This is a genomic window from Blautia caccae, assembly GCF_040095955.1.
Classification (GTDB): Bacteria; Bacillota; Clostridia; order Lachnospirales; family Lachnospiraceae; genus Blautia; species Blautia celeris.
This window is the reverse complement of the sequence record NZ_JBBMFP010000013.1, coordinates 115,344-164,275: the sequence shown is the minus strand read 5'-3', so window position 1 is coordinate 164,275 and position 48,932 is coordinate 115,344. Positions and strand designations below refer to the sequence as shown.

The 48,932-nt window shown below is 41.0% G+C and carries 36 protein-coding genes and 6 pseudogenes (1 of these 42 only partly in view); 12 read left to right on the top strand and 30 right to left on the bottom strand.

Annotated features, from left to right (window positions below):
- Window positions 1–116 (bottom strand): annotated as a pseudogene (locus tag WMO65_RS15505) (transposase); the annotation flags it as partial.
- 250 nt (window positions 117–366) lie between these two features.
- On the opposite strand from WMO65_RS15505, the gene tnpA reads away from it, so the two are divergent.
- The 4 genes and pseudogenes from tnpA to tnpC form a co-directional block, all read left to right on the top strand.
- Window positions 367–777, top strand: a complete 411-nt coding sequence (gene tnpA, locus WMO65_RS15500; protein WP_243107825.1) for an IS66 family insertion sequence element accessory protein TnpA — start codon at window positions 367–369, stop codon at window positions 775–777.
- Window positions 771–1,112: an IS66 family insertion sequence element accessory protein TnpB gene (tnpB, locus tag WMO65_RS15495; RefSeq protein WP_118743670.1), complete on the top strand. Its 342-nt coding sequence runs from the start codon at window positions 771–773 to the stop codon at window positions 1,110–1,112. Before tnpA ends, tnpB begins: the two co-directional genes overlap by 7 nt.
- 142 nt (window positions 1,113–1,254) lie before the next feature.
- Window positions 1,255–1,599 (top strand): annotated as a pseudogene (locus WMO65_RS26660) (transposase domain-containing protein); the annotation flags it as partial.
- A 12-nt stretch (window positions 1,600–1,611) separates the two neighbouring features.
- Window positions 1,612–2,556 (top strand): annotated as a pseudogene (gene tnpC, locus WMO65_RS15490) (IS66 family transposase); the annotation flags it as partial.
- 56 nt (window positions 2,557–2,612) lie between these two features.
- Here the strand turns inward: tnpC and WMO65_RS15485 are convergent.
- From WMO65_RS15485 to WMO65_RS15460, 6 genes and pseudogenes are all read right to left on the bottom strand, one after another.
- Window positions 2,613–2,819 (bottom strand): annotated as a pseudogene (locus tag WMO65_RS15485) (IS21 family transposase); the annotation flags it as partial.
- Window positions 2,817–2,957, bottom strand: a pseudogene (locus tag WMO65_RS15480) (sugar transferase); the annotation flags it as partial. The pseudogenes WMO65_RS15485 and WMO65_RS15480, both read right to left, overlap by 3 nt.
- Before the next feature lie 131 nt (window positions 2,958–3,088).
- Window positions 3,089–3,460 carry a hypothetical protein gene (locus WMO65_RS15475; RefSeq protein ID WP_117650070.1) on the bottom strand — a complete coding sequence of 124 codons (372 nt, stop codon included), beginning with the start codon at window positions 3,458–3,460 and terminating at the stop codon, window positions 3,089–3,091.
- Window positions 3,461–3,500: 40 nt separating this feature from the next.
- Entirely contained in the window at window positions 3,501–4,217 is a 717-nt protein-coding gene (locus tag WMO65_RS15470; RefSeq protein ID WP_227081578.1) for an integrase, read from the bottom strand.
- The gene (locus WMO65_RS15465; RefSeq protein WP_021860394.1) at window positions 4,210–6,063 is read right to left on the bottom strand and encodes a recombinase family protein; all 1,854 of its coding nucleotides are present in this window, start codon (window positions 6,061–6,063) and stop codon (window positions 4,210–4,212) included. Before WMO65_RS15465 ends, WMO65_RS15470 begins: the two co-directional genes overlap by 8 nt.
- Window positions 6,060–7,031 carry an AAA family ATPase gene (locus WMO65_RS15460; protein WP_349064431.1) on the bottom strand — a complete coding sequence of 324 codons (972 nt, stop codon included), beginning with the start codon at window positions 7,029–7,031 and terminating at the stop codon, window positions 6,060–6,062. Before WMO65_RS15460 ends, WMO65_RS15465 begins: the two co-directional genes overlap by 4 nt.
- Before the next feature lie 178 nt (window positions 7,032–7,209).
- On the opposite strand from WMO65_RS15460, the gene WMO65_RS15455 reads away from it, so the two are divergent.
- The gene (locus WMO65_RS15455; protein WP_021860392.1) at window positions 7,210–7,563 is read left to right on the top strand and encodes a helix-turn-helix domain-containing protein; all 354 of its coding nucleotides are present in this window, start codon (window positions 7,210–7,212) and stop codon (window positions 7,561–7,563) included.
- 112 nt (window positions 7,564–7,675) lie between these two features.
- On the opposite strand, the gene WMO65_RS15450 is transcribed toward WMO65_RS15455, so the two are convergent.
- The 3 genes from WMO65_RS15450 to WMO65_RS15440 form a co-directional block, all read right to left on the bottom strand.
- Window positions 7,676–8,485: an HNH endonuclease gene (locus tag WMO65_RS15450; RefSeq protein WP_117650074.1), complete on the bottom strand. Its 810-nt coding sequence runs from the start codon at window positions 8,483–8,485 to the stop codon at window positions 7,676–7,678.
- Window positions 8,486–8,628: 143 nt separating this feature from the next.
- The gene (locus WMO65_RS15445; RefSeq protein ID WP_021860390.1) at window positions 8,629–8,982 is read right to left on the bottom strand and encodes a hypothetical protein; all 354 of its coding nucleotides are present in this window, start codon (window positions 8,980–8,982) and stop codon (window positions 8,629–8,631) included.
- Between the two features lie 12 nt (window positions 8,983–8,994).
- A complete protein-coding gene (locus tag WMO65_RS15440; RefSeq protein WP_029730863.1) occupies window positions 8,995–9,930 on the bottom strand; it encodes a ParM/StbA family protein in 936 nt (311 codons plus the stop codon).
- A gap of 253 nt (window positions 9,931–10,183) precedes the next feature.
- Here WMO65_RS15440 and WMO65_RS15435 point away from each other — a divergent pair, with 253 nt between their 5' ends.
- Window positions 10,184–10,807, top strand: coding sequence for a helix-turn-helix domain-containing protein (locus WMO65_RS15435; protein ID WP_173745063.1), 624 nt, complete (start codon window positions 10,184–10,186; stop codon window positions 10,805–10,807).
- Between the two features lie 97 nt (window positions 10,808–10,904).
- Here WMO65_RS15435 and WMO65_RS15430 read toward each other — a convergent pair whose 3' ends face one another.
- The 7 genes from WMO65_RS15430 to WMO65_RS15400 form a co-directional block, all read right to left on the bottom strand.
- Window positions 10,905–12,224 carry a hypothetical protein gene (locus tag WMO65_RS15430; RefSeq protein ID WP_349064427.1) on the bottom strand — a complete coding sequence of 440 codons (1,320 nt, stop codon included), beginning with the start codon at window positions 12,222–12,224 and terminating at the stop codon, window positions 10,905–10,907.
- Between the two features lie 123 nt (window positions 12,225–12,347).
- Window positions 12,348–12,683 (bottom strand): DUF6050 family protein, encoded by a 336-nt coding sequence (locus tag WMO65_RS15425; protein ID WP_029730860.1) that lies wholly within the window; start codon window positions 12,681–12,683, stop codon window positions 12,348–12,350.
- Complete coding sequence (locus WMO65_RS15420) at window positions 12,680–14,290, bottom strand: recombinase family protein (RefSeq protein WP_029730859.1); 1,611 nt, start codon at window positions 14,288–14,290, stop codon at window positions 12,680–12,682. Before WMO65_RS15420 ends, WMO65_RS15425 begins: the two co-directional genes overlap by 4 nt.
- A complete protein-coding gene (locus WMO65_RS15415; RefSeq protein ID WP_029730858.1) occupies window positions 14,283–15,977 on the bottom strand; it encodes a recombinase family protein in 1,695 nt (564 codons plus the stop codon). The genes WMO65_RS15420 and WMO65_RS15415 overlap by 8 nt, the downstream gene beginning before the upstream one ends.
- Before the next feature lie 2 nt (window positions 15,978–15,979).
- A complete protein-coding gene (locus tag WMO65_RS15410; protein ID WP_029730857.1) occupies window positions 15,980–17,479 on the bottom strand; it encodes a recombinase family protein in 1,500 nt (499 codons plus the stop codon).
- A complete protein-coding gene (locus WMO65_RS15405) occupies window positions 17,467–19,122 on the bottom strand; it encodes a recombinase family protein (RefSeq protein ID WP_029730856.1) in 1,656 nt (551 codons plus the stop codon). The genes WMO65_RS15410 and WMO65_RS15405 overlap by 13 nt, the downstream gene beginning before the upstream one ends.
- Window positions 19,123–19,296: 174 nt before the next feature.
- Window positions 19,297–19,557 carry a DUF6870 family protein gene (locus tag WMO65_RS15400; protein WP_349064424.1) on the bottom strand — a complete coding sequence of 87 codons (261 nt, stop codon included), beginning with the start codon at window positions 19,555–19,557 and terminating at the stop codon, window positions 19,297–19,299.
- Between the two features lie 362 nt (window positions 19,558–19,919).
- Here WMO65_RS15400 and WMO65_RS15395 point away from each other — a divergent pair, with 362 nt between their 5' ends.
- Together WMO65_RS15395 and WMO65_RS15390 are read left to right on the top strand one after the other, a co-directional pair.
- Window positions 19,920–20,309, top strand: a complete 390-nt coding sequence (locus WMO65_RS15395) for a plasmid mobilization protein (protein WP_029730854.1) — start codon at window positions 19,920–19,922, stop codon at window positions 20,307–20,309.
- Window positions 20,281–21,933 carry a relaxase/mobilization nuclease domain-containing protein gene (locus WMO65_RS15390; RefSeq protein ID WP_029730853.1) on the top strand — a complete coding sequence of 551 codons (1,653 nt, stop codon included), beginning with the start codon at window positions 20,281–20,283 and terminating at the stop codon, window positions 21,931–21,933. Before WMO65_RS15395 ends, WMO65_RS15390 begins: the two co-directional genes overlap by 29 nt.
- 63 nt (window positions 21,934–21,996) lie before the next feature.
- Here WMO65_RS15390 and WMO65_RS15385 read toward each other — a convergent pair whose 3' ends face one another.
- Window positions 21,997–22,434, bottom strand: coding sequence for a hypothetical protein (locus WMO65_RS15385; RefSeq protein ID WP_118521435.1), 438 nt, complete (start codon window positions 22,432–22,434; stop codon window positions 21,997–21,999).
- A 103-nt stretch (window positions 22,435–22,537) separates the two neighbouring features.
- On the opposite strand from WMO65_RS15385, the gene WMO65_RS15380 reads away from it, so the two are divergent.
- Window positions 22,538–22,738, top strand: a complete 201-nt coding sequence (locus tag WMO65_RS15380) for a helix-turn-helix domain-containing protein (protein WP_029730851.1) — start codon at window positions 22,538–22,540, stop codon at window positions 22,736–22,738.
- Between the two features lie 85 nt (window positions 22,739–22,823).
- Here WMO65_RS15380 and WMO65_RS15375 read toward each other — a convergent pair whose 3' ends face one another.
- From WMO65_RS15375 to WMO65_RS15365, 3 genes are read right to left on the bottom strand one after another with little or no spacing between them, the layout of a single operon-like run.
- Window positions 22,824–23,675, bottom strand: a complete 852-nt coding sequence (locus WMO65_RS15375; protein WP_349064421.1) for a YodL domain-containing protein — start codon at window positions 23,673–23,675, stop codon at window positions 22,824–22,826.
- Window positions 23,672–23,905: a transposon-transfer assisting family protein gene (locus tag WMO65_RS15370; protein ID WP_029730849.1), complete on the bottom strand. Its 234-nt coding sequence runs from the start codon at window positions 23,903–23,905 to the stop codon at window positions 23,672–23,674. The genes WMO65_RS15375 and WMO65_RS15370 overlap by 4 nt, the downstream gene beginning before the upstream one ends.
- Entirely contained in the window at window positions 23,902–27,954 is a 4,053-nt protein-coding gene (locus WMO65_RS15365) for a DUF3849 domain-containing protein (RefSeq protein ID WP_349064419.1), read from the bottom strand. Before WMO65_RS15365 ends, WMO65_RS15370 begins: the two co-directional genes overlap by 4 nt.
- A gap of 150 nt (window positions 27,955–28,104) precedes the next feature.
- Between WMO65_RS15365 and WMO65_RS15360 the strand changes: the two genes are divergently transcribed.
- The 3 genes from WMO65_RS15360 to WMO65_RS15350 are packed head-to-tail and all read left to right on the top strand — an operon-like array spanning window position 28,105 to window position 31,998.
- On the top strand, window positions 28,105–30,006 hold the full coding sequence (locus tag WMO65_RS15360) for a tyrosine-type recombinase/integrase (RefSeq protein ID WP_042958255.1): 1,902 nt from the start codon (window positions 28,105–28,107) through the stop codon (window positions 30,004–30,006).
- A complete protein-coding gene (locus WMO65_RS15355) occupies window positions 30,003–30,971 on the top strand; it encodes a tyrosine-type recombinase/integrase (RefSeq protein ID WP_042958257.1) in 969 nt (322 codons plus the stop codon). Before WMO65_RS15360 ends, WMO65_RS15355 begins: the two co-directional genes overlap by 4 nt.
- Entirely contained in the window at window positions 30,961–31,998 is a 1,038-nt protein-coding gene (locus tag WMO65_RS15350) for a tyrosine-type recombinase/integrase (protein ID WP_042958259.1), read from the top strand. Before WMO65_RS15355 ends, WMO65_RS15350 begins: the two co-directional genes overlap by 11 nt.
- A 52-nt stretch (window positions 31,999–32,050) precedes the next feature.
- Here WMO65_RS15350 and WMO65_RS15345 read toward each other — a convergent pair.
- The 9 genes and pseudogenes from WMO65_RS15345 to WMO65_RS15300 all read right to left on the bottom strand — a co-directional run.
- A pseudogene (locus WMO65_RS15345) lies at window positions 32,051–32,791 on the bottom strand (ArdC family protein); the annotation flags it as partial.
- A gap of 59 nt (window positions 32,792–32,850) precedes the next feature.
- A complete protein-coding gene (locus WMO65_RS26655; protein ID WP_435380250.1) occupies window positions 32,851–41,304 on the bottom strand; it encodes a helicase-like domain-containing protein in 8,454 nt (2,817 codons plus the stop codon).
- A gap of 27 nt (window positions 41,305–41,331) precedes the next feature.
- Complete coding sequence (locus WMO65_RS15330; RefSeq protein ID WP_349064418.1) at window positions 41,332–43,446, bottom strand: type IA DNA topoisomerase; 2,115 nt, start codon at window positions 43,444–43,446, stop codon at window positions 41,332–41,334.
- A gap of 72 nt (window positions 43,447–43,518) precedes the next feature.
- On the bottom strand, window positions 43,519–44,184 hold the full coding sequence (locus WMO65_RS15325; protein WP_349064416.1) for a CD1107 family mobile element protein: 666 nt from the start codon (window positions 44,182–44,184) through the stop codon (window positions 43,519–43,521).
- Entirely contained in the window at window positions 44,174–44,509 is a 336-nt protein-coding gene (locus WMO65_RS15320) for a DUF4315 family protein (RefSeq protein ID WP_029730842.1), read from the bottom strand. Before WMO65_RS15320 ends, WMO65_RS15325 begins: the two co-directional genes overlap by 11 nt.
- A 16-nt stretch (window positions 44,510–44,525) precedes the next feature.
- The gene (locus WMO65_RS15315; protein WP_177284615.1) at window positions 44,526–46,955 is read right to left on the bottom strand and encodes a C40 family peptidase; all 2,430 of its coding nucleotides are present in this window, start codon (window positions 46,953–46,955) and stop codon (window positions 44,526–44,528) included.
- Window positions 46,956–46,960: 5 nt separating this feature from the next.
- Window positions 46,961–47,407, bottom strand: a complete 447-nt coding sequence (locus WMO65_RS15310) for a hypothetical protein (protein WP_349064414.1) — start codon at window positions 47,405–47,407, stop codon at window positions 46,961–46,963.
- Window positions 47,376–48,218, bottom strand: a complete 843-nt coding sequence (gene srtB / locus WMO65_RS15305; protein WP_349064413.1) for a class B sortase — start codon at window positions 48,216–48,218, stop codon at window positions 47,376–47,378. Before srtB ends, WMO65_RS15310 begins: the two co-directional genes overlap by 32 nt.
- Window positions 48,184–48,932 carry the final stretch of a VirB4-like conjugal transfer ATPase, CD1110 family gene (locus WMO65_RS15300; protein ID WP_055282534.1) on the bottom strand. Its footprint extends 2,077 nt past the window's final position, so 749 of the gene's 2,826 nt are visible here — the last part of the coding sequence; its start codon lies beyond the right edge, outside the window; its stop codon occupies window positions 48,184–48,186. Before WMO65_RS15300 ends, srtB begins: the two co-directional genes overlap by 35 nt.

Sequence of the window (48,932 nt, the reverse complement as noted above, 5' to 3'; positions counted from 1 at the left end):
AAGGTTGCTAAATATAACGCTTTGAGCAACGCTGTGTCGCTTGGAAATACGCTTCTCTGGCGGTTCAGCTTTCGATAGGTGGAATCCAGTGATTCAATGGCATTTGTCGTATTAAGCCGATATCGACTTAATACGACTTATCCCGAAAAAATAACTATGCCGATATTTCAAGAAATCCCTGTGAACAGGGGAATCTCAGGAAAAATATCGGCATAGTTTTTCTATAGTAAGCGCTTAATTTTCAGCCGTTGATAGAAAAATAGTAAGCGCCAAATATTCCTGCGGATTTCCTAATCCTTAAATTTTACCTATAATTGAAGTCGATAGATATTTAAACTATTTCACTACAATGATGGAGGATAGGTTATGTCAGGTACACGCAAAGCCCGGGTTCCGATGGCGGAACAGATCAGGCTTATCAATGAATGCCGCCAAAGCGGCATGACAGATGCTGACTGGTGTCGAGAGAACGACATTGCAGTAAGTACCTTTTATAACTGGGTCAGCCGGTGCCGGAAAGCGGCAGCGGATCAGATCCCGGCAGCGAATCACGGTCATCTTGAGGTCCCCCACCCCAAACAGGACGTGGTCCCCATTGACATTGTCCCGGATCGCATTCCGGTACAGCATACAACATCACAGATGCAAAATCCGTACTTTGATAATCCGCATACGATCGAAGTTGCTATGAAGAATATCCGGATCCGCATCAGCAATGATGCAGATCCGGTTCTGCTCACCAGAACATTCCGCCTGCTTCAGGAGCTCTCATGTTAGGTGACATTTCCGGACTTGAAAAGGTCTACATTGTCTGCGGCTATACCGATATGCGCAAGTCCATTGACGGACTTTGCGCCGTGATCGAGGACCAGCTTAAGATGGATCCTTCGTCCAGTGCTCTCTTCCTTTTCTGTGGAAGAAGACGGGACAGGATCAAAGCCTTGTTCCGTGAATCGGACGGCTTCGTTCTGATCTATAAGCGGTTGTCTGTCCGCGGTGGCTATCAATGGCCCAGGAAGCAGTCAGAAGTCCGCAATCTTTCCTGGCGTGAGTTTGACTGGCTGATGTCTGGGATTGATATCGACCAGCCAAAAGCCCTTAAAGCAAAGTAAAAGCCATCTGGATCTCAGCAAAAATCCTGCACAGAAAAATCCGAAAATCCTCTGTAGATTCGGCATTTTTCAGGAGCCATTTTCCTTTAGTAAAAGCCCTGTTTCTGGTATACTGAAGGTATCAAATCCGAGGAGAAAAACGATGGCTTCCAGTGCAAAAGATATCCAGCTGCGAGAGCTGAAAGATATGGTATCACAACTGAAAACAATGGTATCTGAACAGACTGAGATGATCAGATCTCTCCGCCTTATTATTGACGAGAAATCCAGTCATGAAAAAGCACTTCAGGAACAGGTAGACTATCTTACCCAAAAGCTTTTCGGCTCTTCCAGCGAAAGAAGATCTGATGACATTCCAGGACAACAGAATCTCTTCGATGAAGCGGAAATGGAACAGGATCCATCCCCGCTGGAAGAAGAAACTGTGATCAAGGAACATACCCGTAAAAAGACGGCAGCCCATGAGGAGCTCTTCAAAGGCTTGAAGGTTGAAAAAGTAGTGATCCCTCTTCCGGAAGAAGAGCAGGTCTGTCCGGTATGCGGTACACAGATGGCCCTGATCGGCGAGGAGTATGTCCGCCGGGAGCTGGAGTTCATTCCCGCTGCATGCAAAGTGATCGAATACTACAGCCAGAGTTATGGATGTCCCTCCTGTAAGGAAGGACTCGGCGATACAGAAAAACCTGTGATCATAAAGTCTCAGGTGCCGGAGGCTCTGGTAGGGAAAGGTCCTGCCTCGGCTTCCACTGTTGCATGGACCATGTATCAGAAGTACGCCAACGGGCTTCCCCTATACCGGCAGGAGAAAGACTGGAAGCAGTATGGCGCCCAGATCAGCCGCACCACTCTCGCCAACTGGATCATCTACTGTTCCCGGAACTATTTCCAGCCAATGTATGATTACTTTCACCGGGAACTGTTGAAACGCCATTTCGCAATGGCAGATGAGACAAGGGTCCAGGTGCTGAATGAGGAAGGACGCAGAGCCCAGACCCAGTCATTCATGTGGCTGTTCCGCAGCGGTGAGGACGGGCTTCCTGCAATCATCCTGTATGGCTATTCCCCGACCAGAAGCGGCAGCCATGCAAAGGAGTTCCTGGAAGGCTACAGCGGATATCTGGAAACGGATGGCTATCAGGGCTATAACAATCTCCCAGGGATCAGACGCTGTTCCTGTTGGGCACATATCCGCCGATACTTTATCGACGCTGTTCCCAAAGGTAAGCAGTATGACTACAGCCAGCCGGCAGTGCAGGGAGTCCAGTACTGTAATCGGTTATTCGCCATTGAGGATTCCATAAACAAAAAGTATCCTGGTGATCATAAAAAACGGAAGCAGCTGCGTCTCGAGAAGGAAAAACCTGTTCTGGAGGCTTTCTGGTCGTGGCTTGACCAACAGAAGCCTGTACGGAACACCCGGATGGATAAAGCAGTAAACTATGTCATTAACCGGCGCGATACAGCCCAGACCTATTTGGAGGACGGACGCTGCAGTTTTACTACGGTGGCTTGTTTCCACTCGGCAAGTTCAAAAGGTGTAGCAGGCAGCGGAGCCAGTAATGGCATTTCTTCCCCAAGAAATAAGCTCAACCTGCTGCATTCCTTTTTTTGGAACTTACGAGCGTTATAGGCTTCCAGTTTTTCTCTGATTGCGGCATTTAATTCTGCCAAAGAGAAAAACTGTTCATTTCGAAGGGCTGCCGTAAGCCTTGCCTCATCCTTATATCGAATACTCGCTTCACTGGTCACACCTGCCGGCAGAAGCAAAGTCGCAAACATCTCCGGGGTATATTTTTTAACAAAACGAGTTGTTTCGGGCCGGGTTCCTACCAGGCTCATGTTACCTCCTGATGTAAAGATAGAAACAACTTTTTTTCAGAGAAATTTTTTCAGCACCATACCATGCAATTACCCTCAAAAACAGCACAAAAAAAGAACCTCTGATCTCTCAGAAGTCCCTATTTTACGCTGTTTTCTTAAAATTCTTCCACTGTCAGCATCGTTGCCTGCTTCATATCAAATTCCACCAGATTGTACTCCGAATGGCATATTCCCGTCAAACGATACGTCTTTTCCGCATCCCATTCGCACGTTTTCCATATCATTCGCAGCATTGGCACACTACTGATCTTAAATTCCCAATTCTCCGGGTTATATTTAGGCACACGAAAACACTCTGCATCTTTTCTGGCACATGCCTGCACCACCAATCCCCGCTTTTCAGGATTAAACAAAAATCTTATATACTTTGGCTCACCCAATGCCACTATCGTTGAATGAAAAATCCGTATCTTCCCCCATTTTTGGCATAGAGAAATCCCCGGTATCACAATATTATGTTCCTGCACACTGATACCTCCCGTCTTTAGGGCAGACTTTCCCCTTTAACTATTTTCCTGTTGTAAATTCTGCATAACCATCCAGCATATTTATTTCCAGTGCTTTCCTATGTTCTTCCACTGGCAAACCAAAAGAATCTTTCCATTCCTTTGGATAAAATGGTATTCGATTTTTCCTTTTTATTTCTTCCACTGAACGCTCATTATCTGTAGAATTTGATGCTGTTTCTTCTATATTATTAGCCTTGTCAGTAGTAAACTGACTTTCTGTGTCTTTTTTCGCTCTTTTTCCTTTAATGTCAAGAAATATCTCCGTTTCCATCAAGTCAAACACATAAATTGTTTCATCTTCAAAAGTAATCTTGTGTCCCAAAATCTTATATCGGCAATCCAGATTCCATCCCATCATTTCATACATCATTGCAGAAAAGATTTTATTTGTCATTTTTCTGCTTTTACGCTTATCTGGTTTTGCCACACACCAACGAAGTGCATCTTTATCATTTTCCTCACATTTTCGGACAACCATTCTCTTACTATCCTGGTTCACAAGTATCTGTATGTAAACTGCATCCTCTAAACCAGCAATGCAGGCTGTATTAAATGTCACACTATCTCTACGAATCACGACAGCCGGTTCCCTTAGATGAGCAAACAGTTCTCGTCTGACAACCTGATACCCATCATAACTAAAATCCTCCGCCAACTCGATTGCTTTCTGATCAATAATTTCTTTTTCATCCGTATACTCCGCTGTATCATGCATAATTAGCACACCTCATTTTATCTATCAATTTCTCTGCTGACTCCAGCAGAGCATTGAGAACTTCTCTGGTTATAATCTCCATCCCTTCAACAGTTCTTGCAGGACGCAGTATGTCCCAGTTTCCTTTATATGACACTCTCTGTAAAAACACCATTCTATTTGTAGACTCTCCAAAATTATATGCCCAAGCTTCCGGATAAAGTATTTTCTTTACTGGCTTCTGAGCTTCTTCTGGCTTTTTCTCCGTTTCTTCCGCAAATTGTTCTTCTGCCTTTTCCTGTACAAGCACTTCTGGTTCTTCTAATTCAAAAATCATTACCTGTTCATCTGCAGTACCGCAAAACTGTCCTCGCAATTTATACTTGCAGTCTTTATTCCATCCCATAAGCTCATATAATGGCCCTGAAAATCCTTTACAGCTTTTTGGGAGCACCGCCCAACGTCCATCTCGTATAGTTCCCCATTTAATAGCATTTATGCTGCTTTTTTCGCATGGACGAACTGCAATGCACTTTTCTACAGAATTGAAAAGTAATTCTACATACTCTACATCTTCAAATTTTTTCAAACAAGCTGTATTAAATACAATTTTTCCTGAAGAAATCGTTACTGCCGGATCGAATCTTGTTGAAAAAAACTGCGCCCTCACAATTTCATAACCGCTTAAATCAAATCCTCGGTTTTCCGTTTTCTCTACACAAATTTCATTATTGTTTTCAGAATAAGCACTTAATGATGCCTTTTTATAATCTGCTGACGAAAATCCATTCCATGCACGATTTACAGGTACAAAGCCTTTTAAGGCTCCCTGATCTACTACCTGTAAAGTTGGCAATGGATACCCTTTTTTCATATATTTGCTTGCATCCAGCATTTTTTGCGCTGCATCATAAATCTCCCGGCTCACAATAGCTTCATGGTGATCGGTCTGTCTATATTGGTTCCGATCATGGTTATTTTTCTTTGATTTATGATCCAGGTAATTAGGTGTAAAAGTTTTTCTTGATAAAACATCCCCACAATGCCTTTCATTGCGTAGAACATTTACAACTGTACTTCCTGTCCACTTTGTATTTCCTAATTTAGTTTTACGTCCTAAATCCATCAAAATTTCAGCAATTTCAGAAGTAGGAAAGCCACTCAGGAACAGATAATAACACAAGCGAACCGTATCTGCTTCCGACTCATTAATAACTAAATTCCCGTCCTCGTCCTTATCATAACCTAAGAGTTTGGGTGTCAGAAATATTCCTCTTGAAAACCGTTGTTCAATAGAAATATTCATAATTTCACTTTTCGTATGTGATTCTTCCTGTGCTGCTGCCGATAACACTGCAAGCATCATTTCGCTCGTATTATCAAGTGTGTAAATATGCTCTGTTTCAAAAAATACGCCTACCTGCGGTTTCATATTTGCTAATTCACGAACTTTAGCAATACAATCCACGATATTTCTGGCAAATCGTGATACACTTTTGGTAACTATTAAATCTATTTTTCCTACTTTGCAATCCTCGATCATACGATTAAATTCATCCCTATGCTGTAAAGATGTGCCGGAAATTCCCTCATCCGCATATATCCCAACCAGTGTCCACCCTGCATGTTCCTTTATCATATCTTCATAATGATTTTTCTGCAGTTCATATGAAGATGTCTGATTGGCATCATCTGTAGACACACGGCAATAAGCACACACCCTTTTGGTGCCTGCATCTTCAAATAATTTTTCTTTCTGTTTCGCAGGAATGAACTCTAATTCGCTGCGATCCACGCCCTTATACCTTGCACGAATCTTTTCTTTCCGTTCTTCCTGGCTTGCAGCATGTTTTTCCTGTTCGTTCATATGCTGTCCCCCACTTCCATATGCCAGTACCAGATTTTACCTTTTTTATATGCTTTTATTTCAGAAATTTTCTTTGCTTCCTGTACCGTTCTTTTTGCAATACCATACTCTTTCATTTTTTCATAAATATAGGTACTTGCTAAATCTTCTACTGATAACAGTTTTTGCAGATATTCTACAGCAATATCTTTCTTTCCTGTGCTTTTCTCAACATTAAGCAACTCTTCCACATTTATCTGGCATTTTCCAATCCATCGAAACCCTTTTTTCTTATCCAGTTCAAACCCTATCGGTTCTCCTTCTGGTGCAAGGCTTGATTTTACCGGAAACATATACCGTTTCCAAGGTTCTTCTTTATCTCTGGATACCATAAGAATGCTTCTCGCTGCTGCCGCAATGTCAATACTGCCTAATCCTCTGTATAATTGGTTTCCACCACCACTTTTGTTCATGTGTCCAACTAATACTATTGCACAATTAGTTTCTGCTGCCACCTTGGATAACTTTGATAAGATTTCTCGCATTTTTACTGCATTTGTCATATTTCCATTGTGACCGATAAATGCCTGTATCGGATCAAGCACAACCATTTTCGCACTGATCTGTATAATAGCATTTCTTATACGTTCATCTTCCAGTGTCAATTCATCATTATCTTCCTTTATGAATGCAACCTTACTACAATCAGCCCCAGCCTGTTCCAGCCTTGGTTTTATCGTATCTCCTTTTCCATCTTCTGAACACTGATATATTACCATCTCTGGCTTTTTTATCTTCTGTCCATCTGGCAAATATCCGCCTTTTGTTAGTATCGCTGCAACATGAATAATCAGTGTTGACTTACCCTCTCCCGGATCTCCCTGCAACATTGTAATCTTCCCACAGGGAATATATGGGTACCATACCCATTCCACCTCCGAGGCTTTCACATTTGAATAAAATTCAACACCCGTATTTATACTTTCCAAATTTGATGCCCCCGGTGTCTTTTGCTCTTTTTTCTACTACATGTGAATAATTGCATTAAACTTCTACTTATGTTTCATTATAATATATCTTTTTTGGGAATACAATAAGGAATATCAAATGTGTGTAGAGTTTCGCAATAAATCTTAACTAATAGTCAAAGTCTAGGAGGTGACAGGTTTGGAAGTAGAAATTGATTATCTTGCTATCGGTAAAAGGATCCGCACTGCACGTCTGTCAAAAAAAATGACTCAGGAAACACTTTCAAATATGATCGACGTTGCCCCTACCTATGTCAGCAGTATCGAAAACGGACATACCAAATTAAGCCTTGCAACATTGCTCGGCATTGCTCAAAGCCTTGATACTACTGTAGATCAGCTTTTATATGACAATACGCCTGTACTGGTTTCAAAATTTGATGCCGATATAAAAGAGCTTACTTCTGATTGTAGCAATCAGGAAAAAGAATTTTTACTGGAAATTATAAAATCAACCAAAACTGCATTACGCAACTACAAACCAGGCAAATAATTTAAGGGCGCAGAAACTTTATTATTTCTGCACCCTTCTTTTATACTTTTGCGGTCTTGCTTCCTTGCGATGTTGTCCATTACGATTTTATATTGTAGTTTATTCCGTCAGTTTAAGCTGAATACATAGAATATAGTATATCATCTGTTTCCTTTTTAATCTTTCTTAAATTATCTATATTCTTAGAAATCATATTAAAAAATGAAGACCAATAATTATTAGCCATTCCTATACCATCATCATAATATTGGAATGTTGTCAAATTTATATATTCATTCAACAATTCTACTACTTGTTTTCCCAAGTCAAGAGAATGTTGATTTAGCGCCTCATAAAGATCATCCCTTTTTTCAAGATATTTATTTATGTGAAGCAATTCTTCTTCATACATAAAATGATGATCATCTATTTCATTTTGTAAATCAATCGGATTAGAAAAAGATTGTGCAAAATTCATTTTCCAATATTTATATGAATATTCCAACAAATCATGGAAGCAATCAGTTGCATACTTGACCTGCTTTAATGCTTCCTTTTTCCTTTCCATCTGCTGGCTTTGAAAAGAAACTATATCTTCTCCCTTCAGACGTCGTTCTTGTTCATATTCCGCTATCATCTTCCACTTTAGCAATTCTTCTACTGGATATTCGTCTGGATTTTTATCAATTAATGTGTGACAAGCACTACATAACCATATTCCATTATTTATAGATTCTCTTTCTTCTTTTGTCATTCTCGCATCATATCTTGCGCCCTTTGGTGATGCTCCTAAAATGTGGGCGGCTTCACCTATTGATAATCGTTTATCTCCCTCTCTATGAGGACCTAATGTTTCCCTTCTACAATTTGGATTTGAACATCTGCCCCCAACACGTTCACAAAGAATTGTCTTAATACGTTCTGAAAAATCAGCTTCTCTCATATGCAACTTCCTCTTTCTATAATTCCAAGGTCCCCTTAGTTACAAAGGATTTAAACTTATTCTATCATATCCCACTATAACAAAAAAGCATAAAAATACCGCCAAACAGACTTATTCTATGTTCAGCGGTACTTCGATACATTTTAAATTTCGTTTTCAAATATTGACATTCCTGCAAGCATCATATCCTCGTCCATATCCAGATTATCACTATCTTCTGGCTCTGTTTCCTCGACTTCTCGACAACTCGTTCCGCCCATTGATTTTTCTATTTCTAACAAAAACTCCTTGTCTTGAAGTAACTGTTTTTTGATAGCGTCTATGCTCACTGCTCCTGTGTATGTTCCTGTTCCTGCTTCTCCATTCTTCATCCACGCCTGAACCAATTCTGTCACAAGTGCTGTCTTGCATCTTTTCTTGGTTTTTAAGTATTCTCCTGCTTCTCTCTGACGTTCATCATCTTCATTAAATATCAATACAACCTTAATCTGTCCCATGACCAGCACCTCCTACCCTCTCCGCAGACGTGCTGTTGTCAGTTTTTCATATCCAATCGCATTCGCCCGGACGTCATCAATAAATTCCACATATTTAAATTCCGGGGAATTTTCAATCTGTTTTCTGAGTAAAAGACTTCCTCCACCAAGAAAGACCGCCGGATTTGTTCTAAAGTCGGTTACATGGGTATGTAGTTTATTGATAATTCTCTGTAACCAGTTTTCTGCCATTCGCTGAATTTCCAGTATGATTTTTTCATCTAATATGGTTTCTTCCTGCATTAAAACCTGTTCTACATCTGACGAATCCAAATGAATGCCATAGTTCTGTTGAATCGCATTGGATATTTCAGACCGTAGAACAGCCATACCGGAACGATCACTGACACGAACTGATAAATCCGGTTTTCCATTTCTGATTACCAAAAGGTCAACTGTTCCATCCCCAATATCAATACAGTTTACCGTTCTATATTTCTTCAAAAGACTTGCCTTAAAACACATGACTGCTGCAAAATTCTGTGGGCTGACAAATACATCTTTTAAATAGAAATTAACGGATTTTCCATTCATCTTAAAACTGATTCCATGTTTTGCATGATCTAAGAAATATTTCTTAAATGAAGTTGCCTGCTGACCGTAATCTGCGGGTGGCAATCCCACGCCAAGCACTACATCTTTTCCCGTTAATGTAATTCCTTTATTACGAGCTTCCATTGCAAGAGCATATAATGTGAGAATAAAGTAATCATCATCTACTGTCTTATCAGCTTTAAACGGCATTTTTGTATCTGACAGGGTATAATATGTTCCCTGATACTCCAAAATATCTTCATTCATAAAGCGTCCCGGTTCAGACACATATCTGACAAGTCCACATGGGAAGCATACATTCTCTCCCTTCATATTTCCATTTCCATGATCAATTCCAAAAATGATTTCTGTCATCGCTTTTTCCTCCTGTTTTTTAACTGTACTTTAAGTTGCACTAACATATATTTTTGTTCCAAAATTGCTTCTATTTAAGTATCACTTAACTCATTCTTGCTATCACTTTTGTATGTCTTGTTCTACTTAAATATTACTTTTGTATGTGTTTTTAATATATACCATACATTTGTATGTGTCAATACATTTTTATATATTTTTGTGTATTTAACAGTAAAAAATATGTTATAATCCCTTTATGGAGGTAGCGATAATGACCGTTGGCGAAAAAATCAAATACTTTAGAACTATGCATGGGTTCACTCAGGAACAACTTGTACAGGCTACTGGTTTAAGCATAAGCACTTTGCAAAAATACGAGTCTGATGAACGCAAGCCCAAGCCGGAGCAACTCTTGAAAATATCACAGGCCCTGGGCATTAGTATCAATATTTTTATGGATTTTGATATTCATACAGTTTCCGATCTGCTCTCACTTATATTTAAAATGAACGAGCAACTGGATTTAAACTTTGATTCTCAGAAAGATACAAACGGAAATATCATTCCTGACACCCTTACTCTTTCATTCAAAAATCAAATAATCAATCAGAAGCTCAGCACTTACGTTTCTTTCTTAAACAAAATGACCGGCTCTGAAAGGGAACAATATACTCAAACGCTTCAGGAATTAGAGAATCAGCTTCTTAATGACAATACAGAAATTCACAAGACTGCTCCTGCGAGTAATTCCACTAATAACATACCGGATTCCACTTTTTCAGATCCGTCTTATCAGAAAATACAAAACCTGTTATCTGATTGCACACCGCAAGAAATGGAATGGATCTTAAAATCTGTTCAACTCATAAAAGACTGTCTGCGTGACACTAAATAATTTTCGGAGGATTTCTTATCACTATTACAGAAAATGATTATAGAAAAAAATTTGAGGGAAGCGTCACAAAACGTTTCCCTCACTCATCATGTATAGTCTATTTTTTTAGATCTTCCAAAATTTTTTCTACATTAATTCCAATTCCGTTTAATTGTGGTTGCAGGATCAGATACTTTCTCAATGGACTTAGCTTATTAAGCAGTCGCATGATTTTACCACTTTTCTTTTCTAATTCTAACTCTAATTCTTTCAAGTAAAACTTATAATATGGAACTTCTATATTTGTTTCCTTGATATAACGCTTGATCAGTTCTATACTGTCGTTATCATTAAGCTGTATAGCTGCATTGCCTACAATTATAAGAAAGTCTATGCTATCGGCTCCCATATCTTCAAATTCCACACTCTCCAGATACTCTTTCAGATTTTTGATTTTCTTTTGTTCTACCAAACAATCCAACAAATATATCTGTGCAAATGCTGTTTTTGCATACTCAAGACTTGTGCAAAAATCCTGTTCTGCAACTTCATAATTTCCCATTTTCCAGTATGTATAGGCAATGTCAGAATAATATTTTACCTTTCCGGCTTCAGTAAACTTTTTAATGTTCATTTTTTCACGCACATGCAATGCTTTTTCCAGCCACTTTACGTCTGGATCAAAGTTATGATACATTTCATACATCATTGCAATAACATCCTGCGAATACACTTCATCTTCTGTATATAAATCTTCTTTTTCCAGTTCTGCCATCACTTCATCTGCAATCTTTTTCGCACTTGTATTATCAGAAACCAATGCAAGCTGTATTGCCTTATCAAATTTATATTTCAATTTCATTAAGGAACTATCCGTCTTTTCAATCAAAATATCATCCAATTTAAGCAGCTCCGTTAATTGTCCTGACGGTAAAATGACAGACCGCAACAGTTCCAACATTCTCTGGTCTGTATGTACATCCACTTTTGTATTTTTTACAATATCCTCAATCTGCTCTGAGAATTTTCCCTTATCATTATTCAGTTCATAATACAATAGCTGATAATATTCACATTCATTCTTCCAGTCCTCTGCATCCACCAATCCTTTTATAAATTCAAATCGTTCTCCCCAGTTATCTGTATTTCCTTTTGGTATGCAGTGAAAAATACGATCTGCCAACTCCGATAGTGCATTTACATCTTTATGTAACACAAATCTTCCAATTACAGGGTTATCCTTCAATATTCTGTTCGTATGCTTTCTTACATCTTCCAGATAATCAGAAAGCATCGCCACAGCTACATAATACGCTTTAATATAATTTTTGCTGTCGATTTCTTTTTTATAATTCTCTATTCCCTGTCCACTAAACGGTTTACAACACATGGAATACAAGCGTCCTGAACCACACAGGCATTTTTCATCATCTAACATATCTCATTTCTCCCATTGATTTATTGATTGATATTTTATCACATCTTCCGCATCATATAAATGGCAAAATAAAACCACAGGCATATCACTTTACACCTGTGGTCATATTTCATACTATTATTTTTAGCAAGTCCTTTTATGTATCGCCACAATCTTGCTAATTGGAAATCCCACCATATACCATACCGCCCGGATTCCAAGCCATGCTGCAATCACACAACCAAATATCCCGCCTACAATTACGCACAGAGCAACCATTCCAAGGATACCGGATAAATCCCAATGCCAGGGAATTATAATAAACATATGTGGGATTCCCACTGGCACTCCGTAAACCAGCATAAATCTGAACCAGTCAATTTCCCCATCCACCATATAAATATATTTTCCAATCCATCCAAGCAGAAGCAGCCCTGCAAATACTAAGATTCCTTTACATACAAAATTTTTAAATGTCATGCTTCCTTTACCCCTTTCTGGTATTTTTCTATTGCTTTCATCAGAACATCATCAAAACTGAATACTATCTCTATCCTCTTTTTATCATATACATAAACTGTATCAATCGTGGCATTTACAAGTTCTTTTGTAATCTTCTCATGCTGCATTTCCCCTTCCAGTAATTCAACAGCAGATGCCACTTTACTTTTATATGCTTCTTCCTCCGCCGATAAACGTGTGAGTGTTTCTATCTCTGCCTGTATGCCATTCATTCGATCCGTAATCTGCATTTTTTTCATCATATACTTTTCTTTCGTTATAATACCTTCCGCATACGATTCATACTGACGTATTCTCTCACTTTTTAACACATTACTCTCAGCCTCTAGCTGTTTTATCTTTTTTCTTCTGACACTATCCAAATTAGTTGTCTTTTCCTCAAAATCCAACTGTATAGCATCCAATACATAAAGGACACGTTTTAAAGCATACCATACATGCCCTTCTATAATTGAAACAGAAACCATTTCGTCTGAACACTTGGCAAATTTTCCTGTCATCTTTTTATGTGGACAATATACCCTGTCATTAGCACCGGATTCCATCAATACCATTGATCGTCTGCAATTCCCACATCTGACTTTTCCTTTCAATGCAAACTTTCTTGTACCCCGGTAATCTGGTTTTTTCATAAATGCGATAGTTGCCTTTGCTATTTCATATTCTTTCTCTGACACGATTGCCGGATGAACATTTTTTGTAATAACCACATCTTTATCCCTCGATTTTCTGGTTACTTTACTGCCAACCGCAATACTTTGTCGTTTTCCCTGCACTAAAGCTCCTGTATATTCATATCTTCCAAGAATGGCTCGAACCATGCCACAATCCCACAGAATTTCCGACTCTGGCATTTTTTGATTATATCCATAATGCGTAAGACCATTCTCTTTATTATATCTTCCCGGCGTAGGAATCTTTTGCTCATTCATGTAATATGAAATCTGAGAAGTATTACATCCCTCAATTGCTTTATCAAAAACCATTCTTACATACTTTCCAGCTACCGAATCTATCAGCCATTCTCCAGTTTCTTTATTTCGCAAATATCCGAATGGAGGCTTCCCACCAGTCCATTGACCATTTCTCCATTTCACTCTCAATGCACTTTTCAGCTTTTTAGAAATGTCTTTGCTATAAAGGTTGTTGACCAAGTTGTGAATTGCCATATCCATTCCCATAGTTTTTCCTAAATAATCATTGCTGTCATAATTATTGTTTAATGAGATAAAACGGATTCCCAGTATTGGAAGTACTTGCTCCAGATAATCTCCTACACCAATATAATCTCTGCCAAATCGTGAAAAATCTTTTACAATAATCGTATCTATTTTCCCAGTTTTCGCATCCTCTATCATGCGTTTAAACGCCGGACGTTCAAAATTAGTTCCCGAATAACCGTCATCCACATACTCTATATATTCATCTGACAGATCATCCCTGTCCTGAACAAAATTTACAAGAAGCGTTCTCTGGTTATCAATACTGTTACTTTCATCCTTATTGTCTTTTCCCAAATCTCCATCTGCAATAGATAACCTCAGATACAATCCATTCTTACGCACTTTTAACACCCTCTATCAATTCTGTTATCTGTTTATATTTATCATCACACTTGAAGCACACATGAATGCTTCCGTTTTTATATATCTCCACATATTCTACAAGTTCCTGTACCAGTGCTTCATTGAAGCTCCTGTCAGAAAGATACTGCTCCAAGTTGCTGACCATATTCATATATCTGTCAGTTTTTTTCTCCAACATTCTTTGATTCTGTTTTGCAATTTGCAAATCATCCCTCAGATTTTGTAACTCCCGGATATAACGCTCTTTCATCATATCGAAGTCCTCTTTTTCTACAATCCCACCTACATAGTCCTCATACAATACAGTGTTCTTTTCTTCTGCCTGCGCTATTTTTCTTTCCAACATTCGCACTTTTGCACCTGCTTCATAAAAAGCATTTTTCTCACTGGAATCACTTTTCAATTTTTGTAACAGCTTTTTTCTGTCACACATACTTCTTATAAGAATCTGAATTTGATCCATCACAAGTATCTTCAGCAGATTTTCTTCTATCTTCTGACTGCAATAATTATTCGTATAATTTTGAGCAGAACAGGTATAATAAATTCCTACTTTCTCCATTGTCTTATAATTATGGGTATAGCGGACACAATACATTGGACGTCCACAATCTCCACATCGAACCATACCGGGAAAACAGTCTTTGTATTTTTCTCTGTCCTCCATATATTTTAAATGCCAGTTTCTTGTGACCTTTTTTATTTTATTTGACCTTTCCTGCAGTTCTTCATAATCATCCCTTGCGATCATCGGCGTATGCATATCTCTCTGAACATTCCAGTCCTCCGGCGAAGTTCTATACTGCTTTATCCCTTTATACAATGACTGCTTCAACTTTCCGGTTACAATATCTCCAACATATGTAGGGTTATTCACAATCTTATCTACTGTATCCGTTCTCCACTTTGTCTGTTCTAACGGAACAGTCAATACACCAGTTTTTTCTCTTTGTCCAGGTGTTGCAATTCCCATGAGATTTAATCTATCTGCAATTTTCTTTTTGCTGACTCCCATCATATACCACTGAAATATCATCCTTACAAATGGTGCAACCTCTTCATCAACAATCTGTCTGTGCCTGTCCTCTGAACGGACATATCCAAATGCTACTTTTGATAAAGTAATATTTCCCTTTTTTCGCTGTGCATCTTTTGCAGCCAGAATCTTTTTTGACATATCTTTTGCATACATGGCATTAACCATATTTTTTAATGGAACACTGATGTTTTCCCTGTCCTCTTTTCTGGAACTGTCATAATCATCTGTAATTGCGATAAACCTTACATTTAACCTTGGTAAAATCGTTTCCAGATAATATCCTGTTTCCAGATAGTCCCTGCCAAAACGTGATAAGTCTTTTACAACAATACACTGAATCTTTCCTGACCGGACATCTTCCATAAGTTTCAAGAAGCCTGGTCGTTCAAAATTAGTTCCGCTAAATCCATTGTCTATATATGTACCTGCCAATTTTAAATCCGGATGCTCCTCTATGAACTTTTCAACCAGCATTTGTTGTACAACTAAAGTTTCGTCCGTTTCATTTCCACCATTTTCAACAGATAATCGAATATACGCTCCGGTATCTATCAGATTCTCACAGTTTTCTATAATCTGATTACTAACAGCCTCAACATTTTTATTTCTTCTGCTTTTCCTTGCCATTGCTATTCCTCCATCCATTCTTCTGGAAAATAATTCTTCCAGTTCTGCATTGTCAGGTATACATGCACATCTCTTAAATCTGAAACAATTATTTTATCTACCCATTTTTTAACATGTTGACTTTCCAGCTTCTCCGGTAACTCTTCCCTTTGAAATGTTTTTATCCATTCATTTTCCTCGCTATAAGCCTTTTTCATATTTGCAAGCCTGTCCATCAGTCCTTCAAAATCGTTTTCATACATTTGCAACTGCGCCTGTATTTCTTCTTTTTTCTCCTGATATTCTGTCTGACCAATCTCATAGTCCCGGAATTTTTCATATAAAGGAATACGGTCTTTCTCTACCTGCTCCATTTCCTGGAATATCATCCATGCCTTTTCTGAATATTGCTGAGTCTCTTTCTGTAATAGCTGTTGCATTTTTTCTGTCTGCAAATATGCTTTCATTTTTTCAGCCATATCCATTTCCAGAGAAATTGCATTTTTTACTGCCTCTGTAACCTTAGCTTCTTCTATATAAATTTTTCTTTTCTTTGGTAATTCACTCATCTGCGGATTGAACACAAAAGCAACGTCACCACTTCGGAAATTTCTCAGGTACAACGGCTTTCCAGTTGCTTCATCATAGATTTTTCTTACATATGGCCCCGGCTTCCCACCTATGATATTATCTGTAGTTGTTCGACTTTTAATAAGTCTTCTAGCCTGTTCAAAAACTCCTTCATCTAGTATTGGTGTTATTGAAAGCGTACAAACTTCTCCGTTGATTGTTTTCTGCCAATAGCCATCATATGCTGTACACTCTAAAATCCTCCGCAAAGCACCTTCGCTCCACTTATTTTCATAATGCGGCCAGTGCTTATGCCCCACTCTCGCATTATGTACCATTGGAGATTCTTCTCCTCGCTCATTCAGAATGGCTACTATCTTTTTTATAGAGATTTCTGCCAATGTCATTTGAAATATCTCCCGTACAATCTTCGCAGCCTCTTCCTCGACAATTAATTCTTTTCTATCTTCTGAAAGTATGTATCCATATTTTTCATCGTGAACTGTATAATATCCCTCTACCTGTTCACGAATCGCATATTCACGCATACTCTTTACCTGTACCGCAATTTTCTCTTTTCTGAAATACTCGTCTATTTCTTCCCTGCTTTTTCCAATACTGCAAAAATCGCTCTGTACTATCGCAAAGTGAAGTCCCGCCGGAAAGAATGTTTTAACCAGTACATCTTCCGCACAGGAAATATATTTTCCGCAACGGTCAACACTATCTACTACCACCATATCAAATTTACGGTTAATCCCATCTGCCGTCATTTCTTCAAAAGCTGTATTTTCATTTTCATCCTTTTTCCGGTCACTGTATTTTGCTACCAGCTTCCAACCATGTGATTGTATATAGTTCTGAATATGTTCATTCTGCTGTTGGATAATATCTGATGGAATTTTCTTTGTATTTTTGCACGATGTAGTCCTTGTATAACTTACGCACCGCATTTAAATCTACCTTCCCTTTCTTCCATTTCCCGAATATTCTGAGCTGCTTCTGTCATTTCCTGTATTTCGTCTGCATACTTAAAGCAAATTTCCAGACGGTCTTTTCCATACACAATGATTTTATCAATCAGAGTAACTACCGCTTTACGATCAAGCTGTGTAATATTCTGATAATACTTGAAATCCTCAATCCAAGGGTGTTCCCGTTTTCCCTCCGCAGATACCTTTTCTTTCCTCTGCTCTAATTCACGTTCTGCTTTTTCCGCATTATGCAGCTTGTCTGTAAATCTCCGATTATACTCATGGTATTCTTCTCTCGTCACAATGTTATCTAACATATCCTGATACAACCGGGTTTTTAAATCTTTATACTTCTCTACTTCCTCATGCAGAACCACCAACTGCTTTTCCAGTGAATCCAGTTCTGTCTTTTTATAATTTTTCATTCCACTGTTCTGAATGATATTCTCCGCATTTACCAATAAGGCAATCTGCCTTTGTATAGCATCCAAAACAACTTTATGAACCGTCTTTTCACTAATCAGATGTGAACTGCATCCATCTCCGTTTTTATATGTAGAACAATGGTAGTAATAATACCGCTTTCCATTTTTTGTTGTGCTTCTCTTCACCATGTTCTGCCCGCAATCTCCACAGCGCAAAAATCCCGAAAAAATATATACGGATTCTTCCTCTGGTGCTGTGCGAGTATCCAGTTCCATCAATGACTGTACATACTGAAATATTTCCTCTGCAATAATCGCTTCATGCGTTTTCTCTACACGAATCCAGTTTTCTTCTGCTACTGGTCTGCACTCTTTTACTTTATAGTTGATTTTACGATTCTTTCCCTGAACCATTGTTCCTGTATATAACTCATTTGTCAAAATGCGATTTACAGTTGTGACCGCCCATTTAGGCTTGGCTCCTGAACGAAATCCACTATTATAATTCATACCACAGCTTCGTTTATATTCCATTGGTGGAAGCACTCCCATTTCATTCAGCTTCTCTGCAATCCTTTGAGGACTGTAACCGTCCATTTTCAGATTGAAAATATATCGGACTATATCTGCTGCATATTCATCTATAATGAGATGATTTTTATTCTCTGGATCTTTCTGATAGCCATACCCGGCAAAGCTGCCAATAAACTGTCCATTTTTTCTTTTTACATCTAACTGACTTCGGATTTTAATTGAGATGTCCCTGCAATAAGCATCATTTATCAGATTCTTAAAAGGAACAATGATCTGGTCTGCATCATCCGATTCTGCTGCACTGTCATAATGATCTGTAACTGCAATAAACCTTACTCCAAGAAACGGAAATATCTTTTCTAGGTATCTTCCTGTTTCAATATAGTTTCTTCCCAGTCTGGATAAATCCTTGACGATAATACAGTTGATTTTCTTTTTCTTCACATCCTCAAGCAATCGCTTAAATGCAGGACGTTCAAAATTTGTTCCACTGTAACCATCATCAACATATTCATCGACCAACGTGATCTCTGGGTGCTGTTTTACAAAATCGTTAATCAGACTTCTTTGATTGCGGATACTATCACTTTCCAATTTATCTCCGTCTTCTCTGGAGAGTCTGAGATAGTCCGCTGCTAATATAGACTTTTGATTGAAATACATAAAGCCATCAACCTCCTAATTTACTATGCCATCCGGCAGTGTAAACCAAGAAATTCATGGCTTCTTGAATGCTTTTAAATTTTGACCCAACACCATATTAACATAACTTCTGGCTCACTGCTATACCTTTTTTCATTCTTTTTAAATTTCTTTCCATCCTGTTTTTCTTCATTTTCATAACGAGATACACCTGCTCAGGCTTTCTTCCAGTGTACATTTTCCAGTAAAACTTATTTTTACCGCTATTCCATGGGAGATATAGCAATACGGATTTTTAATCTGCCTAATATAATCTGCAATCCGTTCCTCCTGTGGCAGTTCTGTTTGTATCTGCACCTGCTCTATATCTACCAGACTGCTTGTGTCTACCGTTCTAATATCTATCTCTGCCATCTCCTGCATTTCTTCTGGTGTTGGTAATTCTTTCTCTGCCATTTTTACACCTCCCGGAAAAAATTACTTCTACCTATAAAGCTCGGCAGAGGGTATTTACCAACCTGCATTTCGTGTTTTTTTATTTTTTTCATTTTGAGGGTTGGTAAACAGGCTTTCCAAAGCCTTATTAGTAGAGGGATTTCTTTCTTAGAGCAAGTTTCGCCCTGGCTGCCAGAAACCCGGTTCCCGGATTCTGACAGCAGGCAACTTGATGGGGATTTTGCTCCCCATACCCTCAAGCACAATCAATGATTGTTTCATTGGTTCCCATTTGCATGGTCACAGCGTAATAATTTTTTATTACTTAACTTTCACAGCAGACTGTGAATTTTACTTACAAAAACAACTGGAGGATTAAAAATATGGCAAGACCAAAAAAGGAAGAAATGTATCGTAACCATCGTATTACCGTTCGTTTCACTGAAACAGAATTTTCAATTATCGAAACTGCCGCCAAACAAGCTAATATGTCATTGGCTTCTTATGTGCGAACACAAGTTTTAAAAGGAAAAGTACAGACCAAAATTGAAATAGTTGCTGATGTTCCAGAAATAAAGAAACTGCTCGCAGAGTTTGGAAAGATAGGCAGCAACCTCAATCAGATTGCAAAATATTTTAACCAGGGCGGCATTCTTTCTCAAGAAATGCGTGGAGAAATAAATAAGCGACTTCGAGATTTATACGAAATGAAATATAAGGTAATGGAAATGGCAGGTGACTTTCATGGCAATACTGAAACATATCGCAAGTAAAAATGCAGATTATGGAGAAGCTGAACGTTATCTGATTTTTCAGCATGACGAATATACGCAGAAACCCATTCTTGATGAAAACGGTCATATGCTCATTCGTGAGGAATATTACCTTGACGGTATAAACTGCGATCCATTTACCTTTGCAGCAGAATGTCAGGAAACAAATGCTTATTTTCATAAGAACCAATCTTACAATGAAATTAAGTCCCACCACTATATCATCAGCTTCGATCCTAAAGACCGGGACGAACATGGATTGACCGGAGAACTGGCACAGCAGCTTGGCGTAGAATATGCCAAAAAGAACTTTCCCGGACACCAGGCACTTGTCTGTACCCACACTGACGGTCATAATGGCAGTGGCAATATTCATGTGCATATCGTAATCAACAGCATACGCAAATATGACACTGAGCCTCAGCCCTATATGGAATTTGACCGGGATTCCAAAGCTGGATATAAACATCATCTTTCCGATAGATACCGAATCTATTTGAAGCAAAAAGTCATGGATATGTGTACCGCCAATGGGTTGAACCAGGTAGACCTTCTAACACCTGCGGAAAGGAAAATATCTGAAAAAGAGTACTGGGCAAAACGCAGAGGACAGAAAAATCTCGATAAACACAATACAGAACTTGAAAAAAAAGGACTGACTCCAAGGCAGACTACTTTTCAAACCGAGAAGCAATATCTTCGTGATGCGATTGATACGGTTGCTTCACAGGCAACATCGCAAGAAGAATTTTCCAGATTGCTGTCCAAAAAATATAATATTACATTCAAAGTCAGTCGTGGCAGATACAGCTACCTGCATCCCAACCGCAGTAAATACATTACTGGAAGAAGCCTTGGTACACTTTATGAGGAAAAACATCTTCTGCAAATATTTCAGGAAAATTCTACCGCACAGATTACTAAAAATCCAGTTCCTGATATTTCCCAAGTTGTTAATTCCTTAACTCAACCAGTTTCTCCCCACACTGCTACAACTGCCGAAGCTCCACATACTTTCCTCTTTATAAAATCTGATTTGCGGTTGGTAACAGATTTGCAACATTGTATTAAAGCACAGCAAAGTCAGGCGTATGCTCAAAAAGTAAAACTGTCTAACCTGAAAATGATGGCTCAGACAGTTGCCTATATACAGGAGCATGGCTTTCAATCCAAAGAAGATTTAGATGCAGCTCTTTCCGATGCCTCTGCTCAAAGCACTGATGCCAGAAATACTCTCAAAACCACAGAGGATACTTTGAAGAATGTCAATGAACAGATTCATTATACCGGACAGTATCTTGCCAATAAATCCATATATTCTGATTACCGCAAAAGTCGGAACAAAGAAAAATTTTACGATGATCACCGGGCAGAACTTACACTCTATGAATCTGCCCTCCGAATACTCAAAGAAAAATCACAGGGCAATAAACTTCCTACATTAAAAATGCTGCGTGAAGAAAAGAATCGCTTAACAGAATTACAGGCAGTGCAACGTGAGGATTTTAATGCCCGGCGTGAATATGAACGAGAACTCCGCACAGTATGTTCCAATGTAGATATTATTCTTGGAACCTCACAAGTTCAAAATCGCCAGCGTGAACATACACAAGAAAAATCATAACCAACTTCTTTCATAAAAAATAGAGGTTCTTCCATAAAGCCAGGGAAGCAAACCTCTATTTCTTTATTCTACCTTTTCTCCATCTACATATAATATAAATTTTTCAGGGTTGTGGATAATATCATATTCCCCATTTTCTTCATCTAATAAATACGCTATCTCACAGAATTGCTTATTATCGTTAAGGTCTTTTTCTGTCTTATATACACTAATCTGTAATTCTGTCGGGCATACCATATCATACGAAAACTTTATAGACTGAAAAGAATTTTCCCGGCACATTTTTATAATCTGTTTTGCCAGTTCCTCTTTATCAGCAATTTCCTCTTGATTTGCTACAACCGTTAAATGTTCCGTAGTGTTAAATCTCGTACTATTAACTGCATCTGGAATCTCCGAAAGTTCCTCCGACTGTGCTTTATGAAATCCACTACATATGCACATCACGCATATAAAGCAAACGACTACCAGTACAATTCCTTTTGTTCTCTGCTTTTTCAATCCATCTCCTCCTCATAGATATGGGTTCCGAAAACAGAACCTTTGTTACTTTCTATCTTAACCCTATAATGAGGGAAAGACAAGAAAAAGGTGGAGATAGCCGTTGATTAAATATGATAAATTGTGGCTTACCATGCAGGAAAGAGGTATTACAAAGTACACACTTCATAAAGAATACCATTTCAGTAAGTCCCTGATACACCGCTTGCAGAATAATGAGGGTGTCAGTATGAACACCATCAATACACTCTGTAATATTCTGGATTGTAAAATTGAAGATATTGCAACGCACTACAAAGACTAGCCTTAACCGAAGCATTCGTCACTGGCCAGTCTTTTTATATGTGAAAAAAGAAGCCAGCCACAACAAAGTGACCAGCTTCTCATTTTTATTTTTTTGTACGTTCCATATCTTGTCCCATTACCTGCTGCATAGCTTTCTGTCCACTGCGCCTTGCGACTTCTTCCTTTTTCTCGTTCAATTTTGCAAGGATAGATTCTTTGGGACGATTCTTTTTCTCTTTCGGTGCTGCATTATTTTTAAGTCCGTCAATCATATTGTAATTTGCTTCCTCTGTAATTTCCGCACTTCTCAGGTATTCCCCATTTTCCAGATACTTCTGCCAGTTATCCAGTTTCGGTTTACTATTTCCTGTCTGTTCCTGCACCGGCGGATGCAGAGAATCAAGAATCTTCTGTTTTACCGCATCATCAAATCCATTATATGTGCTATCTACAATCACTTTGCCATCCTGGTTCAAGACTACATACGCAACATCTTTCCCATACTGCTCATGTTCCATAAGGAAATAATTCTTGCCTTCTACCAGCAGATAATCTATTACTTCCCATGATCCGTCTTTTCCCTCTATTTCATAGCCAACCGTATCCTTCGTAAGTCCACCGTTTTCCGAAGATGCAACTTTCATAAAATCAGAAATCTCTATAAAAGCATCTTTATTTACATAGTAAACAGTCACGATACCATTATCATTCAAGATCATCACGTCACTGGTATTGATTGCATGACCTTTATAATTATGTGGTTGTTTCTTCTCCAGCTCCTTTTTTATCTGCTCTGGCGTTTCTCCCGATTTCATTGTTCCAAGATACACCTGTTCATAATTTTTCACCTGCACAGGAATCTGATCCTGTGCAAGTTCTTCATAGGTACGGAAAAGAAGGTTTCTCAATTCCGGCTTCTTTTTTAACTGATAAACTGCAAACTGACTTCTACTCATTCTCCATCCACCTCCAAGTCTGCTTTATAAATCTCTACGGTTCTTTCCAGCTCTTTGTATCCTTCATCGCTAAGATAATACAGCTTCTGGATTGTTGTAAATATCAGATACTTCATATCTTCATCCAGATAGGAAAAAATTTCATCCATAGCATTCATTGTTTGAATCCTGTCACCCGCATCAAAAATCGCAACAGCAATATATTCATCTTCCTCAAATCTTACCATCATAATGACACCTCTCCCTTCTTATGTGTTCTGGATTTTTCTTTCGTTACAGTCTGTTCCTGCTCTTTTATTTTTGCCTGACGTTCCCGGAGTGCCTGAAGAACAGATTCTTTTCTGCTCTTTGGATGTGAAACATTATCTTTCTGTATAGGCTTATCTCCAACTGCCTGTTCTGTTCTTTTTGTAAGTTCCTGCTTCCTGGCAAAATATTTTTCCACATCATCCATTGCTTTCTGAACTAATGGACTTTCCTTATAGTGTTTAATCATCTCCACTCCTTCCCTGTCAACTTTTCCAAGTCGCATAAGATCATACGGTCCGTCATAATCACTTCCATCGTGCAGTTCAAATCCAACACCTTTTATCCCATTCATACGTTCAGCGGGAATGGTTTCATAAATGTGTAAGGCTTCTTCCAAAGTAAGATTTTCGTGGTACTCACCCATAACTGGAAATTCCATGCACTCTGCAACATAAAAAGTGATCGTGGCTTCTGTCTGCTCCTGCTCTAACGGTCTAGTAAAAATAGAGAGTGTTTCTGCATTTTCCAGACGTGAAAGTAATGACCGGGCAGTAATTACATCACTGTCTATATTCGATTCTTTTGACACCTCAGTCAGCCAGTCTTTTAAACCAGCTGTCTCCCTGTGCAAAATATCTTCTGTGATTTTCTCGACCTGTTCGTCCCTATTTTCAACAGTATCCTTATATTCATAAGTATCATACTCGTAACTAAAATTATCCAAGTCCACTGCGAGTTTCCTGATTTCCTGCTGATCAAGATAGGCTTCCGATTCCTTTATATACTCTGCCAAAGTAATTCTTTCTTCTAAGATTGGGTTAATGTCTACTTTAATGCCTGCTATTGCCATACCATACGAATTCAATTCATTAAAAAAACTATCCTCTCGAATATTTCCTCGATAAGAAAGCACCACATCAAGATCAGAATCCGCACGATACAGGTCATCTCTGCTTCTGGAACCATGTACTCTCGCCCCAATCAATGTAACTTCATTTTCCAGTCCCATTTCTTCCAGAACAGCTCTTGCATGAAATAAAACTTCATATTCAATTTCTGCCCTGTCCATCCCATTCAATGCTGTTTCACATCTGCCAAGTTCCGAAGTGAATCGAACATCTCCACTGGCCAGCACTTCTTTAGAATGACTGATTACCTTATCCCGAAACTCCCTGTCATCAACTTTTACACATTCAACATCTTCCAATCCTTCATTTTTCAAGCTGGCATACATTGCTTTCTGAATAGAATCTTCTGGATTCCCACAGGCATCTCCTGAAATTTCATGAAGTTCCTGATCATAAACCAGGTATTTATAGCCATCCTCCGTCGGTTGCACTGTTAAATACATACCAGACATTTTAAATTGTACGGTTATTCCCTCATAACTTTTTAATGCCGCTTCCCTGTCATAACCATCAAAAAAAGCCTTTGGGCAAGTACGTTCAAATTGTATCTTCTCCAGTCTCTCTTCTTCTGCATATTCAATTTCTGCATACATTTCTTCATAATCCATCACGCTTGCATCTTCTATCGAAAGTCCATCCTCTTCCAAAATATTCTCCATTGCTTCAGTAATAGAAATAGTCGGATCATCATAAACGCCGCCATCCAGTTCCAGATAATCTTTATCATAGAATGTATAATCATAACCATCTTCTACCGTCTGAATTGTAAAATACTGATCTCCAATCTGGTATGCTATCTCTGTATCATGCACTGCCAGACTGTTTCCTATCTCTTTAAAAGTATTGTATATCTGCGGATTCAGCCATCCTTCCACTTCCTGGCAATCATAAATCAATGTATCTATTCCATTCTTACACTGAATAAAATCAAGACTACCTCGCAACGGTGCTGTATTTTCAATTCCAAGAGCTTTCATTTTATGATTAGGCAGAGAGTAATATGCTCCAAGGGCAGCTCCCAAATCCTTATATCGCTCGATCTTCATCCCACCTTTTGCTGCCAGATCTTCGATCACATAATATTGGTCAATATAATGATTTTCTGGCATTTTCAGGTCAATGCCATTATTTTCTCTGACTTTATGTATCTCGAAAAAGCTGAATTTCTGTTCTTCACCCCGCAGATTCTGTCCGATCAGTGTCGGCTCCCATGTATCTGTACTGATTGGCTGCTGTTCCATGATTTTCATAACTGTTCCGTCTGCTAAGATGACTGTTGCCTGGTCTGGAAGATCTATCAGGTCATACACCGTTGCACCATTTTCTTCCAGATATTCTGAAATAGCTTCCCTGGCTCCTTCATCAAATCCATGCCAGATGTCCTCTGCCACCAGTGTCCCATTTTCCGATACGATAATATCTGCCACGTCCTGACCGTATTCCTCATTTCGCATCTGGAAGAATCGCTCCCCATGATATGTTTTCATATCCATCGCATACCAGGTGCCTGTATGTCCTTCTGCTTCATACCCTCTTGTAGTTTCAGTGATATGCTGATTTTTTACACCAAGCACTTTTTCCAATTTCCGGGTGCGGATTTCGTTTCTTGCCATGTCAATAAAACCATTTAGGACTACCGGATGGCTGCTCACAATATAGTCCCTGTTCAGATCCATTCCCCGACTGATATTTTCCGGAATATCAATGCCATCTGCCCACCGTTTATTGCCATCAGAAAATCTTCCATCATAGGAAAGCTGTTTCAATGTATTTGCCAGAACAAATGCAACCCGTTCTTCCCCGTATTTTTCAAACACGCCTACTGCAGCATCTGGATTTAAACGCATACCATCGAATCCCTCTGTGATTGCCTGTTCAATTGCATTTTTACAGTCAATGTTCAGTTTTCTGGAATCCAGGTAAGCATCTACATTTCTCTCCTGCATAGCCTTTTCCAAAGTTCCCATATAAACTTCCGGATATGCTTTTACTGGATTGGCATTTAACATTTCAGCTCTCTGTGCTACAAAGTCCGGCAGTTCTGTAAATCCAAAAGAATCTACATAGTATGCGGTTAATCTGCCGCCCCGGTTCATAATGATCACATCACTGACTGACATGGAATGCCCGGTAAAATCGTTTGGTCGTTCTATATTAAAACGCTCAAAGAGATTATCCAGTGTCGTAGCCTCTCTCAGTCTTTCACTGTAAACCATCTGATAGTCTTTGCCATCTACGGTAAATCCCATTTCTTTTGCCGCTTCCAGACTTAAAAACTGATACCCTCTTTCTTCCTGTCTACTGTTGATCTGGTAAATTCCATAGCGGTTTCCATCACTTTCTAAAAGAAGTGTTTCTTTGATTTTTGCTTTTTCTTCCGGTGTCATAACCGTTTCCTGACTTCTCCGGTAATTTTCCCATTCAAATTTCGTCACTCCGAATAATCCGTCATGCTGTAAAATATCCAGTTCCAGATTCATAATTCTTTGCAACTGTTCCTGACCGCCAACTGCTCCGGTCAGTCCATAAACCGTTACTCCCTCATGGTGCAATTCCACTGCCCGTTCCCTGGTAAGCGGAAGCATACTTTCTGAATAAAATCCGGCTTCATGCAATTCTGATAAACCGATCATCGAATCCGGCAGACTGTCAATCTGTTTCTCCGCTTCTCCAATCAGTTTTAGTACCGCTTCTCTGTTTCCATCCAGAATAGATTCAGCAAGGTTCTCTGCCAGTTTTTCCGTTGCTTCCCTATTATCCAGTCTATAAGCAAAATTCACGATAAGGTTCCTCTGGTCATTACTGAAAATCGTCCGTTCCTGTTCAAGCCGGTTGATGGTCTGCTCCGCATACTGCATGGCACTCAATTCTTCTATCTGCTCCACAACAGTTACTTCCTGCTCTGGTCTTTCGACCTGAAGTTCCTTGAGTTTTTCCTCAATCTGTCCGATCATATCAGCAGAAGTCTTACGAATGGTGTCCATAGAAGCACGAAGCTCTTTCATATTTTTACCGGAAGACCAGCTCGCAATATAGGAAAAGGAATACTCTGATGTATCCAGTCCAAAATGGTTGCATACCACATAAGCAACACTTTCGGCTTCAAATGTTAATGTATCCATTTGAAGCCTTATACCCATGTTTTTATAATGTTGATCTTTTAAACTATTTCCCATAAATCCTCACTTTCTTGTACAAAAGATGAGCATTATCAGATACGCTATTCTTAGGTTTTCCCCTCAGATGGGAATCCGGAAAGGAGCGCATTTGATATGCAAATAAACTATTTAGATGCTGTTTCATCAGTTCTCAATATGATGAAGCAGCCAGAGAGTGCATGTAAAAATATAGACATGCACAGAACCTGTTACATGACATTCTTCAAACACCTGATGGATAAGGGCATTCCATTTTCAATGGATGCCGCGCTGGATTGGCTTGAGATTAAGAAACAGGAAATTTCTTATGAGACGTGTTCTCAATATAGAAATGCCCTGTTCCGCCTTGAGCATTATCTGCTCTTTGGAGATATCAAAAGTCCTTTCTGCCGCTCAGAAGACAGCTTTTTCTGCCGGAGCAAAATATCGGAATCCTTTTTTCGCCTGACATATGAATTGGAAGAATACTATGCGGTCAGGCAGAATCCCTGCTATTACCATACGTATTCTGTTGCCATCAAAGAGTTTTTTAAGCTTGCGGCTTCCCTTGGCATTACAGAGCCGGAAGCAATAACCATAGATACTCTTATCGAATACTGGAATACTTACTGCAAATCCCGCAACTCTACCGCCAGACGTCAGAACGCCGTATGTGCCATGACAGCGCTTATGAAATATCTCCACCGCCGTGGAGATGTACCGGAATGTTATCAGCTGGTTCTTTTTGGCGGGAACGTTGAAATACTGCTTGGTATGAAACTTCCCAAAACAGGCGCCGCATTTCATCCCAGTGTACATCTTGAACATAAAGCTGAAGAATATCTTGACGCTTTGAACGATTGGAAATACATGGAATCATCAAAAGCTGTTTACCGCAATGATTTCACATGGTATTTTATGTTTTTGGAACTTAACCGTCTGGAACATTCACCAGAAACTGTAACCCTATGGACAGATATGCTTCCGGATTGTCCGGATCAGGCCAAAGCCGGCAATTCCATATCGGCCCGCCGTTCACACACGATCAGAATGTTTGGGAAGTATCTCCAGGGCACAATGGAATCTAACATAACTGCAGGCCAAAAGCGTGCGTCCGACCAACTCCCGTCATGGAGCAAAACCATTCTTGATGGTTTTATAGAGAGCCGCAGGCGGGATGGGATGGCCAATAATACACTTACCATGTGCAGGGCTGCCGGATGCAGTTTTTTCAAATATCTTGAAGACAACGGGATAGATCATCCAATGTCCATAACGCCGGATGTGGTGAAAGCGTTCCATAACCAGGATGTCCACTCGACCCCGGAGAGTAAAAATGCATATGGGTCTAAACTCCGCCAGCTTCTGCGGTACATGGCCGGCCAGGATCTGGTTTTGCCGACACTTGTTTTTGCGGTATCCGCAGGCTGCGCTCCCCGTCGCAGCATCGTTGATGTCCTGAGCGATGATATGGTTAAGAAAATATATGAATACCGTGAGAAAGCCTCCACCCCCATAGAACTCAGGGACACAGCCATGGTCATGCTCGGACTCCGGATGGGTATCAGGGGTGCAGACATCCTAAAGCTTCAGGTAAATGATTTCGACTGGAAAAATAAAACGGTCTCCTTCATCCAGCAGAAAACAAGAAAAGCAATCACGCTTCCAGTACCGACAGACGTAGGTAATTCAGTATATAAATACATCATGGATGGGCGTCCGGAATCGGCTGCCGCAGGTAACGGATATATATTTATCCGCCATCAGGCGCCATATATCCCGCTTAAAGTTACAACGGCATGCCGCGGGGCTTTAAAAAGAATACTTGCCGAATATGGTTTTGAACTGTCTGCCGGCCAGGGCTTCCATATGACACGGAAGACATTTGCCACAAGAATGCTCCGGGCAGGCAACAGGCTTGATGATATTTCTAATGCCCTTGGGCATGCATGTCAGGAAACTGCTGAGGTATACCTCGAACGTGACGAAGATAAAATGAGGCTCTGCCCTCTGGAATTTGGAGGTGTCTTATCATGACATATACTTTTGAAAGCGGCCTGGCACATCATATCGAAGGGCTTATACAACAAAAACGGGCTGATGGATATGCCTATCATGCCGAAGAAAAGCTGTTAAAACGCTTTGATACTTTTTGCGTACAGAATTACCCGGAACTGGCAACAGTTACCTATGCGATGGCCGCCAAATGGTCTGGAGCCAGACCCTGCGAAGGAGACGCCTATCATAACCGCCGTATGTCGATCGTGAAAGTGCTGAGCGAATATATCCTTTCCCTCGGCCAGGAAGCATACATCCCTAATTTTTTCTGCAAGGCTTACCGTCCGGCCCTTTACATCCCGTCAAAAGATGAGGTTAAGGAGCTGCTGCGGAAAATGGATATCCGCACATCCCATAATTCAGAGCAGTTAAGGCTCGACCGGGAGTGCAAGATTCTTTTTCTCCTGTATTTTTGCTGTGGGCTGCGTCTGTCAGAAGGGCGGCTGCTAAAGTGGGAATATATAGACCTGGAAAAAGGGATCCTTACTATCCTTGGCTCAAAAGGCAGCAAAGACCGCCTTGTATATCTTCCACAGGACAGCCTTCCAGTACTTAAAAGCTATAAAGAATGCCAGGAAAAGCTTTTCCCCGGAATTGACTGGGCTTTTCCAGGAAAAGACCCACATAAGCCTGTTTCGTGTTCCGGAGTAGAGTCAAGTTTTAACCGTCACTGGGCTATGCTGCCAGCTGCCGGAACACTTGATAAACACCCGACGCCCCACTGTTTACGCCACGCTTTTGTAGTGGAGAGATTTAATGAGTGGATGCGCCAGGGAATTGATACAAACACTATGCTCCCATATTTAAGCAGATACCTTGGACATAAAAGCCCTGATGAAACGTATTATTACTATCATCTTGTAGAAAAGGCATTTGATACTATCCGGGAGAAAGATACAGTGTCGGGAAAGGTTATTCCGGAGGTGGTTCCCTATGAAGAATAAACCGGAAAAGATACGGTCTGGCCAGCTGTTCTTTTCCCAGACATGGAACTTCCTGAATGTATATCTGGTAAAGCAGGTTGGACGCAGCCCGGCTACCGCAGAATCCTATAGGGATTCCCTCACAATATTTAAAAACTACCTTGTAGGTGAATCAGGCAAATCCATAAGCACCTTTCAGTTTTCTGACTGTACCAAGGAATGCATTTATAATTTTAGGGAATATCTGCTTGCAAATGGCAGCCAGCCATCAACTGTAAACGTGAGAGTCGCGGCTATCCGCGCATATCTGAACTATGCCTCAGATATGGACATATCCATCCAGTCAGTTGCCCTGGCGGTCAGCCAGATACCACCCTGCAAAACCATTAAAAAGGAGAAGCCTGTTCTGTCCGAGGATGCACTTGCCGCAATACTGTCCGCACCGCCGGATACGAAGTTTGGTGTACGGGACCGTGCTATTTTGATTCTCCTCTACGATACAGCTGTAAGAGTCAGTGAGCTGCTCAACATCCGCTTATGTGATATCACGGCAGAAACAAAACATCCAAATATTTTCATAACCGGCAAAGGCAACAAAGAGAGAACCATACAATTAACAGCCAAGGCGGCTGGACACCTTAAGGAGTATATGCGTGTATATCACAGCAATTCTTCTAAAGAAGCCTACTTATTTTCCACAACGATAAAAGGTGTGACAGACAGGATGTCCGTTGGAAATGTCCAGAGGATTATTAAAAAATATGCAGCTCTGGTAAGCGAGGCAGGGATCAGCATTCCAGATTCAGTCCATTGCCACATGTTCCGGCGGACCAGGGCCACAAATCTTTACCAGGATGGGATCGCCATTGAACTTGTCTCTACAGTGTTAGGACATGCCAGGACTGATACAACCAAAAACTACTATGCAAAGCAGTCTGTTGAACAGCTTCGGGGAGCAATGGAATCTGTTCCAACACCCATACCTGATGAAGCGGCAATGTGGGAGGGCAGTGAAGATGAAATGGCAAGGATTTGTGGATTGCGCTAACGAATAATGCTCATCTTTTAGTAGTAAAGTTCCTTATTTCTCAGCATTCTTTAAAATGATTAACATTTTGGAATGCTGAGTATAAAGCTTCCACTTCCCTTGTAAGCTGGTCTTTTACAATGCCCTCCGCTTCCATCTGGTCACGATCATGCAATACTGCATGTGCCGTTTCATGCACCGCTGTTTTCATGGTCTGTGCTTCACTCATGCCAGGCTGGATAGCAATATATTTATCGACAAGCTGATAAAAGCCTTTCGCCTCCCCATCAATCTCAAGAAAGCGGATAGGAACCGGGGCAACCCTTTTTAATGCTTCCATAAAATCATGGTAGATCAGAATATCCCCCTCCAGTTCTGATACCTCAAATTCTGGAATTGGTTCTCCTGTGGTCTGGCTGACATCAAATACTGTCGTGACCCGGAATTTTGTAATAACACGCTCTATTACTTCTGTTTCCGGCTGTCCATCTTTCCCAATCACAATCTCTCCTGTTTCCGGATCAGTCTTTTCAATCTCCTGTTTCTCTTTATATGGAGCCGGGGCAATAATCTGGATGCCTTTTTCTCCTCTTTTTACCTGCCGGTTAAATTTCTTCTGCCATGCCTGATACCCCGCTACCAGTGTTGCTTCCGGTTTTTGCATGGCGATCAGCAATGTATTATTGAAACTGTAATTATGGAACTTTGCCATTGTGTTCAGATATTCCGTATATTTTTCTGATGTGAATATTTCTGCAACACCCTGTTCCAACTGCTCTGTAATCTGCTTTAACTGTTCTTCTCTGTTTGCCATAATCAAATCCTCCATAGAAAAATCCCGCCAAAGCTCTGGTCACTCTGACGGGATATCCTTTATAACTCCTGTTCGTGTTTCTTTTTTGGTTTCTGCTGTGTTTCGCCTGTCTGCTCCTGCTGTTTCTGTTCTTTTAGTCTTTCCAGAACAGACGTTTTATGAACACTGTCTGCGATTCTGTCCTGACGTTCCTCTGGCACGTTTACTTCCGGGTTTTCCCCGATGCCCTCATCTGCCAGAAGATTTTCTCCCCCTTTCTCATCCATGTTGAGCATGGCATTTAATTCTGCCAGACGTTCCATTTTTTCACTCAGTTCCGCTTCTTTCGGGAATGGCTTCTGTACCTCTTCCTGTGCAGTCTTTAACTGCTGTTGTACCGTTTCCAGATTCTGCTCGGTATCTGCCAGCTTTTTCCCGATTGCAGAAAGTGCATTATGAATCCTCTGGATATTGCCCAGAGTATCCTTTCCGAACTCAATCTTATAAGAACATTTTCCCTTGATCGTCATGGTATAAGTATTCGACAGGAAATTATATTCTGAAGAAAGTGCAAAACCATGATATTCTCCAATCTGCCCGGCTGATTTTACGGACTTCAAACCGGATGCTGCTGAAATGAGTGCAACTCCCGCTTCCTTTTTATCGGTATACAGCTTTCCACCGACTGTCATTACAAAGTGGTCATTATCCTGTAAATCTACTTCTTTTACCACATCTGCATCCACACGCATACCGGCAATTTTCTCCTTCAATGCTGCAATCTGTACCGGATACCGCTTTGCAATATCCGATTCCAGACGATAGATCTGACTGGTGTGGTTTGCTTTCAGAAGTTTCAGTTTACTTACCTGCACATCCAGATCCATTTTTTCTTTGATGTACTCGTTTCCTGTTGCCAGTGCTTTGATCTCTGCATAGGACAGGGCTGTATCATCTACATCTTCACAGGCACGCACCGGGGATTTACTGGTCATGATCTGTGAAATAAACTTCTGCTTGTTTTCCAGAATCTGCCACATGTACGAATCAAACGTATTTTCCGTTACATACCGGAAGATTTTTACCTTGTCATTCTGGTTTCCCTGCCTGAGAATACGTCCCTCCTGCTGTTCCAGATCTGACGGTTTCCAAGGGCAGTCCAGATGATGCAGTGCAAGTAGTCTGTCCTGGACGTTGGTACCAGCACCGAGTTTTGGAGTGGAACCCATCAAGATTCTTACCTGCCCGGCCCGCACCTTTGCAAACAGCTCCGCTTTTTTCACCTCCGTATTGTACTCATGGATAAATGCGATCTGCTCTTTCGGGATTCCCCGTTCCACCAGCTTATTTCTCACATCATCATAAACATTGAATGTTCCGTCAGTTTTCGGTGTGCTGAGGTCACAGAAAATCAGCTGGGTAGCCTGTGTATCTTTTCCGTCCTCCCATACCTGGAAAGCATTCTCCACGCAGGCATTTACCTTGCTTTCCCCTGCATCTGGCAGCATATCATTTAAAAGCCTCTGGTCTAATGCACATTTTCTTCCATCATTGGTAATTTTGAGCATGTTATCTACCCTTGGATCTACCGCACCTCCCCTAACCTGCTCTGCACGTTCTGAAAATGCTTCCACCATTTCTTTCTGCTCATCGCTCGGTTTTAATACTTCATTGATATATTCTGCTTCCGGTACAGGAAGATTCAACATGTCCGCAGTCTGAATATCTGCTGTTTCCTTAAATATGGAAATCAGTTCCGGAAGATTAAAAAAACGGGCAAATCGTGTTTTTGCACGATAGCCCGTCCCTTCCGGTGACAATTCGATTGCTGTAACTGTTTCTCCAAAAGTCGCTGCCCACGAATCAAAATGTCCCATTCCCATATTCATTAAAGTATCATACTGGAGGTATCTCATAATGGTGTATAATTCGGTCATACTGTTTGATACGGGTGTTCCCGTTGCAAACGTGATTCCTTTTCCCCCGGTAATCTCATCCATGTACCTGCATTTCATAAACATATCTGAACTTTTCTGTGCATCGGTCTGTGAAATGCCTGCCACATTCCGCATTTTAGTGTATAAAAAAAGATTTTTGTAATAATGTGACTCGTCCACAAACAGCCTGTCCACGCCTAACTGCTCAAAAGTCACAACATCATCCTTTCGTGTCTGGTCATTTAATTTTTCCAGTTTTGCTTTCAGGGTTTTCTTCGTCTTTTCCATCTGTTTAACGGTATACTGCTCCCCGACCTGCGTCTTTGCTGATTCAATAGAAAATGTAATATCTGCAATCTGATCTTCCAGCAATGCAATCTGTCTTTCCCTGGAAAGCGGGATTTTCTCGAACTGGCTGTGTCCAATAATGACCGCATCATAATCCCCTGTTGCGATTCTGGAACAGAACCGTTTTCTGTTTGCCGGTTCAAAGTCTTTCTTCGTTGCCACCAGAATATTTGCTCCCGGATATAAGCGTAAAAAATCACTTCCCCACTGTTCCAGTAAATGGTTTGGAACCACATAAAGGCTCTTTTGTGCCAGTCCCAGACGCTTGCTCTCCATACCGGCTGCGATCATCTGGAATGTCTTACCTGCACCTACGCAGTGTGCGAGCAGTGTATTATTTCCATAAAGGATATGTGCCACTGCATTTTTCTGATGCTCCATCAGCTTAATTTCCGGATTCATTCCGACAAACTGGATATGACTGCCATCATATTCTCTTGGTCTTACACTGTTAAACCGTTCATTATAAATTTTGCAGAGCGTTTCCCGTCGGCTCATATCCTTAAAAATCCACTCTTTAAATTCCTCCCGGATCAGTTCCTGCTTCTGCTGCGCCAGAGTAGTTTCTTTTCGGTTCAGTACCCGGTGTTCCCCATCCGCATCATGTATTGTGTCATAAATTTTTGTGTCACGCAGATTCAGTGCATCCTCCAACAAGCGATAAGCATTTGCCCTCTGTGTTCCATAAGTTGATGTGGAAAGTGGATTATTGCTGCTATCCACATTCTTTCCCTTTACATTCCACTGTCCAGTCACTTCCGCATACTGCACTTTAATACGCTCATAATTGATATGGTGTCGTGGTGTATGGAATGTTTCTGCCATGAACTCTGTAATATAGTCCGGAGAAATCCATGTTGCACCAAGCCTTGCTTCAATCTCGGAAGCATCCAGGTCTTTCGGCTGTACCCGTTCCAGTGCCTGCACATTGACCATATATTCCGGATGGTTTTCTGCAAACTGCCTTGCAACGTTCAGCTTCTCCCTGACATTCCCGGAAAGATACTCGTCGGATGGCTCCCATTTATCTGTAAGCGGATTTTTGAAGATAACACCTGTAAGCTCCTCTGTGACCTCTTCCTCTGTTTTCCCTGTAAGCTCCATCATATAAGGAATATCCACTTTCGCCTTTTCCCCGATAGATACCGCCAGTGCCTCACTTGCAGTATCTACCGATGTTACCGGCTCTGCCCTGCGGATCGTCCTTTTCGTAAATATGTCTGCTTTCCGCTTCAACTCGCCCTTTTCATCCAGAAATTCAAGGGAAGTCAAAAGGCAATAGCTGCTGTCCATGCTGAACGCTCTTTTATTTGCATTGCTGCTGAGTAGTCCATACTTGGCAGTAAAACTGTCATAAACCTGATTCAACTCAGCCTGTAAGCTGGCAACCTCTTCATCACTGCATTCATCCAACTGCCGTTCCAAAAGCCTGTTTGTTGCATCCCGGATGGCAACCATACCTCTGACACGTTCGCCTGTCACAACGGGAAGTTCCATCTTATTCATAGCAGAATTTTCCCTGTAATAAATATCCTCTCCGACAAGTGCAAAGCTGAAGTTCTTAATGTTCGGATCTGCCGGTATGGATACCACCTTTTCTTCCAATTCCGTATCCGAAATCTCCTGCTCTGTAATAGTTCCCTGGATATGCTTTACCGCTTCTTTTAACTGCTCTGCCAGATCTGCTCCCTCTTTTGCCTTTACCGTCACTTCCTGTTTTCCGTACTGGGTACTTTCTGTTGTGAAATCCCCAAGCACCATTTTCGGATGATCTGCAAAATAGGAATTGACTGTATAGCCTTCTGACGTGGTTTTTAACTGTACCCAGTCTGGCTCTGTGATTGCAGCCCTGTCCCTTTTCTGGAAAAACAGAATATCCGCAACCACACTGGTATTGGCATTTCTCTGGAAAGCATTGTTCGGTAAGCGGATTGCCCCTAGCAGATCTGCCCGGTTTGCAAAATACTGTCGGACTTCCGGATTCTGTTTATCCATTGTACCGCTTGATGTAACAACTGCCACCACTCCTCCCGGACGTACCAGGTCTAAGGATTTTGCAATAAAATAATCATGAATCATAAAATGGTATCTGTCATACTTGCGGTCACTGACCTGATATGCCCCAAACGGTACATTTCCAATCACACAGTCAAAAAAACTGTCCGGATAACTGGTTTCCTCAAATCCCTGTACTGCAATCCTGTTCTTCTGGTAAAGCTGTTTCGCGATCTGCCCGGAAACCGGATCAAGCTCCACGCCGTACATATTTGCAGCACTCATGCTTTCCGGTAAAAGTCCCATAAAGTTACCAACTCCACAGGATGGCTCCAGGATATTTCCCTGTTTCAGTCCCATATTTCCAAGTGCTTCATACATAGCCTTGATAACCGTCGGAGAAGTATAAAAGGCATTCAACGTTGATGCCCTTGCTGCACTGTATTCTTCTGGCGTGAGGACTCCTTTTAACTGCGTGTATTCCTCTGCCCAGGCACTGTTTCTTTCTTCAAAAGCCTGTGGAATACCGCCCCATCCAACATATCTTGACAACACTTCCTGTTCTTCCGATGTTGCTAATCTCTGCTCCTGTTCCAGTTCCTTCAGCAGCCGGATAGCTTCCATATTTGCTTTAAACTTTGCTTTCGGACCGCCAGCACCAAGGTCATCGTCTGTAATATGGAAATTATGAGGTTCCTGTTCCTGCACCTGTTCATTCTGCAGATATGGTAAAAATTCTCCCTCATAGCCAAACAGTTCGTTCTCCCCTGGAATATAATTTCGTCCGGTTTCCATACACCGGAAAATATCAGCTTTTGATGAACCACTCGCTTCGTAGAATCCTGCATAGGAATATAAAATATCATCTTCTCGCTCGTAGGTAGTCAAGTGCAATTCTGTATTTCCTCTTGTCTGGTTTACCAGTTCTTTCCCTTCCAGACCTTGCGGAAGAATCCCCACTGCTTCAAAATGATACCCCTGATATTCAAATACATTCTCGTCCCACTGTTCCTGTACAATTACAGATTCCGGCTCAGATTCTGATTCTTGTAAATCCAGTTCCTGTCGTACTCTGGTAATTTCTTCTGGATTCATGACATGATCTGTATATGGCTCGATCATATCCTCCTGCCATCTGTCATTATCATTCCAGATTTTTTCTGAAATGTCAGAAACCAACTGTATCTGTTCCGGTGAAAAGTCTGGATTCAGTACTGGTTCTAACATACGCTCCTGTTCAGCCAGCTTTCGGATAACAGCCATCTGTTCCTCGGAAAAATCCTCTACAGATTTTCCAACTGTATCCATACTGTCATAGATCAGTTCGCCTACACGACTTTTTAATACATAATCATCCTCATAAAAGCCATCTTCCCACAATTCTTTTGCTTCTTCAAAGGACATATGCGGATCTGCCTCTGGTTCTTCATTTTGTATCTCTTCCACTTCTGCAGCCGATTCTTCTACTTCCGGTTCTTCCGTAATTTCCTCTGGTTCAGAATTACTCATAATGTCAAATAAAGACATCTGGTATCCTGTCAAACCTTCCGTCTGCTCTGCTACTTCCTGTGCCGGGAAAATCGTATAGCTGCCCTCCACATACTGATGTACTTCTGTTAAAAGCTGTAATTTCTTCTCATAAGTTTCATTTACTGATTCAAAATCCAATGGCAGCATTGCCAGTGCATCGTCCATCGCCTGTAACAGTTTCTGTGCCTGTTCCGAATCATTCAGCATAGCAGGTAATTCTTTTTTTGCTTCTTCATTGAAGAAATCCTGTTTAAATGGACGCTCAATTTCTTCTGGCAGTCTTGCATAAAAGCTAATCACTTTCCCTGCAATTCGTTCCCTTTCATAATCTGGCATACGGGAATAATCAGCAGAATGTAAAAACTGTTGATTATCAATCAGATAACCGACTCTTTTCGCCACTTTTGCCCAGGGAAGCAACACCGAAGTATCTGGATTCCCATAGGTTCCTCTCTCCAGTTTCAACCCTTTTCCGTCATAATCTGCATGGGAATTATCTGCACCACATAAAGCGTGGCTACAACCACCTGTACCGTATTTTTCCTTAATAAAATCTGTTCTCGCTTTATCATCTTCATTCAGAAGATAAAACGAATAGGTAGAAAGCCTGCCATCAGAATAAGGGCCTCCACCGGCAAGAAAAGCGTCTATTTCATCCTGAGTAATAAACACCTTATGTTCCTGCCATGTAAAGCCATCCCTTGCACTGTATGGAACCACTTCTACTGCAAATTTCTGGAACTGACTGGATATTCTGACTGGGTTATAGGTACGGAACCGCATAATGCTTCTATCTTCCTCATAAGCCATTGCCAGTCCTTCCAGACGCTCATTCATATCTGACAGCCACTGTGAATCTGACAACTTTTCTTCCAGATAATCTGTTATTTCCGGATAAATACTGCGAAGATATGGTAAATCCTCTTCATCAAAAACAAGTTCCGCTACACCCTCTGCCATATCCGCTTTCATATAGGCAAGTGCCTGGGCATGTTCCTTTACTGCGTTCTCCCTTGCAACATCGAGTACAGACTGCGGTGCATATTCACCCTGTTTCAAAAGCTGATGGATACGTCCACTCACATCTTCCCAGGATAAAAACACCTTATCCAGAATCTGATCTGTAACCGTATGTCCTACTGCAATCTGCAATCCGGTTTCATCAAACCAGACCGAATACTCCATACCATTGATTTCAAAGCCTTTTCCACCAGTCCCATACTCCCGCTTCACAAACTCCGTATATTCCTCCGGTGTCTGTTCGCTCATAAAATTATAGATAATACGAAGCTGGCTCTTGCTTCGGTTTCCTCCGGTTCTTAAAACCTCATCGACCACTTCACTTGGAATGGCAATCTCTCCTGCATAAAGGGCAGCTACTCTGTTTTCAATTTCTCGTTTCTGTTCATTTACAGACGGAAGTTTTGGCAAAGATAAAGCAGAGGCAATTTCTTCCTCTGCTTTACTTAACTGATCTTCACTTGTATCTTCAATTAACTGTATACCAATTCCGTCAAGATGCTCTCTTCCGCTGTTGCCGTCAGACTGTTCATATGTGCTGCCCACGCCATCGGGTTCTCCTCTTTCGACGGTGCCGGATTCTTCTCCAACAGTTTCTCCATCAGTACTTCCAATCTCTCCTGTGCCGCTTTCTCGATCTCCTCCAGATGGCTGTTCAATTTCCCGGTCAGCAACAGGCTCTGGTACAGGCTGTTCTTGTACTCCTTCAGAAATGTCCTCCGCAACATTCCGTATTTCCCGATCTGTGCTTCTGTTTCCTGAATTGTCAGGTTTGGAAACAGATAATCCCCTTTTCGATGATATGTCAGTGCCATACTCATTTCCTCCTTCATTTTCCTGTGAATATTCTTTTTCTGTAATAGTATCGTTGTTTTCTTTGCTTTCACGAATTAACGTGTTAAAGTTATTATAATTCCTTTCTTCTGAATTTTCAATACCTTTTTTCATTTCTTCTAATGAAATGCGATGTACATATCTTCCAATATCCACCAGAACTGATTCACTCGCTCTGCTTGTGGCATTTCCAATGAATGTCAGCACAGAGAGGCAATTGTAATCTGTAATATGTACAAAATCCATTTCCTCCTGCCGTTCCATTGGATCAAGTCCGCATCTGGAAGCAAGTGTATAATAAATGCTGTCCGTCAACAGACTTCGGAACTCACTGCGGATGGTATCTTCCTCCAGTTCTTCCAGATAGGTTCCCTCTGTCACATACAACAGACCATCCAGATACTCCTCCAGATTTTCCTCCACCATATACCTAGCGGTTGCCATCAAAGCGTCAGAAAGATTTTTCGTATCTTTCGCTTCCAATCCATAAACTTCTTCCAGGTGAAGCAATACCTCTTCCTGCTGTTCTTCCTGTAGTTTCCACAGATACGGTGTTCTTCCACCATTTACCATATGGGTATCCTGAACATCGAATACATATCGAAGTCTTGTTTTCTGCGTGGTTTCATCTATAAGGGCAATTCCTTTTGCCCCTCTGTTTACCCACCGGAACATTTTTTGATTCCATAATTCCAGCGACGCACAGGCAGTTGCCTGTGGACGCTGTGCATGAATCAGAAGCTGATCCATAAATGGGTATCGGTATAATCTGGCTGCGGTATCCAGATAGTTCATCCAGTCCCTGGGCGAACTGCTGATACTGGATGCATGTGCTTCTGCAAGACCTCTTATATCTTCCAATCGAGCCATAACCTTATTCCTCCTTCCGTCAGTTCTTTATTTTTTCTTTTTGTTGCTGTTTGTTTTCTTTTTAGGAAATTCCAGACTGAATCTGGCTTTTCCATCTTCCACCCCAAGTACAAGGTCAGCATCAAATTTGCTGTCTTTTTTCTTGGAATACAGTCCTTTTATATGAGTACGTCCCCTTTTCAGAAGCTCCACAGCCATCTTTTTATCCATTGATTTTTTCATACTTTCCAGAAACCTATTTGACTTCCATAAAGCAAACGGACAGCTTCTGTCAGAACAGTAATAATTGCTCTTACCCTCATATACATCGGAACCGCATATTGGACATTTCCCGATTACTTCCCTTGCAGTCTGAAAACGACTTCGTTCTTCTTCTGGAATCGCCCTGCATACAGAAAGGATCTCAGTAATCATAGATACAATCCCATCCATAAATTCATCATCCCGAATTTTTCCCTTTTCCATCATCAGAAGCTGATTCTCCCATTCTGCTGTCAGGCTTGCAGATTTCAGATTCTCCGTCATTACATGAATCAGCTCACAGCCTGCCGCCGTAGGAAGAATCTGTTTTCCTTTACGTTCTGCATACCCGGAAGACACCAGTTTCTCAATAATATTAGCTCTGGTTGCCGGTGTCCCAAGTCCCTTTTTCTCTGTTTCAGAATCAAATTCCTTATTTCCCGCTGTTTCCATCGCAGCAAGCAGAGTATCTTCGGTAAACATCTTCGGTGGGGAAGTGTAATGGGTACTCTTCTCTGCTTTCACAGAAACAAGAATCATTCCCTCCTCATACACTTCTGGAAGTCCTGTCTTATTATCTGGTTCATCAGATTTCTTATCCTTCACACAATATTTCCGAAAGGCTTCTTCCACTTCTTTAAATCCCATCTGCACAGGCAGCTTTCCTTTCGTAGCAAATTCATGTTCTTTGCACTGTACAGAAATTTCAGTCTGCTCATAAAGGTAATCTTCTCCGGTTGCCTGTACAAGCTGCTGTCCAATCAGCATCATAAGATTTTTCTTTCCATCTGAAAGTCCTCCCATACCTTTTTCTACTGCCTCTTTTGTCAGCAGGATTGCATGGTGGTCTGATACTTTTGTATTATTGATTACACGCTCTGCATTTCCTCCAGATTGTTCAGATTTCAAAAATGGGAGAAAATCTGTCATTTCATCTACAAGTGTTTCTACCGTTTCTTTCATATCTTCCGTTACATACTGGCTATCCGTTCTCGGATATGTAACCATCTTTTCCTCATACAGTTCCTGCAGCATATCCAGTGTTTTCTGAGCGGTGTATCCAAAATAACGGTTCGCCTCTCTCTGCAGACTGGTCAGATCATAAAGTTTCGGCGGTGAAATTCGTTTCTGCGCCTTTTTTACTTTTGTAACCATTGCTTCTTCCCCATCACAAAGTTTTCTTAATTCGTCTGCTTCTGCTTCAGACTGGATATTTTCTGATGTTACTGTAAGTTTCCCATCTGACAGAGAAACCTTATAATAGGCTTCTTTCTTGAAATGCTCGATTTTCTCTTTTCTTTCTGTCAGCATGGAAAGCGTTGGTGTCTGTACCCTGCCGACCACCAGGCGTTTAAAATATCTGGTTGTATAGGCTCTCGTTGCGTTCATTCCGATCAGCCAGTCTGCCTGCGCTCTGCACACCGCAGCATTACAAAGACCTGCGTATTCTTTCCCGTCCTTTAAGGTCTGGAAGCCTTTCTGAATTGCTTCATCTTCCATTGAACTGATCCACAGACGCTTCACTGGTTTTTGACAGCCTGCCAGATCATAAACTCTTTTAAAAATCAGTTCTCCCTCTCGCCCGGCGTCACAGCCATTGACCAGATACGCCACATCTTCCCGATTCATTAAGCTGCACAATACTTCAAACTGCTTCTTTTTATCCTCTGATACCTGCACTTTCCATACTTCCGGGATGATCGGTAAATCCTCAAACTGCCATTTTTCATATTTTTCATCATAAATTTCTGGTGGTGCATATTCTGCCAGATGTCCCAGGCACCAACTGACAATGCAACTGTTCCCCTCCAGATAGCCGTCCTCTCTCTGATATGCAGATAAATTCTTTGCAAGGCTCTGTGCTACACTTGGTTTCTCTGCAATCACTAAAAATTTTGCCATATTTTCCTCCTGTTCCTGTCAAAAAGGCAGTCCCAAAAGAACTGCCCTTTCTCCATACCTTATGATTTTTTGTTATTTCTGCTGATTCTCTGCATTTTCTTCATCTTCATTGATGTAACTGTCATCAGCAAATTCCAGCCCTTCCTCTACAATGCCGTCCTCTTTTTTCTTTCTCAATTTTCCAAAAGCGAACACGCCAAGACCACCCAATGCCAGCGTTGCAACTGCTCCCAAAGCAATCCATCCAATCATCTTGTTAATGCCAGATTCCTGCTTTACCTCTGTTTCCGGCTGTGCTGTAGTTTCCGGTTCTGGTGTTGTAGTCGTTTCTGGAAGAACAACCGCAGATTCCTCTTTCTTTTCCGTTTCTTTGGTTTCATCTAAGAACTCTGCCAGGTCATTTTCATCCACAAGTGACATCATGTACACATTTTCAGAAGTACCGGAACGGTCAATGACCATATAAAAGGTATTTCCATTCTTTGTCTGTACAGTCAGAAACTGCTTGGTATTGTCATTCTCCTTATCATCCACAAGCTGTCCGTTTCCCGGTGTAGAAAACGGTGTTCCTTCTGTGGCAGGCTGCTCTGCAGGCTGTTCTTCTATGACCTGCTCTGTTGCTTCGGTCTGCTCTGCATTTTCATTTGCCTGTGCAAAAGCAGTCACACTGGCAGAACCAATCAGCATCGTAGCTGACAGCATGACCATCAAAATTTTTTTCATTACCTTATTCTTCATCTTCCAAATCCTCACTTTCTTCTACCTGTCCGGTTGCCACATTTCTCTCCAGACTTTCTTCTTTCTTTGCGTCTGTTTCGGAACTGTCCATAGAGAGATTGCCCTCCTCATCAAACTGCATGGTAACTGTTCCGTTCTGAATCCCATCCAGAAAAGTCAGCATCTCTCGGCTGTCCATTTTCATGGAACGGATCGCCTTGATGATTTCTGCATCCTCCATCTGCTTTTTCTGGATTTTTAGTTTCTTTACATATTCCTGTAATTCCAGAATCTTATCTTCAGTTTTCTGAATATCATCCAGAACCTTTTTTAATCGCATGTTCATATTCCATCACTCCCTTCTAATGAAGCCTTCCAAATGCCATAAAGTGTTGCTGCCAGTAAGAGCTTGCAATGCTCGTATACTGAATCGGGTTTCCACAATGGATCATCATATTATTTCCTACATAAATTCCAACATGGCTCGCTCCCGGCGTATCATAAGTTCCCTGGAAAAAGATCAGATCTCCTGGCTTTGCATCCGATGGAGATACATAGGAACAATAAGACCGAAGCCCATCTGCCGTTGTTCTTCCTACATTCCAGCCATTTCCGCAGTTATTGATTACCCAACATACGAAACCGGAACAATCAAAACTGGTAGATGGAGATGCACCGCCCCACACATACGGATAACCCAGATATTTTTCTGCTTCCCGAATCATCTTGGCAAACTGCGGATCAGAAAGTGCTTCTGCCGGAATATCATATCCAAAGCCTGCCCCGCCTGTCGGAATTGAGTTAAGGTCAAACAGATAATCACGATTTCCATAGTATTTGTTGTAAGCGTCATACTGCTCCTGTTCCTTATCTGTCATACGGTTTCTTAAAACTGCATCCAGATTATGGTTCGTGAGTGTTACATCCAAACGGTTCACTTCTCTTGTCGTTGTTACTTCTACTTCCTGACTTCCGTTGCTGTCTGCTATGTACGCTTCCCAGGTCTGATGCCCATGTGCTGATGCAGAAGCATGATCACCATAATATACATCAAACTGAACACCATATTTTGCAAATGCTCCCGTATCTTCTACTACATATTCCACTCCATTCATAATGACATGGGTTCCCATAGGCACAAATGGATTGGAAGCATCTACTGCAATCGTATGATTAGCCTGTGGATATGCGCCACTTGCAGTCGGACCACCACTCCACTGCCCGCAACAGATTGAACAGTTACAATATCCGCTGGTTACCACCTGTCCCAGTGATTCCCCAACCCTGACCTTTTTCTTTTCTGTTACAGTTTCTCGTGTCGAGTCCGTATACAACCCATACTGTTCCTTAAAAATCTCCTGGATCTCATCTGCAACCTCTGCATAGGTAAAACCGCCATACTTGACTGTCAAGTAAGAAATAAGTTGATACGGGTTGTGTCCAATCTCATCAATCTGGAACTGGAACTCATCATAGTCGGAATGGTTTGCCTTCATCTGATTGATCTGCTCATTCAGTGCATTTTCCAATGCTACATAAGCATTTTCCGCAGCATAAATATCTTCATCCTCACTGGAATAACTGGTAGAAATAATGGCATTGGAACCTCCCTGGAATAATGCAGCGCAACTTGACAGACTCGTTGCCATCAATGCAAAAAGCAGAACCATAACTCCTATCGTCAGAAGGATATTCCGGTTCTGCGCCACAATCTCCTTGACTGCTGCCTTGGCTTTCTCCGTAAATCGCTGTGCATTTACAAACACTGCATCTTTCGCAGCCTTTCCCTGTTTCGCAGCCTGATACTGTTTCTGGTAACGCTTTTTCTGCAGTAATTTCTTTAAGGCAGACTGTTTTTTCTGCTCTGCTTCTTTCTGAACCGCCTTTTTTGCCTCATTGGAAGCACTAGTTCCAAACTGCAAGCGGGATTTTTCCATTTCTTCCAGCACAGATTCCCTTAACCGGTTATTTCTCTTCCGGTTCTCTTTTAACCGTTCCCGGACGTAAATTGACTTTCTTGCAAGACTTTCTCCCGCAAGTTCCATTTGCTCTGCTGCATCAAGAGCCGCATTATCGTCGGTATCCTCTCTAATCTTTTTCTGACCATAGGCAGATGCCGTTTCAGAAACAACGGTTGCACCCTTTCTTGCCATTCCACTGCCTGGAATCATACCTTTGCCTTCATCTTCAAAGGAAAGACGGGATTTTGATTTCTTCTGTTCTTTTAGCGTCTGTTCCCTTTTCGTCTTGCCTTTGATCTCTTCCCGAAAATCTTCCATTGATTTTTCATCAACTTCTGACTTTTCATGGTAGCGTTTCTGCTCTTTTGCTGCATAGGCTGTGACCATCTTTTTCTTTCGGCTCTGCCTGTCTGGTTCCGGTGTTTCAGAATCACGTTCAGCATCCTGTCCCGGATGTCCCCGGATACTTTCTTTACGAAGTCTGGAACGTGAAACAGACGGAGATTTCTCCCCGTCTGCCTTATCCTCACTCATTTCTGAGTTTTCCATTTCATCCGCTTCCGCAATTTTTTCCTGTTCCAGAAAAGCGTGTCTTGACTGTAACCTGTGTTTTCCCTCTGTTCCTTCCTCTACTGGTTCTTCTGCAGTATGAGCTTTTCTTGCCTTTCCAAAATCCAGCTCCTGTTCCCTGTGTCCGGCTGTTTTCTTCTCATCTGCCTCGCGTCTGGTAATTCGCTTCTCCTTTTTACTGCGAAGATTTTCTTCCCGAAGTCCATCCCGGCTCATCTTCTGGACAGTTTTATCCCTTGCTTTATATTCATGCTCCTGCATGGTCATCATCTCCTGATTTCATAATTTTTGTTCAGAAACGTGTTCCATCTGTTTTCAATGGCAATCGCCTTATCCTTTAATTTCACTGAAACATCAGAAAGACCACTCTGTAACTCTCGCCCCTGCGTATCTGCAAGCAGAGCCAATGAATCCATTACTTCTAACAGACCAGCAATACAAAGCATATCCTTATGCGCCATTTCTAAAAGTGATCTTTCAGATTCCCCATAAGCCCAGTAGTCTTCGCTGTCCCAGTCCCAGATACCTCCTGTTCTTGCTTTATCTGGTTTAGAATCCGGCTCTACACTGTCCTGCTCATTATCAAAAAAATCATTTCCATCGCACTTAATTTTCTCTTCCGGTTCTTCCATATCACTTATCTCATCAAACCAGTCCTTCGTCAGATCTTCGCAGCCAAATTCAAATTCTTCCGGTTCTTTCTCGGCTTTCATTTTGCTGAATTTTTTTTGCAACCACGACCATACGCCCATTCCGCTGTGAATATTCGCATGTGGACAATGTAAGCAGCTTGTCCCCATATTCTGCTGTGATTCCGGTTTCATAGATTGCTTTTCGCTTAATTTCTCTAATAAAGTACTCATAATCTGCCCCTTTCTGTGCTTTTATAAAACTGTAATAGTTAAAGTCATTTCCGGTATAAACCGGTGTTGTAAATGCTGATAATATCTGATACTGTTCATTTCCCCATATGGTACGGAACAGGATTGTTGGATGCTCCTCATAAAATCCCTTGTCTTTATATTTTTCAAGATCAGCAAACATCTTCCCACTGTTCATATGATGCCCATAGATAATCAGGTTGTCTGAATCTCCCGGCACACATTCCTCAGCAAGAAACAGACAGCCATTTGCTGAGTAGTCCCCATTAAAATCCCGATGCAGATAATAATTCTTATCTCCGGGCCTGTACATAACTGGGTAGTCTATCTTTGTTCCCTCAATCGTAAGCCACCCAATACAATCTGGATTTTCCTCATGCAATGCCAGTATTCCAGCATCTACTTCTATAAAAGAATCGCCGGAAGAATTTTCTCCCGGCTCGTCCTCTTTCTCCTGCATAAGTTCCTGCAACTCTTGCTGTAACTGATTGTCCTGTCTTTCCTGTATGAACATTCCCATCAGAAAGTAAATACTGATAGTAAGCAAAATAATCGAAACAATCATCAATATTCCTGCTATAAACCGCCTCACTCTGCCACTCCTCCTGTTAATCGTCCCTGTCTTTGATGCCAAGTTTTTCACGTTTTTCCACATCTTCCGGTTTCGATGACATTAACGCATACAGCATAAGAGAATTATCAAATCTGTCCTTAAACGGAATAATTGTATTTCCATAAAAAATCAAGCCTTCTCCTGCTCCACTGTTTGTCACATAGGAAAGCTGATGCGGAGAGATGTTAAGCTGTTTGGCAAGAATCTGTCTGTCCCCGGATGCCTGGTTAAGCATCAGAATAAAATCAGAGTTTTCAAAGATGTTCTCGATTTCTCTTGAAGCAAGCAGGTCTTTTACATTCTGTGTGATACCAGTCGGAATACCGCCCCACTTACGGAACCTCTTCCAGATTTCCACGCTATATGCTGCTGTCTGTTCTTCTTTCAGCAGCAAGTGAAACTCATCAATGTAATATCTGGTAGATTTATGTGCAGCACGATTGACTGTTACCCTGTTCCAGACCTGATCCTGAACAATCAGCATACCAAGTTTTTTAAGTTGCTTACCAAGGTCTTTAATGTCGAAACATACCAGACGGTTATTCAACTCAACATTCGTGCGATGGTTGAATACTTTAAGAGAACCATTAACATAGATTTCCAGTGCCGTTGCCAGACGCTGTGCCTCTGGTTCTTCCTGCTTGCGAAGCAGATTGTATAAATCCTCCAGTATCGGCATCTTCTCTGGAACCGGATCTGCAAGATAGTCCTGATATACCAAGCGGACACAACGGTCAATAATCG

What these genes read in the sequence shown, in the direction of transcription:
- WMO65_RS15465 (WP_021860394.1), bottom strand. Translation starts at nt 6,063, where the DNA reads ATGAACGAACAGGAAAAACATGCTGCAAGCCAGGAAGAACGGAAAGAA.
- WMO65_RS15405 (WP_029730856.1), bottom strand. Translation starts at nt 19,122, where the DNA reads ATGTATTTCAATCAAAAGTCTATATTAGCAGCGGACTATCTCAGACTC.
- WMO65_RS15360 (WP_042958255.1), top strand. Translation starts at nt 28,105, where the DNA reads ATGCAAATAAACTATTTAGATGCTGTTTCATCAGTTCTCAATATGATG.
- WMO65_RS15435 (WP_173745063.1), top strand. Translation starts at nt 10,184, where the DNA reads ATGACCGTTGGCGAAAAAATCAAATACTTTAGAACTATGCATGGGTTC.
- WMO65_RS15470 (WP_227081578.1), bottom strand. Translation starts at nt 4,217, where the DNA reads ATGCATGATACAGCGGAGTATACGGATGAAAAAGAAATTATTGATCAG.
- WMO65_RS15355 (WP_042958257.1), top strand. Translation starts at nt 30,003, where the DNA reads ATGACATATACTTTTGAAAGCGGCCTGGCACATCATATCGAAGGGCTT.
- WMO65_RS15450 (WP_117650074.1), bottom strand. Translation starts at nt 8,485, where the DNA reads ATGAGAGAAGCTGATTTTTCAGAACGTATTAAGACAATTCTTTGTGAA.
- WMO65_RS15370 (WP_029730849.1), bottom strand. Translation starts at nt 23,905, where the DNA reads ATGATGGTAAGATTTGAGGAAGATGAATATATTGCTGTTGCGATTTTT.
- WMO65_RS15330 (WP_349064418.1), bottom strand. Translation starts at nt 43,446, where the DNA reads ATGGCAAAATTTTTAGTGATTGCAGAGAAACCAAGTGTAGCACAGAGC.
- tnpB (WP_118743670.1), top strand. Translation starts at nt 771, where the DNA reads ATGTTAGGTGACATTTCCGGACTTGAAAAGGTCTACATTGTCTGCGGC.
- WMO65_RS15325 (WP_349064416.1), bottom strand. Translation starts at nt 44,184, where the DNA reads ATGAAGAATAAGGTAATGAAAAAAATTTTGATGGTCATGCTGTCAGCT.
- WMO65_RS15320 (WP_029730842.1), bottom strand. Translation starts at nt 44,509, where the DNA reads ATGAACATGCGATTAAAAAAGGTTCTGGATGATATTCAGAAAACTGAA.
- WMO65_RS15415 (WP_029730858.1), bottom strand. Translation starts at nt 15,977, where the DNA reads ATGGCAAGGAAAAGCAGAAGAAATAAAAATGTTGAGGCTGTTAGTAAT.
- WMO65_RS15350 (WP_042958259.1), top strand. Translation starts at nt 30,961, where the DNA reads ATGAAGAATAAACCGGAAAAGATACGGTCTGGCCAGCTGTTCTTTTCC.
- WMO65_RS15395 (WP_029730854.1), top strand. Translation starts at nt 19,920, where the DNA reads ATGGCAAGACCAAAAAAGGAAGAAATGTATCGTAACCATCGTATTACC.
- tnpA (WP_243107825.1), top strand. Translation starts at nt 367, where the DNA reads ATGTCAGGTACACGCAAAGCCCGGGTTCCGATGGCGGAACAGATCAGG.
- WMO65_RS15365 (WP_349064419.1), bottom strand. Translation starts at nt 27,954, where the DNA reads ATGGATACATTAACATTTGAAGCCGAAAGTGTTGCTTATGTGGTATGC.
- WMO65_RS15375 (WP_349064421.1), bottom strand. Translation starts at nt 23,675, where the DNA reads ATGAGTAGAAGTCAGTTTGCAGTTTATCAGTTAAAAAAGAAGCCGGAA.
- WMO65_RS15315 (WP_177284615.1), bottom strand. Translation starts at nt 46,955, where the DNA reads ATGCAGGAGCATGAATATAAAGCAAGGGATAAAACTGTCCAGAAGATG.
- WMO65_RS15440 (WP_029730863.1), bottom strand. Translation starts at nt 9,930, where the DNA reads ATGACAGAAATCATTTTTGGAATTGATCATGGAAATGGAAATATGAAG.
- WMO65_RS15390 (WP_029730853.1), top strand. Translation starts at nt 20,281, where the DNA reads ATGGCAATACTGAAACATATCGCAAGTAAAAATGCAGATTATGGAGAA.
- WMO65_RS26655 (WP_435380250.1), bottom strand. Translation starts at nt 41,304, where the DNA reads ATGGCTCGATTGGAAGATATAAGAGGTCTTGCAGAAGCACATGCATCC.
- WMO65_RS15410 (WP_029730857.1), bottom strand. Translation starts at nt 17,479, where the DNA reads ATGCGGTGCGTAAGTTATACAAGGACTACATCGTGCAAAAATACAAAG.
- WMO65_RS15445 (WP_021860390.1), bottom strand. Translation starts at nt 8,982, where the DNA reads ATGGGACAGATTAAGGTTGTATTGATATTTAATGAAGATGATGAACGT.
- WMO65_RS15400 (WP_349064424.1), bottom strand. Translation starts at nt 19,557, where the DNA reads ATGGCAGAGAAAGAATTACCAACACCAGAAGAAATGCAGGAGATGGCA.
- WMO65_RS15310 (WP_349064414.1), bottom strand. Translation starts at nt 47,407, where the DNA reads ATGAAAGCCGAGAAAGAACCGGAAGAATTTGAATTTGGCTGCGAAGAT.
- WMO65_RS15425 (WP_029730860.1), bottom strand. Translation starts at nt 12,683, where the DNA reads ATGACATTTAAAAATTTTGTATGTAAAGGAATCTTAGTATTTGCAGGG.
- WMO65_RS15430 (WP_349064427.1), bottom strand. Translation starts at nt 12,224, where the DNA reads ATGTTAGATGATGAAAAATGCCTGTGTGGTTCAGGACGCTTGTATTCC.